A 54,961-nucleotide genomic window follows, 5' to 3' on the forward strand; every position below is an offset into this window, starting at 1 on the left:
AACTTGCGCGGCAGGAAGGCAAATTCCGGGTGGAAGGTGCTCCACTGGCGCAGCAGCTCGCACAGGGGCCGGGGGTCCAGGATTTCATCGGCGGCGACGCCGGCGAACTGGTCCGTGGTGACGTTGCGGATGCAGTTGCCGGAAGTCTGGATGGCATGCATTTCCACTTCCGCCAGTTCCGCCAGGGCGTCGGGCACCCGCTCCAGGGGAATCCAGTTGAACTGCAGGTTGTGGCGGGTGGTGAAGTGGCCGTAGCCCTTGTCGTAGTCCCGGGCGATTTTTGCCAGGCGGCGCAGCTGGGCGCTCGACAGCATGCCGTAGGGCACGGCGACGCGGAACATGGGCGCATGGCGCTGGATGTAGAGGCCGTTCTGCAGGCGCAGGGGGCGGAACTCCTCGTCCGAGAGTTCACCGGCCTTCCAGCGGCGCACCTGGTCCCGGAATTGGGCTACCCGTTCCTGGACGAGGGCGTGGTCATAATTGTCGTAACGGTACATCGTAGGGCCTCGGGCGAAAGAGTCTTAGTGGGCAATGAGTTTGGCGCCGATCAGCACCAGCATGGTGGCCAGGATGGGGCGCAGGATTTTATCCGGTACTTTGGCCGAAATGTGGCTGCCGACCCAGATGCCGGGCAGGGAGCCGATCAGCAGGGCCGTCAGCAGCTGCCAGTCCACGCTGCCCATGAGCCAGTGGCCGGTGCCTGCCACCAGGGTCAGGGGCACGGCGTGGGCCACGTCGCTGCCGACGATACGCACGGCGGGCAGCTTGGGGTAGAGGAAGAACAGGGCGGCCACGCCCAGGGCGCCGGCGCCGACGGAGGAAATGGACACCAGCACCCCCAGGGTGGCGCCCACCGCGATGGTGATAGGCGTCTGATGCCGTTGCACGAAGGAAGTTTCGTGGCTCAGGGCGTAGGACTGCAGCTTCTTGCGGAAAATGATGGCACAGGCGGTGAGCAGCAGGGCGATGCCCAGGCAGAGGGAGATCAGGCCAGTGGTTTCCGGCCCCTGCTTGGGCAGGTGGGCCAGGATGTAGAGGGTGACGGCGGTGGCGGGCATGCTGCCGGCAGCCAGCAGGCCGACGATGCGCCATTCCACATGACCCTTGCGCGAATGCACCACGGTGCCGCCGGCCTTGGTGACGGCGGCGTAGAGCAGGTCGGTGCCGACGGCGGTGGCCGGGTGGATGCCGAACAGGAGCACCAGCAGGGGGGTCATGAGGGAACCGCCGCCGACGCCCGTCAAACCGACGATGGCGCCGACTACGAATCCAGAGAGGGTATACAGCCAGTCCATGGTGCGCCTTGTCGTGAAGTGGGGCGCATCGTAACAGCCGTTTATTGGCCTCAAAAGAATATCGTGCTACATTGATATAACCTAAAGTTATTAGCAGGCTATGTCATGAAGCTGCAGCAACTGCGCTATCTGGTCGAGGTTTCCCGCCGCGGACTGAATGTTTCCGAGGCGGCGGAAGCACTCTACACCTCCCAGCCCGGAGTCTCCAAACAGATCAAGATGCTGGAGGACGAACTGGGCATCATCGTTTTCGAGCGCAGCGGCAAGCGCCTCACCGGCATCACCGAACCGGGCAAGGCGGTGCTGGAAATATCCAACCGCATCCTGCGGGAGGCGGAAAACCTCAAGCGGGTGGGCGAGGAATACGCCGGCGGCGATTCCGGCAGCCTGGTCATTGCCACCACCCACACCCAGGCCCGCTACGCCCTGCCGCAAGTGGTGAAGCGCTTCACCGAGCGCTATCCCCGGGTGCGCCTCAACCTGCATCAGGGCAGCCCGACCCAGATCGCCGAGTGGGCGGCCAACGGCGAGGCCGACATCGCCATCGCCACCGAGGCCCTGGACCACGTGCCCAACCTGGTGACCATGCCCTGCTACCAGTGGTCCCACTGCGTCATCGCCCCGGCCGGCCACCCCATCCTGGAGCAGGGGCCCCTGTCCCTCTCGGTGCTGGCCCGCTTTCCCCTCATCACCTACGATCCGGCCTTCACCGGCGGCGGTCGCATCAGCAGCGCCTTCGAGCGCCACGGCCTGACGCCAAACGTGGTCCTCTCCGCCATCGACGCGGACGTGATCAAGACCTACGTCACCCTGGGCCTGGGCCTGGGCATCATCGCCCGCATCGCCTTCGACCCGGAGCGGGACGGCCGGCAGAACGGCCTGGTGGCCCTGGATGCGGGCCATCTGTTCGAATCCAACACCACCCGCCTGGCCCTGCGCCGGGGAACCTATCTGCGCCGCTATGAATATGATTTCATTGAGTTGTTTGCGCCGCACCTGACGCGCAAGGCGGTGGAAAAGTCCATGGAAGGCGCCCTTTCCGGCGGCGCCGGCCGGGGCGAGGACGAGTACCAGCTCTGAGCTGTCGCCGCCGATTCTCCCGGGTTCGCGGTTTTCCTTGATTTTCCTTGGAAAACCGCGTTATACTCGCCGGCTTTCCAACCTTGCCCTACCTGCGAACGCATGGCGGAGGGCTGTTAGCCAAAAGGAGAATACATGCGCCATTACGAAATCGTATTTATCGTCCATCCGGACCAGAGCGAGCAGGTTCCGGCCATGGTCGAACGTTACCGTTCGATCGTGACCACCCGCAGCGGCGTGATCCACCGTCTGGAAGATTGGGGCCGTCGTCAGCTGGCCTACCCGATCCAGAAGGTTCACAAGGCCCACTACGTGCTGATGAACATCGAGTGCGACGGCGAGACCCTGAACGAACTGGAGCACTCCTTCAAGTTCAACGACGCCGTGCTGCGTCACCTCACCGTCAAGACCAAGGCTGCCGTGACCACTCCTTCCCCCATGATGAAGGAAGAGAAGTCCAAGTCCCTGCTCGAAGGCAAGGCTGAAGCCGCTGCCGCCGAAGCGGCCCCGGCTGCCTAATTAATCGTTGGCTGCTGCGAAGCTGACTGAAAACCGCGTTGTCATCACCGGGACGCTGATCGAACACAAACCCTTGCGTTACACCCCCGCCGGCGTGCCGGTGAGCGAAGGGCGCCTGCGCCACGAATCAGAAATGATCGAAGCCGGCCACCCCCGCAAGGTCGAATGTGAAGTCAACGTCGTTGCCCTGGGAACCACAGCCAAATGGCTGCAGGATGCCGGGCCCGGCAAGGCGGTAAGACTCGAAGGGTTTCTCGCCCTGAAGAGCAAGAACAGCCGGCAGCCCATGTTGCACGTAGAACGAATCGAATTTTTGGAAGGAAATGAAAATGGCTCGACCGTTTTTCAAGAAGAAGGACGATGACAAGAAAAAGCGCCGCGGTGGCGGCATGTTCAAGCGCCGCAAGTTCTGCCGCTTCACTGCCGAGAAGATCGTCGAGATCGACTACAAGGACGTGGACCTGCTGAAGGACTTCATCGCTGAAAACGCCAAGATCATGCCGGCCCGCCTGACCGGCACCAAGGCCCACTACCAGCGCCAGCTGGGCGTCGCCGTCAAGCGCGCCCGCTACCTGGCCCTGCTGCCCTACACCGACAACCACGTTTAATCGGGAGAGAGAAACATGCAAATCATTCTTCTGGAAAAGGTTGTTAACCTGGGTAACCTGGGCGACGTGGTCAAGGTCAAGGACGGCTACGCCCGTAACTACCTGATCCCCCAGCGCAAGGCCAAGCGTGCCACCCCCGCCGCCCTGGCTGAGTTCGAAGTCAAGCGCGCCGAGCTGGAAAAGGCCCAGGCCGACAAGCTGGCCGCCGCCGAAGCCCAAGCCGGTCAGCTGAACGGCCTGATGGTCCAGATCAGCCGCAAGGCCGGTATGGACGGCCGTCTGTTCGGTTCCGTGTCCAACTTCGACATCGCCGAAGCCCTGGAAGCCCAGGGTCAGAAGGTCGAGAAGGCTGCCATCCGCATGCCCAACGGCCACCTGAAGGCCATCGGTGACTACCCCATCGATATCGCCCTGCACACCGACGTGATCGCCCAGATCACCGTCTCCGTCCTCGGCGAGCACTAAGCCCAAGCGCCCTGCGGGGCGTCTTGCGCAAAGGCCTTGCAGGTTGATCCTGTAAGGCCTTTTTCTTTTCTGCCGTCGCTGCAACGGGCCCCAATGGGCGGCGGCAGAGTAGAATTGCCCTTCCTCGACATTGACCTCGCCATGAACAAGCCCCGTCGTTTCTCCCGCTCCGACCCTTCCGATTCCCCCATCGATCCGGCCCTGGCCCAGTTGCGGGTGCCGCCCAATTCCCTGGAGGCCGAACAGTCCCTGCTGGGCGGCCTGCTGCTGGACAACCAGGCCTGGGACAAGGTGGGTGACATGGTCGCCGAGGGCGACTTCTACCGGGACGAACACCGGCGCATTTTCCGCCAGATCCAGCGCCTGCTCTCCCTGGGCAAGCCGGCGGACGTGGTGACGGTGTCCGAGGCCCTGGATGCGGCCGGCGAGACCGAACATACCGGCGGCCTGGCCTATCTGGGCGAACTGGCGGCCAATACGCCGTCGGCCTCCAACATCCGCCGCTACGCCGAAATCGTGCGGGAGCGGGCCATCCTGCGCCAGCTGGTGACGGCCGGCGACGAGATCGCCTCCAGCGCCCTCAACCCCCTGGGGCGGGATGCCAAGACCCTGCTCGACGAAGCCGAGACCCGGGTTTTCGAAATCGCGGAAAAGGGCGCCCATTCCCAGCAGGGTTTCGTGCACATCAACCCCCTGCTCAACGAGGTGGTGCAGAAGATCGAGGAACTGCACGACCGGGACAATCCCTCCGACGTCACCGGCGTGCCCACCGGCTTCATCGACCTGGATTCCAAGACCTCCGGTCTGCAGCCCGGCGACCTCATCATCGTCGCCGGCCGCCCCTCCATGGGCAAGACCGCCTTCGCCCTCAACATCGCCGAATACGTGGCGGTGGAGCAGGGCCTGCCGGTGGGCGTGTTCTCCATGGAAATGGGCGGCGCCCAGCTGGCCATGCGGATGGTGGCGTCCCTCGGGCGCCTCGATTCCCACCGCCTGCGTACCGGCCGCCTCAACGACGAGGAGTGGTCCCGCCTCTCCATGGCCCTCGGCAAGATGCACGAGAAGCCCCTCTACATCGACGAGACCGGCGGCCTCAACCCCTTGGACCTGCGGGCCCGGGCCCGGCGCCTGGCGCGCCAGTACGGCGGCAAGCTGGGCCTGATCGTGATCGACTACCTGCAGCTGATGGTCTCCGCCAAGGCCGGCGGCGGCGAGAACCGGGCCACGGAAGTGTCGGAAATCTCCCGGGCCCTGAAGTCCCTGGCCAAGGAACTGTCGGTGCCGGTGATCGCCCTCTCCCAGCTGTCGCGGAAGGTGGAAGAGCGGACCGACAAGCGCCCCATGATGTCCGACTTGCGCGAATCCGGCGCCATCGAACAGGATGCGGACGTGATCATGATGATGTACCGGGACGACTACTACAACAAGGAAAAGAGCCAGTATCCGGGCCAGGCCGAAGTCATCATCGGCAAGCAGCGTAACGGCCCCACCGGCACGGTGCACCTTACCTTCCTCGGCGAATACACCCGCTTCGAGAACTGCGCCTTCCAGGGCAGCCGGGGTCCCGAGTACTGATCCTGGCGGGACTCTCGGCGTGAAGACCCTGCTCGTCGTCTTCCACTCCCAGACCGGCGGCGCCGCCGCCATGGCCGAGGCCGCCGCCCGGGGCGCCGGCGACGAGCCGCTGGTGACGGTGCGCCTGCGCCATGCCGACAGCGTCGGCCCGGCGGACCTGCTGGCGGCCGATGCCTATCTCTTCGTCACGCCGGAATACCTGGGGGCCATGGCCGGCCGACTCAAGGATTTCTTCGACCGCAGCTACTACCCCGTCCTGGATCGTCTCAACGGCCGTCCCTACGCCGTCCTGGTGTGCGCCGGCAGCGACGGCCAGGGGGCGGCCCGGCAGGTGATGCGCATCGCCACCGGCTGGCGCCTCAAGGCGGTGGCCGAGCCCCTCATCGTGTGCACCCGGGCCCAGACGCCGGAGGCCATCCTGGCTCCCAAGATTCTGGCGGCGGACGATCTGGACCGCTGCGCCGAAGTGGGCGCCGCCCTGGCGGCAGGCCTGGCCCTCGGCATCTACTGAAGGCCGCACCGGGACGGCGGGCCGCTCCGCTGCCTTCCCGGGGGGCAATGGGGGCGGCGTTGTTCCGGCTATGTGCCCGTAAATAAAAGAAAGACGCCATTCTCCGCCGCATGTGCCTGGAGAATGGCGTCTTTATTGCCTTCCATGGCTTCCCCTGGTGGGAGGGAAGCGTCTACCGGGACTAGCCCTCGCTGGGACGGGCTTCCAGGCTGATGCTGCCCTGGCGGCCCAGCAGGCGCACGCTGCCGTCCCGCTCCACCTGGGCCAGCAGGGGCCGGTCCACCACCGGCAGGGATTCGCCGGGGCCCTGGGGCAGATGCACCCCGTCGGCACTGCTGTAGGCGGCCCAGTTCATTTCCCAGAAGCCGAAGAGACGCTTGCGCAGGGCGCCGCTGTCCCCGTCCTGGCGCTGGGCCAGGGCCGCATCGGCCGGGTCCACCGGCACCCAGCCGTAGAAGGGGGCGTGGAATTCGGCGCGCCAGTGCTGGGCGGTGGAAACGTCGCCGCTGGCGCCCAGGCTGGGGGACTGGCGGGAAGGGCCGAGGCGCTGGCCGCTGACCCGGCGGGCGGGAATGCCGCAGGCCCGGCACAGGGCGACGAAGATGCCGGCCAGGCCGGCGCCGCCGTCGTTGCGGGCGCAGAGGGCGGCCTGGATGGACTCGGGGGCGCCGCTGCAGCTGATGCCGTGATCCACCACCCAGTCGTAGATGGCCAGGGCCTGGGGCATGGGTTCCCGGATGCGGCCGGTGATGCGTTCGGCCAGCTCGGCCAGCACGTCCTGGGGCCAGGGGCCCAGGCTCTGCAGGTTCTGGTTGAGCACTTCCTCCGTCTCCGGCGTGGCGCCGCGGCGGGTGATGTCGAACAGGCGCTGGCGGGTGCCCAGGCGCAGCTTCAGTTCCAGGGTCGGAGCCCGGGTGCCGGCGGGCCATTCGGCGAAGAAGGTCAGCAGGCCGCTGTCCCCGTCCCGGCGCAGGCCGGCCTTGCCGTAGTTGCCCTGCCAGTCCAGGTCTTCCACCCGCTGCCAGTCGTTTTCCGAAGGTACGGGAATCCAGGCCCGCAGGGGCTGGCCGCTGTCCGGCGCGGCGACCTTGACCACCAGGTCGTAATGGCGCCAGGACTGCTGGCGCGGACGGGGCAGGGGGGCCGGGCGCATGCCGGTGACGTGGCCGGCGGGCGGCTGGTTGGGGGCGGAGGGACGCAGGTTGGCGGTATTGCCCCTGGCGTTGCTTTTGGCCGGAGCCGCCTTGGCGCCGGCCTTGCCGGCCGGCTTCTTGGCCGTCGCCTTGGCGGCGGGCTTGGAACTTGTATTGGTATTGGTTTTCTTGGCAGCGAGGACGCTACCGGGAGCGACGGCAAGGCCGCCGGCAAGCGCGAGAAAGGCACGGCGCTTCATGCTCAGTCCTCCGGAAAAACTAAAGCCGCACCAGGTGCGGCTTTAGGGGGATGAAAACGTGGAAAAATTATAGCACTTCGGCCGCGTGGTCAGCCAAGCGGGAACGCTCGCCCCGTTGCAGGGTGATGTGGCCGGAGTGGGTCCAGCCCTTGAAGCGGTCCACCACGTAGGTGAGACCGGAGGAACCCTCGGTCAGGTAGGGCGTGTCGATCTGGGCGATGTTGCCCAGACAGACCACCTTGGTGCCCGGGCCGGCCCGGGTGATGAGGGTCTTCATCTGCTTCGGCGTCAGGTTCTGGGCCTCGTCGATGATCAGGTACTTGTTGATGAAGGTGCGGCCCCGCATGAAGTTGAGGGACTTGACCTTGATGCGGCTGCGGATCAGGTCCCGGGTGGCGGCCCGGCCCCAGTCGCCGGCCTCGTCGTCGGTCTTGTTGAGCACGTCCAGGTTGTCCTCCAGGGCGCCCATCCAGGGGGCCATCTTCTCCTCTTCGGTGCCGGGCAGAAAGCCGATGTCCTCGCCTACCGGCACCGTCACCCGGGTCATGATGATCTCCGAGTACTGCTTGGTCTCCAGCACCTGGGTCAGGCCCGCGGCCAGGGTCAGCAGGGTCTTGCCGGTGCCGGCCTGGCCCAGCAGGGTGATGAAATCCACCTCCGGGTCCATCAGCAGGTTGAGGGCGAAATTCTGTTCCCGGTTGCGGGCGGTGATGCCCCAGACGTTGTTCTTGGGGTGGGTGAAGTCGATCAGGGTTTCCAGCTCGGCGCTCTTGCCTGAAACGTTGCGCACCAGGGCGTAGAGGGGCTGGGGACCTTCCTGGTAGACGAATTCGTTGACCAGCAGGTGGGAGCAGAGGGGTCCCTTGATGCGGTAGTAGGTGCGGCCTTCCCGCTTGCCCGACTCCATGCCCTGGCCGTGCTTGTCCCAGAAGTCCGCCGGCAGTTCCCGCACGCCGGTGTACAGCAGGTCAGTGTCTTCCAGGACCTTGTCGTTGAAATAGTCCTCGGCGGCCAGGCCCAGGGTGCGGGCCTTGATGCGCATGTTGATGTCTTTCGACACCAGGATCACCGAACGCTTGGGGTAGCGGCGCTGCAAGTGGAAGACGACGGCCAGGATCTGGTTGTCGTACTTGGAGGTGGGCAGGGCCTGGGGCAGTTCGGAACTGATGGCCTCGGTCTGCAGGAACAGGTGGCCGGTGGCCAGCTTGCTGGACGGGGTTTCCAGGGAAATGCCGCCCTCGATCTCGTCGCCGGCGTGGGCCAGGATGTCGTCCAGGGTACGGCTGGCCTGGCGGGCATTGCGGGAGATTTCCGACATGCCCTTCTTGTTGTTGTCCAGCTCCTCCAACACCATCATGGGCAGAAACACATCGTGTTCTTCGAAGCGGAAAAGGCTGGTGGGATCGTGCATCAGCACGTTGGTGTCGAGGACGAAAATCTTGCAGCGGGAAGAGGCGGTGGAGGAAGAGGAAGCTACCGTTTTGCTGCTCGCGGCGGGTTTGCGGGCCATGGGGCGTCCTGTCGGTCGAGGGTCAGAGGGATGTGACGAAATCGAGTACTTCCTGGGCGTGGCCGGGCACCTTCACCCCGCGCCATTCCTTGCGCAGCTTGCCTTTGCCGTCGATGACGAAGGTGCTGCGCTCGATGCCCCTTACCTGTTTCCCATACATGTTTTTCAATTTCATGACACCGAACAGGGAACACAGGGTTTCGTCCGGATCGGAGATCAGGTCGAAGGGCAGGTTCTGCTTGGTACGGAAGTTTTCGTGGGACTTGAGGGAATCCCGGGACACCCCGAGGACCAGGGCGCCGGCGGCGACGAATTGCGGGTGCAGGTCGCGGAACTGCTGGGCTTCGGTGGTACAGCCGGGGGTGCTGTCCTTGGGGTAGAAGTAGAGGACGACGGTCTTGCCGGCGTGGGCGGAGAGGGTGAAGGGGCTGGTGCCGGTGGCCGGCAGGGAGAAGTCGGGAACGCTGCTGTCGGGGGAGAGGGGGGTATCGGCCATATTGGAGCTCCGTGGTTTTTTGTCCATTGTTGGAGCAAACCCGGGAGCGGGTCAAGGCCGCCAGGGGCCGACGGAGCTCAGACCCGGGCCAGCAGTTCCTCGCCGCGGCAGCGTTCGGCCAGCCAGCCCAGGCCCAGTCCGGCCAGACTGGCGTGCAGCTGTTCCGGCCGGGCCGTGGCCTGCAACAGCAGCCGGCCCTGGCCCTGGGCCGAAGCGCCGGCCAGGCGCTGGGCCTGGCGGGCCACCGCCTCGGCCACGTCCACCAGCTGGGCGCGGCCAGCCACCAGGGGCGCCAGCAGGGGGGTGAGGAAGGAATAGTGGGTACAGCCCAGGACCAGCTGATCGGCGCCGGCATCCAGCAGCCGCTGCATCTTGAGGCGGACTTCGGCGACGAATTCGGGGGTCTGCAGGTCCCGGCTCTCGACCCGGGTGGCCCAGCCGGGGCAGGGCTCCACCAGCACGTCCACGCCGTCGGCATGGTCCCGGATGAGGCGGGCCAGGCGTTCGCTGCGGGCGGTGGATTCGGTGGCGAGGACGGCGATGCGGCGGCTGCGGCTGGCCTTGGCCGCCGGCTTGACCCCGGGCTCGACGCCGACCACCGGGATGTGGGGCAGGGCGGCGCGCAGCATCTGCACGGCAGCGGCGGTGGCGGTGTTGCAGGCGACGACGATGAGGCCGCAGTCCTGTTCCGCCAGATGGTGGCCGATGGCCAGCACCCGGCCCTGGATGAAGGCGTCGCTGCGCGGCCCGTAGGGCACGTGGGCGGTATCCGCCAGGTAGGTGAGGTCTGCCGTGGGCAGGCTGCGGGCGATGGCGGCCAGGACCGAGAGGCCGCCGATACCGCTGTCGAAGATGCCGATCATGGCGGGGGATTTTACCGCGCCGCGACCACCACCAGTTCCACTTTATAACCGGGCTTGGCCAGGCGGGCCTGGACGCAGGCCCGGGAAGGGGCACTGCCGGCGGGCAGCCAGGCATCCCAGACCTCGTTCATGGCATCGTAGTCGGCCATGTCGGCCAGATAGATGGTGACCTGCAGCAGGCGGCTCTTGTCGCTGCCGGCCCTGGCCAGCAACTGCTCGATGCTGGCCAGGATTTCCCGGGTCTGGGTGGCGGCATCGGCCTCCAGGGTCTGGGCCACTTCCACCAGGTAGATGGTGTCGTTGTGGATCACCACGTCGGAGTAGCGGGGCGTGGTGCCGAAGCGTTCGATGGGCATGGGATGTTTCCGCAAAAAGGGGAGGGCTATCGGCGCCAGCCGATTTCCCGGGCGCTGGCAGGGCCGACCAGGGTTTCGTCCAGGGAGTCGGGAATGCGGGCCCGGTCGGGGCCGAGGGGGAGGCGGCCGGCCATCAGTTCGGCTTCGCTCTGGGGATAGCGCGGCTCCTGGAACGGCGCGGCATAGCCGTCGGGGTGCAGGGGCAGGCCGGTGGCCATGTCGTACTTGTCGCTGGCGCCCAGGGTATGCAGCAGCTCGTGGGCGGCGACGACGTGGTTCTGCGCCGTCTGGCGCGGGTCGGCGAAGAGATGCACGACGCCCAGCATGCCCTTCTCCAGGCCGCTGGAATGGGGCACCCGGGGGTTCAGGGCCGGATCGTGATAGAGCAGGTAGAGGCGCACCTGGGGCTTGGGGCTGGTGGGCGGCGATTGTTTCCAGGCCCAGTAGCGCAGCTGCAGGCTCCACAGGATGCTGTCGAGCACGCTGCCGCCCTGGGGGCGGGGCGGCGGCAGCTGGCGGATTTCCCCGCCCAGGGTGATGTCCACCGGACGCAGGGTGGTGACGCCGTGGCGCGCCGCTTCGCTGTTCAGGTAATCGCTGATGGGCTGGAAACTGTCCTCACCGAGGCGCTGGAGATAGCGCCGGGTGGCGGCACTGTCGTCGGCCGCCAGGGGATAGACGGCGACGCGCAGAGTGCCTTTCCATGCCGTGGCGTTGGCCTTGGCATGCCAGGCGGAAAAGGCCACCGACGCCAGTACCAGCAGCAGTACGGCGATGCGTAGACGACGCCACATGGCGGTCGGTGGTCTTGAGCGGAGAGCTTAGGCTTTGACCGGGATCTTGCCGATCTTGACCTGCCATTCCTTGGGGCCGGTCTCATGCACGCTGGTGCCGGAGGAATCCACGGCCACGGTGACGGGCATGTTCTGCACCTCGAACTCGTAGATGGCTTCCATGCCCAGGTCGGCAAAGCCCACCACCTTGGCGCTCTTGATGGCCTTGGCCACCAGGTAGGCGGCACCGCCCACGGCCATCAGGTAGGCGGACTTGTTGTCCTTGATGGCCTCGATGGCAACGGGGCCGCGCTCGGACTTGCCGATCATGGAGATGAGGCCGGTCTTCTCGAGCATCATGCGGGTGAACTTGTCCATGCGGGTGGCGGTGGTGGGGCCGGCGGGGCCGACCACTTCGTCGCGCACCGGGTCCACGGGGCCCACGTAGTAGATGACCCGGTTGGTGAAGTCCACCGGCAGCTTCTCGCCCTTGGCCAGCATGTCGGCGATGCGCTTGTGGGCGGCATCGCGGCCGGTCAGCATCTTGCCGTTGAGCAGCAGCTTCTGGCCCGGCTTCCAGGAGGCCACTTCTTCCTTGGTCAGGGTATCCAGATTGACCTGGGTGGCGGCCTTCAGGTCCGGGGTCCAGGTCACGGCAGGCCAGTCTTCCAGCTTGGGCGGCTCGATCTTGGCGGGGCCGGAACCATCCAGGTGGAAGTGGCAGTGGCGGGTGGCGGCGCAGTTGGGCACCAGGGCCACGGGCAGGTTGGCGGCGTGGCAGGGGTAGTCCAGCACCTTGACGTCGAGCACGGTGGTGAGGCCGCCCAGGCCCTGGGCGCCGACGCCCAGGGCGTTTACCTTCTCGTACAGCTCCAGGCGCAGTTCTTCGGCCCGGGTCAGCTTGGCGCCGCTCTTGGCCTTGTCCTGCAGATCATGGATGTCCACCGGGGCCATGATGGATTCCTTGGCCAGCAGCATGGCCTTTTCGGGAGTGCCGCCGATGCCGATGCCGATGATGCCGGGAGGACACCAGCCGGCGCCCATCTCGGGGATCTTCTTGAGGACCCAGTCCACCAGGTCGTCGGAGGGGTTGAGCATGGCGAACTTGGACTTGGCTTCGGAGCCGCCGCCCTTGGCGGCGCAGATCACTTCCACGTGGTCGCCGGGAACGATCTCGAAGTGCACCACGGCCGGGGTGTTGTCCTTGGTGTTCTTGCGGGCGCCGGCCGGGTCGGCCAGCACGGAGGCGCGCAGGGGGTTGTCCGGGTTGGCGTAGGCGCGGCGCACGCCTTCATTGACCATTTCCTGCAGGCTCATGGTGGCGTCGTCCCAGCGGACGTTCATGCCGACCTTGAGGAAGACCATGCCGATACCGGTGTCCTGGCAGATGGGGCGGTGGCCTTCGGCGGCCATGCGGGAGTTGGTCAGGATCTGGGCAATGGCGTCCTTGGCGGCGGGGGATTCCTCACGCTCGTAGGCTTCGCCCAGGGCCTTGATGTAGTCCAGGGGGTGGTAGTAGCTGATGTACTGGAAAGCGTCCGCGATGGACTGGATCAGGTCTTCCTGGCGAATGGAACTCATGCTGGGTTTCCTCAGTGCTTGGATTGGAGGTTGAGGGTCTGATTCATGACTTTGTCCGTAACGGCCATCATGAACGCGGAAACGACGAATACAGCGTGGATGCCCACCTGCCAGCCGAGGACCCGGTCGTCCAGCTGGGCGGCATTGATGAAGCTCTTCAGCAGGTGAATGGAGGAAATGCCGATGAGGGCCGTGGCCAGCTTTACCTTGAGGACGCCGGCATTGACGTGGGACAGCCATTCCGGCTGGTCCGGGTGACCCTCGATGTCCAGCTTGGAGACGAAAGTCTCGTAGCCGCCGATGATGACCATGATGAGCAGGTTGGCGATCATCACCACGTCGATCAGGCCGAGGACGATGAGCATGGTCTTGGCTTCGTCCAGGTGGGCGATGTCGGCCACCAGGTGGGACAGTTCCATCATGAACTGAACCACGTAGATGCCCTGGGCGACGATGAGTCCGAGGTAGAGGGGGGCCTGCAGCCAGCGGCTGGAGAAGATCAGGCGCTCCATATTGTTTTGGAATTTGGAATTCATCTTTGTGCGTTGCAAGGTTGTTGGAACCGTTGGGAGCGCGGATTTTAGCATGCCTAGGTGGCTGATTTTGGTGCTCTTTTATGCTGCGGCGCAGCGAGGAGGTGTAAGGGCACTGTAAGAAAGGGGGGGTTTAATCGCGGCCATTCACGGGGCTTTGCGGGCAGTTGATTTGCTCCAGGTCACGGAAAACCAGCGGGTCGCAAAATCCAGAAACAAAATGCGACTCACGCCCCCGAAAGGGAGGGCGTTTAGCTCTCGACGCAGCAATTTTTGCTATTGCAGACAATGCAGAGGAGATGAGTATGTCCCAGATCGAATCCGTTCTCGTTGAAAACCGTGTTTTCCCCCCTTCCGAAGAAGTGGTGAAGCGGGCGACGATTTCCGGCATGGCCGCTTACGAGGCCCTGTGCAAGGAAGCGGAAACCGACTACACCGGTTACTGGGGCCGTCTGGCCAAGGAACACGTGGTCTGGAAGCAGCCTTTCACCAGCGTGCTGGATGAATCCAACGCTCCCTTCTACAAGTGGTTCGCCGACGGCAAGCTGAACGTTTCCTACAACTGCCTGGACAAGAACGTCGAAGCCGGCCTGGGCGACAAGGTCGCCATCATCTTCGAAGCCGACGGCGGTGCCGTCTCCAAGGTCACCTACAAGGAACTGCTGTCCCGCGTCGCCAAGTTCGCCAATGCGCTGAAGGCCAAGGGCATCAAGAAGGGCGACCGCGTCATCATCTACCTGCCCATGTCCATCGAGGGCATCGTCGCCATGCAGGCCTGCGCCCGTATCGGCGCCATCCACTCCGTGGTCTTCGGCGGCTTCTCCGCCAAGTCCCTGGAAGAGCGCATCCTGGATGCCGGCGCCGTGGCCGTCATCACCGCCGACGAGCAGACCCGTGGCGGCAAGAACATCCCCCTGAAGCCCGCCGTCGATGAAGCCCTGACCCTGGTCGGCGCCAACTCCCCCGTGAAGACCGTGATCGTGGCCAAGCGCACCGGCGGCGCCTGCAACATGGTGGCCGGCCGCGACGTGTGGTGGACCGATGCCGAAGCCGGCCAGTCCGACATCTGCGAACCCGAGTGGGTCGAGGCCGAGCATCCCCTGTTCCTGCTCTACACCTCCGGTTCCACCGGCAAGCCCAAGGGCGTCCAGCACTCTTCCGGCGGCTACCTGCTGCACGCCGCCCTGACCATGAAGTGGACCTTCGACATCAAGCCTGACGATGTCTTCTGGTGCACCGCCGACATCGGTTGGGTCACCGGCCACACCTACATCACCTACGGCCCCCTGGCCTGCGGCGCCACCGAGATCGTCTTCGAAGGCGTGCCCACCTTCCCGGACGCCGGCCGCTTCTGGAAGATGATCCAGGACCACAAGGTCTCCATCTTCTACACCGCGCCCACCGCCATCCGCTCCCTGATCAAGGCCGGCGCCGACCTGCCGAAGAAGTACGACCTGACTTCCCTGCGCCTGCTGGGTTCCGTCGGCGAGCCCATCAACCCCGAAGCCTGGATGTGGTACTACAACGAGATCGGCGGCGGCCGCTGCCCCATCGTTGATACCTTCTGGCAGACCGAAACCGGCGGCCACATGATCACCCCGCTGCCCGGCGTCACCCCCCTGGTGCCCGGTTCCTGCACCCTGCCGTTCCCCGGCATCCAGGCCGCCATCGTCGATGAGACCGGCCACGAGCTGGAGTGGGGCAAGGGCGGCTTCCTGGTGGTGAAAAAGCCCTGGCCCTCCATGATCCGCACCATCTGGGGCGATCCGGAGCGTTTCAAGAAGTCCTACTACCCTGAAGACCTGGGCGGCCGCCTGTACCTGGCCGGCGACGGTGCCGTGCGTAACGCCAAGACCGGCAACTTCACCATCACCGGCCGTATCGACGACGTCCTGAACGTCTCCGGTCACCGCATGGGCACCATGGAAATCGAATCCGCCCTGGTGGCCAACCCCCTGGTGGCCGAGGCTGCCGTGGTGGGCCGTCCCGACGACCTGACCGGCGAAGCCATCTGCGCCTTCGTGGTGCTGAAGGGCTCCCGTCCCTCCGGCGAGGATGCCAAGCGCGTCATCAAGGAGCTGCAGGACTGGGTGGGCAAGGAAATCGGCCCCATCGCCAAGCCCAAGGACATCCGCTTCGGTGAGAACCTGCCCAAGACCCGCTCCGGCAAGATCATGCGTCGTCTGCTGCGTTCCCTGGCCAAGGGCGAGGAAGTCACCCAGGACGTTTCCACCCTGGAGAACCCGGCCATCCTGGAGCAACTGAAACAAGCCGGCGCCTGAGCCTGCAACCAGCCGCCGGGGCGACCCGGCGGTAAAACAACTGAAATACAGAGGGGCGTGGAGGAGACCACCCAGTCGTGAAGCCGGCATGATCCACCGGCCATCGACACTCTGTACCAAGCGGCAGACTATAAAGACCGCTTTCGGGCCGGCGCGATATTGTTCGCGCCGGCCTCTTCATTTGCTACGTTGCGCAGGGAGAGAATAAAAAATGTCCACAAACGCAACCCAGATGCTGGTGTCCGCCACCATGGAGTTCCTGCGGCGCCATTCGCCCTTCGACCGCATGGAGGGGGATGCCCTGCGTTTCCTCGCCGAGCGCCTCAAGCTCGCCTATTACCACAAGGATGCGGCCATCCTGACTCCGGACATGGGGGCGGCCCGCACCTTCTACATCATCCAGCGGGGCAAGGTGGTGGCGCGCCAGGCCGGCGAGGTCAATGTCACCGAATACAACGCCATGACCCTGGGCCCGGGGGAATGCTTCCCCATCGGCGCCGTCACCGCCCAGCGGGCCTCCACCAACGGCTATACCGCCATCGAGGATGTCTTCTGCTACCAGCTGGCGGCCGACGATTTCTTTGAGCTGATGCGCATGAGCTCGGTGTTCAACCTGTTCTGCACCCAGTACATCGCCAGCCTGCTCAACCAGTCCCGGCAGCAGCTGCAGGTCCAGTTCGCCCAGCGGGCGGCGGAGCAGCAGTCCCTCAACACGCCCCTGTCCCTGCTGGCCAAGCGGGAACCCGTCTCGGTGCAGCCGGAAACGCCCCTGCGCCAGGTGCTGGAGGCCATGGGCCAGCAGCGCCTGGGCTCCATGATCGTCACCGATGCGGAAGGCAAGCCGGTGGGCATCTTCACCCAGAGCGACGTGCTGCACCGGGTGGTGCTGGCCGGCGTGGCCCTGGAGGAGCCCATCAGCAAGGTCATGTCGAAGGACCCCCATACCCTGCAGGACACGGTCTATGCCTACGATGCGGCCCTGGCCATGGCCATGCACGGCATCCGCCACGTGCTGGTGGTGGATGGGGAAGGGCGGCTCAAGGGCGTCATTTCCGAGCGGGACCTGTTCACCCTGCAGCGGGTCGGCCTGCGCCAGATCCGCCAGTCGGTGGAGACGGCGCCGGACCTGGAAACCCTGCTGCAGACCAGCCAGGACGTACGCCAGCTGGCCCTCAACATGCTGGCCCAGGGCGTCGGCGCGGAGCAGGTGACCCAGTTCATCTCCGCCCTCAACGACACCATCACCCGCCGGGTGCTGGAACTGAACCTGGACAAGCACGACCTCTACGGCGTGGACTGGGCCTGGCTCTCCTTCGGCTCGGAAGGCCGGGAGGAGCAGACCTTCAGTACCGATCAGGACAACGGCATCATCTACCTGTGCCCGGACTTCATGGACAAGGAGCAGCTGAAGATGCGGCTGCTGGACTTCGCCCGGGACGTGAACGACGACCTGGACAAGTGCGGCTTCCCCCTCTGCTCCGGCAACATCATGGCCGGCAACCCGGACCTGTGCCTGACCCTGGAGGAGTGGGAGGAAAAGTTCACCAACTGGGTGCGCCATCCCCATCCGGCGGCCCTGCTCAACGCCACCATTTTCTTCGATTTCCGCACCCTCTACGGCAACCCCAGCCTGGGGGAGCGGCTGCGCAAGTGGATGCTGAGCCTGACCACCAGCAACCCGGGCTTCCTCAAGATGATGGCCCACAACGCCCTGCACGTGGAGCCGCCCCTGGGCAAGATCCGGGACTTCGTCACCGATCTGGACCCGGAGCATCCGGGCACCATCGACCTGAAGAAGTACGGCGCCCGCCTGTTCGTGGATATCGCCCGCATCTACGCCCTGGCCGCCGGCATCCACAACAGCAACACGGTGCAGCGCCTGCGCCACAGCGCCAAGCGTCTGGGCATCAGCGGCGAGGAAATGGCCGCCATCATCGACTCCTTCAACTTCATCCAGCTGCTGCGCCTGCGGCATCAGCACCTGGAGACGGAGGCGGGCCAGGCCGGTGACAACCGCATCCATCCGGACAAGCTCAATGAGCTGGACCGGCGCATCCTCAAGGAATCCTTCCGCCAGGTACGCAAGCTGCAGAGCCGCATCAAGATGGACTACCAGGTATGAGCTGGCTGGCCCGTTTCTTCCGCAGCAAGAAGCCGGAGGTGGTGCTCTCGCCCGAGCAGCGGGAGCGCCTGGAACGCTGGCAGCAGCTGCCGGACCCGGACCTCAACCACTCCCATTTCCAGACCCGCTACGTGGTGGTGGACGTGGAGTCCTCCGGCCTCAACATGGTCAAGGACCGGCTCATTTCCATCGGTGCCGTGGCCGTGGTCAATGGCCTCATCGACACTCAGGACGCCTTCGAGGTGATCCTCAAGCAGGAGGTGGTGAGCGACACCGCCAACATCCTGCTGCACGGCATCGGCGGTTCGGCCCAGCGGGAGGGCATGGAGCCGGCGGATGCCCTGCTGCTGTTCCTCGAATACATCGGCAAATGCCCCCTGGTGGCCTACCACGCCATGTTCGATCACTCCATGATCGCCCGGGCCATGGAGAAGTACCTGGGCATCGAGTTCGAGCAGCAATGGCTGGACCTGGCCTGGATCATGCCCGAGCTGTTCCAGGACCGCATCGACACCAATGTGGCCCTGGATGCCTGGCTCAACCTCTTCGGCATCGAGAACATCCAGCGCCACAACGCCGTCTCCGACTGCTACGCCACCGCCAAGCTGCTGCAGGTGGCCATGGCCCGGGCGGCGGAGCGGGGCGCCGAATGCCCGGAGCGGATGATGGAAATCGAGCGGGTCCGCCGCTGGCTGCGGCGCAGCAACTGAGGAGGCAGGCGCCATGCCGACCGCCAAGGGGTTCCGTCAGCAGCTGAAGCGCTACTACCTGCTTTATACGGTCGGCTTCCTGGCCTTCGTCGCGGTCCTCGCCTTCCTCGAGCACCTGGGGCTGCCGCCCCGCTGGATCGGCTACGCCTTCCTCCTGTTCACCATCCTCATCTACGCCACCATCGGCGTCATGAGCCGTACCGCCGATGTCTCCGAGTATTACGTGGCGGGGCGGCGGGTACCGGCCCTGTTCAACGGCATGGCCACCGGGGCCGACTGGATGTCCGCCGCCTCCTTCATCGGCATGGCCGGCACCCTCTACCTGACGGGCTACCAGGGCCTGGCCTACATCATGGGCTGGACCGGCGGCTACGTGCTGGTGGCCCTGTTCCTGGCGCCCTACCTGCGCAAGTTCGGGCAATACACCATCCCCGACTTCCTCGCCGTGCGCTACGGCGGCAATGCGCCCCGCCTGGTGGGCGTGGCGGCGGCCATCATCGCCTCCTTCGTCTACGTGGTGGCCCAGATCTATGGCGTCGGGCTGATCACCAGCCGCTTCGTCAGCCTGCAGTTCGAGATCGGCGTCTTCGTCGGCCTCGCCGGCATCCTGGTGTGCTCCTTCCTCGGTGGCATGCGGGCCGTGACCTGGACCCAGGTGGCCCAGTACGTGATCCTCATCATCGCCTACGTGACGCCGGTGGCCCTGCTGTCCTTCCAGATCACCAGCGTGCCGGTGCCCCAGCTGGTGTACGGGGAAGTGCTGCAGGAAGTGGGCAAGCTGGAGGAAAAGCTGTTCGAGACCCCGGCCGAGCAGGAGGTGCGGGGCCTGTACCGGGAGCGGGCCGACGCCTACTACGAAAAGATCATGCGCCTGCCCGTTTCCCTGGCGGAAGAGCGGCAGCGCCTGACCATGCGCATCAACGCCCTCAAGGAAGAGAACGCCCCCATGCGCGAGGTGGTGGCCCTGGAGCGGCTGCGGCGGGACCTGCCGGCCAACGCGGAGGAGGCGCGGGAGCGCTGGGACGCGGCCATGCACGCCGCCGCCGACCGGGGCGCCATGCCCATCCGCCACGCCGAGGCCTTCCCCGGGCGCAGTGAGGCCGAATCCTCGGCCGCCCGGCTCAACTTCCTCACCCTCATGTTCTGCCTCATGGTGGGCACCGCCGCCTTGCCCCACGTCCTGATGCGCTACTACACCACGCCCACGGTGAAGGAGGCGCGGGAGTCGGTGACCTGGTCCCTCTTCTTCATCCTGCTGCTGTACTTCACCGCCCCGGCCTACGCCGTGTTCGCCAAGTACGAGGTCTATTCGACCCTGATCAACACCCCCATCGCCCACCTGCCGTCCTGGGTGGCGGCCTGGGGCAAGGTGGGGCTGGTGGCCATCGAGGACATCAACCACGACGGCCTGCTGCAACTGGCGGAACTGTCCCTCAACCCGGACGTGATCGTCCTGGCGACGCCGGAAATCGCCGGCCTGCCCTACGTCATCTCCGGCCTGGTGGCGGCCGGCGGCCTGGCGGCGGCCCTGTCCACGGCCGACGGCCTGCTGCTGACCATCGCCGGTTCCCTCTCCCACGACGTCTATTACAAGATCATCCAGCCCCGGGCCTCGACCCAGTGGCGCCTGGTCATTTCCAAGTCCCTGCTGCTGGTGACGGCGGTGCTGGCGGCCACGGTGGCGGCCCAGCGGCCCGCCACCATCCTCTACATGGTGGCCTGGGCCTTTTCCATCGCCGCCGCCGCTTTTTTCCCGGCCCTGGTCATCGGCATCTTCTGGAAGCGGGCCAACCGGGCCGGCGCCGTCTCCGGCATGGTGGTGGGCCTGCTCATCACCGTCTATTACATGGTGCGGGTGCAGTTCGATTCCGTGCCCTGGCTCGGCCTGCGCGGCATCGGCATGGAGCCCTGGTTCGGCATCCAGTCCACCTCGGCCGGCGTCTGGGGCGTGCCGGCGGGCTTCCTCACCATCGTCGTCGTCAGTCTGCTGACCAAGCCGCCCTCCCGGGAGGTGCAGGACTTCGTCGAGCAGGTGCACTATCCGCAACTGCGCTAAGGCCCCGGGGCATTCCGGGGCGCCGCCGCCACAGGGTACAGCCATGCAACTTACAGATCGGCATCGGGAATACTGGCGCAAGAACCTGCGCATGACGGCGCTGCTGCTGGCCATCTGGTTCCTGGTCACCTACGTGGTCAGCTACTTCGCCCGGGAACTCAACGAGTTCACCGTGCTGGGCTTTCCCCTGGGCTTCTACATGGGGGCCCAGGGCTCCCTGGTGGTCTACGTGCTGATCATCTGGTTCTACGCCCGCTACATGAACCGGCTGGACCACCAGTACGGCGTCCATGAAGGGGGGCGCGACTAGCGTCCGCCCGGGCGGGGCGTTTCAGGCCTCCAGGTGGGCCACCAGGGAGAGCAGCTGCGGATGCTCCCCATCCCGCATCAGCTGCCGCGCCAGTCGGGGCTCGAAGGCTGCCAGGCGCCGGGCGATGCGTTCGCTCTCCTGGTGCCGGCCGGCATGGTGGTAGGCCATGCCCAGGTGGTAGTAGGCGATGCCGTTCATGGGCTGCAGCTCCACCGCCTTTTCCAGGGCCGTCGCCGCTGCTTCGTGTTCGCCCAGGGTGGCATGGGCCAGCCCCTTGCCGTACCAGGCCCGGTCCAGTTGAGGATTTAGGTGCAGGGCTGCATGGAAGGCGGCGATGGCCTGCCGGGGCCGGCCCAGCCGGTCCCGCACGTAACCCAGGTTGAAGTGGTGCTCACCACGCTCCGGCGCCAGGGAGGCGGCGCTGGCGTACCAGGCCTCGGCGTCCTCAAGGCGTTCCAGACGGGCGGCAAGATACCCCAGGCAGGCCGCCGTGGCAGCCCCGGGGGTATGGCGGAAAGCCTCCTGGTAGGCGGCGTAGGCCGCCCCATCCCGGCCGAGGAAGTGCAGCAGCCAGCCGTGCAGGCGATAGGACCAGGGGCCAAGCAGCATCGTTTTCATCTCCCGTACCCGGTGCAGCGCTGCGGGCGCGCCTGGCATAAAATTCCGTCAGCCCACGGCATGGCGCCGTGGCCCCTTCAGTGTGAGGACCCATGGTATCCGCCGCTCTCCTGCTTGTCAGCGTTCTGCGCGCCCTGATCGAAGTGGCCGGGCTGTGTCTGCTCGGCCAGGGCGTGCTGGCGCTCCTCGCCGGCAGTCGCCGGGAGGGCAATCCCATCTACCAGATGTTCCGCATCGTCACCCGTCCCGCCCTGCTGCTGATGCGCCGTCTGGCACCCCGGGTGATCCTGGACCGGCACCTGCCCCTGCTGACTTTTTTCGTTCTCTTCTGGCTATGGATCATCCTCGCCTATTTGCGCCAGCTCATCGCCCTGGAAGCAAATTGAGCGATCCGGCGAAAATGTTTTGCGTTATTCAAAAGCTTCGCTATAATGCGCGGCTTCCGCGGAGAGGTGGATGAGTGGTTTAAGTCGCACGCCTGGAAAGCGTGTTCAGGGTAATACCCTGACGGGGGTTCGAATCCCCCCCTCTCCGCCACGGATTACTGCAAAAAGGCCCTCGTTGATCGAGGGCCTTTTTCTTTTTCACCTTCCCCTTTTTGTCCCGTCCTCAGAGCGTGCATTCGGCGCGGTTCTGCTGTTCCAGCATGTCGCGCAGGGTCAGGGTGTCGGGGTGGGTGGGGAAGCTGCATTGGGGGCTGCTTTCCCGTTGGCCGCCGAGGAGGGGGCAGGTGCCGAAGAGGTCGGCGACCCAGTCCACGAAGGCGCGGACCTTGGGCGACAGGTGGCGGTTCTGCAGGTAGGCCACCGAGATGGGCATGGGGCTGGGGGTGAGGTGGGGCAGCACTTCCTTGAGGGCGCCGGATTCCAGGTGGGGCAGGGCCATCAGCAGGGGTAGCTGGATCAGGCCGAAGCCCTGCAGGGCGCAGTCCAGGTAGGCTTCGGCGTCATTGACCGAGACCTTGCCGGCCATTTTCACCGGGGTGAAGACCCCGTCCACGATGAAGTCCCAGTCGATGGTGCGGCCGGTGCGGGTGGAGAAGTAATGTACCGCCTGGTGCTGCTGCAGGTCGTCGATGCTGTGGGGCGTGCCGTAGCGTTCCAGGTAGTCGGGGGCGCCGCAGGTGATGGACTGGAAGGTGCCGATGCGCCGCGCCACCAGGCTCGAATCCTGCAATTCGCCGACCCGGATGACGCAATCCACCGCTTCCCGCACCAGGTCCACGGCCCGGTCCCCCATGCCGATCACCAGTTCCACGTCCGGATAGCGGCTGCTGAAGTCGCACAGGTGGGGAATGAGGATGAGGCGGCCGATGGGCGGCGGCACGTCGATGCGCAGGCGCCCCTTGGGGCCCCGGGCGGCGTCGCGGAAGGAGGCCTCGGTCTCCTCCACCTCCGCCAGGATGCGGGCGCAATGCTCGTAGTAGGCGGCTCCGTCCGGGGTCAGGCTGATGCGGCGGGTGGTGCGGTTGAGCAGGCGCACCTGCAGCAGGGCCTCCAGGTTCTGGATGATGGTGGTGACGGTGGCCCGGGGCAGGCCCAGGGTTTCCGCCGCCCGGGTGAAGCTGTTGGCGTCCACCACCCGGGTAAAGACCTGCATGGCTTGAAAGCGGTCCATGGTGCCGGCTCCTCGATTGTTTGCCGATGATGAATAGTATTGTCGAAATATACATGTTTATCCGGTTGTAGATAACACAGAGAATCGCCCCATTGCCAATTCCGGCAGCCTTGGCTGCCCCCGTGCCATGGATGCGATACCCGGCGCTCCGGCGACCCTCGTCGAAGACTTCACCATTCCCGGCCCCCAAGGGGCCATTCCCGCGCGCCTGTACCGCCCCCGGACAGGCGGCCGGCCTCTGCCCGTCGTGCTCTATTTCCACGGCGGCGGCTTTGTCGGCGGCTGCCTGGACGATGCGGACGTGCCGGCCCGCTTCCTCGCCGCCCGGGTGCCGGCCCTGGTGCTGGCGGTCGGTTATGCCCTGGCGCCCGCCCGGCCTTTCCCGGCGGCGCCGGAAGATGCCCATGCCGCGGCCCTGTGGCTGGCGCAGCAGGCCGCGGCTCTGGGCGGCGATGCCTCGCGCCTGGCGGTGGCGGGGGACGATGCGGGGGGCAATCTGGCTGCCTGCCTCACCCTCATGGCCCGGGACCGCAACGCTCCGGCCATTGCCGCCCAGGTACTGGTGGGGCCCATGCTGGACCCGAGCATGACCCGCCTGGGGGATGGCCAGCGCCTCAATTCCGACCTCAGCGCTGCCGACTGCGCCGCCTGCTACCGCCAGTACCTGCCCCAGCCGCGTCAGCGGCTCCATCCCTATGCCTCGCCCCTGGCCTCGGTGCGCCAGGCCGGCCTGCCGCCGGCTCTGGTGCTTACCGCCGAGTGCGACGTGCTGCACCAGGAGGCGGAGCAGTACGCCGCCGCCCTGATCGAGGCCGGCGTGCCTACCCAGGTGGCCCGTTTCCCCGGCGTCACCCATGCCGCCCTGGCCCGCCATCCGCCGGCCCTGGCCGAGATCGCCCACTTCCTCGGCCACCGCCTTGGTGCCGGGATGGCGGTCGCCCCCAACCAATAAAACCATCCCTTTTCGAGAGGAACTGTCATGCCCCAACTCAAGAAGCGTCTCATCATCGCCGCCGCCCTGGCCGGGCTGGCGGGCCTCGGCGGCACTGCCGCCGTCTTCTATGCCCATGCCGGTGGCGCCCCGGCCATGGCGGCCCCGGCCGCCGCCAGCGTCGAGGTGGCGGAGGTGGCCAGCCGCCCCGTCACCGACTGGCAGTCCTATTCGGGCCGCCTGGAGGCGGTGGAAAGGGTGGAACTGCGGCCCCAGGTGTCCGGCGTGCTGACGGCGGTGCACTTCAAGGACGGCAGCCTGGTGAAAAAGGGCGACCTGCTCTTCAGCATCGACCCCCGGCCCTTCGCCGCCGAGGTGGCCCGGGCCCAGGCCCAGCTGGCCGGTGCCGAGGCGCGGGCCGCCTACACCGGCGCCGACCTGGCCCGGGGCGAACGCCTCCTGGCCGAGAACGCCGTCTCCCGCCGCGATTTCGAGGAAAAGCAGAACGCCGCCCGGGAAGCCGCGGCGACCCTCAAGGCGGCCCAGGCGGCCCTCAAGGTGGCCGAGCTGAACCTGGAATACACCCGCATCACCGCCCCCATCAGCGGCCGCATGTCCCGGGCCGAGGTGACGGTGGGCAACCTGGTGGCGCCGGGCAATGTGGCGCCCCTCACCACCCTGGTCTCCGCCGACAGCATCTACGCCGCCTTCGACGTGGACGAGCAGAGCTATCTGAAATACGTCAGCGGCAGCCAGGGCAAGGGCCTGCCCATCCGCATGGGCCTGGCCGACGAGAGCGGCCATGGCCGGGAAGGGCGCCTGAGTTCGGTGGACAACCGCCTCGACAGCACCTCCGGCACCATCCGCCTGCGGGCCGTCTTCGACAATCCGGACGGGCGCCTGGTGCCCGGCCTCTACGCCCGGGTGCGCCTGGGCAGCGAGGCGCCGCGGGAAGCGGTGCTGGTGGACGAGAAGGCCGTCGGCACCGACCAGGACAAGCGCTTCGTGCTGGTGGTGGACGGCAAGAACCGCACCGCCTATCGGGAGGTGCGCCTGGGGGCGGTGCAGGAAGGCCTGCGGGTGGTGGAGAGCGGCCTCAAGGCCGGCGAGCGCATCGTCGTGAATGGCTTGCAGCGGGTCCGTCCGGGGGATGAAGTGGCGCCCCAGATGGTCTCCATGGGCGGTCGCGAGACGGCCGGCGTGGCCCGGGCGGCGAGCCCGGCGGACAAGGGTTGAGGCGGCGCCATGAACATTTCCAAGTTTTTCATCGACCGCCCCATCTTCGCCGGGGTGCTGTCCATCCTCATCCTCCTGGCCGGGGTGCTGTCCGTCTTCCAGCTGCCCATTTCCGAATACCCGGAAGTGGTGCCGCCCTCGGTGGTGGTGCGGGCCCAGTACCCGGGGGCCAACCCCAAGGTGATCGCCGAGACGGTGGCGGCGCCCCTGGAGGAATCCATCAACGGCGTCGAGAACATGCTGTACATGCAGTCCCAGGCCAATAGCGACGGCAACCTGGCGGTGACGGTGTATTTCAAGCTCGGCATCGACCCGGACAAGGCCCAGCAGCTGGTGCAGAACCGGGTCTCCCAGGCCCTGCCGCGGCTGCCGGAGGACGTGCAGCGCCTGGGCGTGACCACGGTGAAGAGTTCGCCAACCCTGACCCTGGTGGTGCACCTGCTCTCCCCGGACGACCGCTACGACGCCACCTACCTGCGCAACTACGCCGTGCTCAACGTCAAGGACCGGCTGGCCCGGCTCAACGGCGTCGGCGAGGTTTCCATCTGGGGCGCCGGCAACTACGCCATGCGGGTCTGGCTCGATCCCCAGAAGGTGGCCCAGCGCGGCCTCACCGCCGGCGACGTGGTGCGCGCCATCCGCGAGCAGAACGTGCAGGTGGCGGCCGGCGTCATCGGCGCCTCGCCCAATGCGGGGAACGTGCCCCTGCAGTTTTCCGTGAACGCCCAGGGCCGCCTGCAGACGGAGGAGGAATTCCGCGACATCGTGCTCAAGAGCAGCGGTGAGGGCGGCGTCACCCGCCTCGGCGACGTGGCCCGGGTTGAGCTGGATGCGGCCGAATACGGCCTGCGCTCCCTGCTCGACAACAAGCCGGCCATCGGCATGGGCATCATGCAGTCCCCCGGCGCCAACGCCCTGGAAGTCTCCTCCCAGGTGCGCGAGGCCATGGCCGAACTGGCCAAGGACTTCCCCGCCTCGGTGGAATACCGCATCGAATACGACCCCACCCAGTTCGTCCGCGCCAGCATCAAGGCCGTGGTGCATACCCTGCTGGAGGCCATCGCCCTGGTGGTGCTGGTGGTTATCGTCTTCCTGCAGACCTGGCGCGCCTCCATCATCCCCTTGCTGGCGGTACCCGTTTCCATCGTCGGCACCTTCTCCCTGATGCTGGGCTTCGGCTATTCCATCAACGCCTTGTCCCTGTTCGGCATGGTGCTGGCCATCGGCATCGTGGTGGACGACGCCATCGTCGTGGTGGAGAACGTGGAGCGCAACATCGAGGCCGGGCTGACGCCGCGGGAGGCCACCTACCGGGCCATGCGCGAGGTCAGCGGTCCCATCATCGCCATCGCCCTGACCCTGGTGGCGGTGTTCGTGCCCCTGGCTTTCATGACCGGCCTCACCGGCCAGTTCTACAAGCAGTTCGCCATGACCATCGCCATCTCCACGGTGATCTCGGCCTTCAACTCCCTGACCCTGTCGCCGGCCCTGGCGGCCATGCTGCTCAAGGGCCACGGCAGCGAACCGGACTGGCTGACGCGGCAGATGAACCGCTACCTGGGGGGCTTCTTCGCCGGCTTCAACCGCTTCTTCCGCCGCGCCTCGGACAACTACGGCCGCGGCGTCACCGGCGTGCTGGCGCGCAAGGCCTCGGCCATGGGCGTCTATGCGGTGCTGCTGGGCCTCACCGTGGGCCTCTCCTATCTGGTGCCCGGAGGCTTCGTGCCGGCCCAGGACAAGCAGTACCTGATCGGCTTCGCCCAGCTGCCCAACGGCGCCTCCCTCGACCGCACCGAGGCGGTGATCCGCCAGATGGGGGAGATCGCCCTGGCCCAGCCCGGGGTGCAGAGCGCCATCGCCTTTCCCGGCCTTTCCATCAACGGCTTCACCAACAGCTCCAGCGCCGGCATCGTCTTCGCCACCCTGAAGCCCTTCGACGAGCGGCGCGGCAAGGAGCTGTCGGCGGAAGCCATCGCCGGCGCCCTCAACCAGAAGTACGCCGCCATCCAGGAAGCCTTCATCGCCGTCTTCCCGCCGCCGCCGGTGATGGGCCTGGGCACCCTGGGCGGCTTCAAGCTGCAGATCGAAGACCGGGGCGCCCTCGGCTACGCCGAGCTGGACCGGGCGGCCAAGGCCTTCATGGCGGCCGCGTCCAAGGCGCCGGAGCTGGGCCCCATGTTCTCCAGCTACCAGATCAACGTGCCCCAGCTGGACGTGGACCTGGACCGCACCAAGGCCAAGCAGCAGGGTGTCTCCGTCACCGAAGTCTTCGACACCATGCAGATCTACCTGGGCTCCCTCTACGTGAACGACTTCAACCGCTTCGGCCGCGTGTATCAGGTGCGGGCCCAGGCCGATGCGCCGTTCCGCTCCCGGCCGGAGGACATCCTGCAGCTGAAGACGCGCAACAACCAGGGCGAGATGGTGCCCCTTTCCTCCCTGGTCAAGGTCAGCACCGGCTTCGGTCCGGAAATGGTGGTGCGCTACAACGGCTACACCGCGGCCGACATCAACGGCGGCCCGGCTCCCGGCTTCTCCTCGGCCCAGGCCGAGGCGGCGGTGGAGCGGGTGGCCGCCGAGACCCTGCCCCGGGGCGTCAAGTTCGAATGGACCGACCTCACCTACCAGAAGATCCTGGCGGGCAACGCCGGCATCTGGGTCTTTCCCATCAGCCTCCTGCTGGTGTTCCTGGTACTGGCGGCCCAGTACGAAAGCCTGACCCTGCCCCTGGCGGTGATCCTGATCGTGCCCATGAGCATCCTGGCGGCCCTCACCGGTGTCTGGCTCACCGGCGGCGACAACAACATCTTCACCCAGATCGGCCTGATGGTGCTGGTGGGGCTGGCCTGCAAGAACGCCATCCTCATCGTCGAGTTCGCCCGGGAGCTGGAACTGCAGGGCAGCACGCCCCTGCGGGCGGCCATCGACGCCAGCCGGCTGCGGCTGCGGCCCATCCTCATGACCTCCATCGCCTTCGTCATGGGCGTGGTGCCCCTGGTGCTGTCCAGCGGCGCCGGTTCCGAGATGCGCCACGCCATGGGCATCGCCGTGTTCTTCGGCATGCTTGGCGTCACCTTCTTCGGCCTCTTCCTGACGCCGGCCTTCTACGTCCTGCTGCGCACCCTGGACAAGCGCCACAAGCTCCATTCCGCGGCCCACCACGAGGCCCCCATCACCGCCGTGCCGTCCCTGGAACAGCCCCGTTGAGACGGCAGGAGAGAACCATGACCCCAAGCACAATCCGAATCCCCAGCTTCAAGCCGGCGTTGCCGCTCCTGCTGCTGGCCCTGGCCGGCTGCGCCGTGACGCCTCCCTATCAGCGCCCGGTGGTGGAAACGCCCGCCGCCTTCAAGGAAGCCTCGGCGGAGGGCCAGTGGAAAACCGCCGAGCCGGCGGAGGCCCAGCCCCGGGGCGAGTGGTGGAATGTCTTCGCCGATCCGGTGCTGGACACCCTGGAAGCCCAGGCTGCCGTCGCCAACCAGGACCTCAAGGCCGGCCTGGCCCGCCTGGCCCAGGCCCGGGCCCTGCAGCAGAACGCCCGCTCGGCCCTCTTTCCCCAGGTCGGGGTCGGCTTCGGCCCCACCCGCCAGCGTCCCTCGCCGGCTTCCCAGGGCCTGCCGGCGGAGGCCGAGACCAGCCCTGCCACTCTGTGGCGGGCCCAGGCCAGCGTTTCCTACGAGGCCGACCTGTTCGGCCGGGTCAGCAGCGGGGTGGCGGCGGCCGGCGCCGATGCGGCCCAGCGCCAGGCCCTGTTCCATTCCCTGCAGCTGGCCATCCAGGCTGACGTGGCCCAGGCCTATTTCTCCCTGCGGGAGCTGGACGCCCTGGCGGCCCTCTACGCCGATACCGTGGCCCTGCGCCAGCAGACCCTGCAACTGTTCCAGCGCCGCTTCGATGCCGGCGACGTGGGCGAGCTGGAACTGGCCCGGGCCCGCACCGAGCTGGCCGGGGCCGAGGCCGAAGCGGTTGGCGTGGAACGCCAGCGGGCCGTGGCCGAACATGCCCTGGCGGTGCTGCTGGGCCAGGCCCCGGCTGCCTTCAGCCTGCCGCCGGCGCCCCTGGGGCGGATAACGGTGCGGGTGCCCGCCGGCCTGCCGTCGGCCCTGCTGGAGCGGCGGCCCGACATCGCCGCCGCCGAGCAGGCCATGGTGGCGGCCAACGCCCGCATCGGCAGCGCCCGGGCCGCTTTCTTCCCACGCCTCAGCCTGACCGGCGCCCTGGGCTACGAATCGTCGGAGCTGGGGGACCTCTTCAAGTGGTCCAGCCGCGCCTTCGTCCTCGGCCCCCTGGTGGGCACCATGCTGTCCCTGCCCATTTTCGACGGCGGCGCCCGCCAGGCCGGGGTGGACCAGGCCACCGCGGTGTTCGACGAGGAGGCGGCCAAGTATCGCCAGAGCGTGCTGCAGGCCTTCAAGGAGGTGGAGGACAACCTGGCCCACCTGCGCCTGCTGGACCGGCAGTCCGCCTCCCAGGACCAGGCGGTGCAGTCCGCCGCCCGGGCCGCCCGGCTGTCCCAGCTGCAATACCGGGAGGGGGCCCTGAGCTACCTCGGTGTTCTCGATGCGGACCGCAGCGTGCTGCAGCAGCGGCGGGCGGCGGTGCAGCTGGACGGGGACCGGGCCCGGGCCACGGTGGCCCTGATCCGGGCCATCGGCGGCAGTTGGGGCGAGGGCGGGAAAGACGGCGTACAGGATGCCGGGAAAGGGGGCGAGGCCGCGCTGGCCCCGGCACTCCCGGCGCCGGCGGAGGCGCCCCTGGCCCGTGTGGAAGGGATGGCGCCGGCGCGTTGAGGCATGGCCGGGAGGCCCGCCGGTGGCGGGTCTCCGGATGCCAATGTCTGGGAGTCAGATGGGGTGCGGCTCCTGGCAGAGGGGCCGTGGTAATACCCGCTCAGTCCCGCGTGGCGGGCAGGGCGGCGGCGTAGGCCCGTTTGGCCGCCGCCGTCAGGCGCTTGATGCGGTATTCGGCCTTGGAGGCCGTGGAGCGGTCCGGGTGGGCTTCCCAGCCCAGCAGCCGGGCCGGCGGATGGGCCCGGGTGTAGCGGGCGCCCTTGCCCCCGGCGTGGGCGGCGTAACGGGCCGCCACGTCGGTGGTGATGCCGGTGTAGATGCTGCCGTCGGCGCATTCGATGAGATAGAGGAACCAGGGCCGGCCGGCAGCCGGTGCCTCTGCGGGTTCTTCCGGCAACGCATCAGGCAAGGAATCAGGCAAAGAATCAGTCAACGTATCCGGCAACGCTGCCGGCAATGCCGTCGGCGGCCGTTTCGCCCTTTCCTTGCCCGCTGCCTGCGCCGCCTTTTTACGCGGCTTTTTCACTGCTGCTGCCGCCGCTGCCTTGACCATTTCCACCACGATTTTTCGAGCGGCGTTCACGGCTGAAGCGTCGCCCGGGCCGCGGCGGCGGCGATGGCGTCGGCGATGACGGGGGCCAGGGCGGCGGGGAAGTCGTGGCCCATGCCCGGCACCAGGCGCAGTTCGGCGCCGGGAATGTGGGCCGCCACGTCTTCGCCGCAGGCCGGCGGAATGAGGGGGTCGGCGGCGCCGTGCAGCACCACCGTGGGCGCCCGGATGCCGGCCAGCAGGGGGCGCCGGTCGCCGTGGGCGAGGATGGCGGCCATCTGCCGGGCCACGCCCCTGGGGTCGAAGCTGCGCTCGTATTCGGCGGCGAACATGGCCTGCAGCTGTTGCGGGTCTTCCGGGTAGGCCGGGCTGGCGATGGCCTGGTAGCGCTGCAGGGCGTCGGCGACGATGGTGTCCCGCTGCCGTTCCCGGGGCAGGGGGGCGAACAGGGCAGCGGCTGCGGCGGGCGTGGGCGGCGGCAGGGAAGGGTGGCCGCTGCTGGACATGATGCTGGTGAGGGACAGCACCCGCTGCGGATAACGGGCGGCGACGATCTGGGCGATGGCGCCGCCCATGGAGGCGCCGGCGATGTGGGCCCGGGGAATGGCCAGGGCGTCGAGCAGGCCGACGCAGTCGGCTGCCATGTCATCCAGCGTATACGCGGGTTCCAGGGGCATGCCCCGGAGCGCCGCGCCCAGATTGGGCACCGGGGTATGGTCCAGGTGGGTGGACAGCCCCGCATCCCGGTTGTCGAAGCGGATCAGGCGGAAGCCCCGTTGCAGCAGGGCCTCGCACAGGGCCCGGGGCCAGCGGGTGAGGGGCACGCCCAGGCCCATGATGAGCAGCAGGGGCGGCGCCTCGGCCGGGCCTTCGAGCAGCACTTCCAGTTCGATTCCATTGACGGCGAGACGGGGCATGGCGGGCAGGGGCTGGGGATCGGGACGGGGCATACCTTAGCAGATATGCCCCGCCGCAGTCCGCTCCAGGTGCGGCTTCTGGCGTGCTTGCCGGCGAGCACGCCGCGCCGGGTCAGGCGGCGGCCGGCGTCAGCCAATCGGCGTGGGCCTCGTCTTCGCCCCGGACACAGGCGAAGTAGCGCTGCTGCAGCAGGCGCGTTACCGGGCCGGGCTGGCCTGTGCCGATGCTGCGGCGGTCCACCTCCACCACCGGTGTCACCTCGGCGGCAGTGCCGGTGAGGAAGACCTCGTCGGCGCAATAGACCTCGTCCCGGGTGATGCGCTTGGCCCGCAGGGTGAGGCCCGCCTCCCGGGCCAGGACGTGGATGCTGCGGCGGGTGATGCCGTCCAGGGCCGAGGTGGTTTCCGGCTCCAGCAGTTCCCCGTCCCGCACCAGGAACAGGTTTTCCCCCGAGCCTTCGGCCACGTAGCCTTCCGTGTCCAGCAGCAGTGCCTCGTCGTAGCCGTCGCGGCGGGCTTCCCGCACCGCCAGGATGGAGTTGCTGTAGGTGGAGATGGCCTTGGCCCGGCACATCTGCACATTGGGATGGTGCCGGGCGTAGGAGGAGATGCGCACCCGGATGCCCTGTTCCAGGGCGTCGCCGCCCAGGTAGGCCCCCCAGGGCCAGGCCGCCACCATGACGTGGGTTTGGGCCCCGGCCGGGTCCACCCCCACCTTCTCCGGCCCGAGGAAGACCAGGGGGCGGATGTAGGCGCTGTCGAGGCCGTTGCGGCTGACCGCCTCGCGGCAGACCCGGGCCAGTTCGGCCCGGGGCCAGGGCAGGTCGATGGCCAGGATGTGGGCCGAATCGGCGAGGCGGCGCAGGTGTTCTTCCAGGCGGAAAATGGCCGGCCCCCGGGGCGTGGCATAGGCCCGGATGCCTTCGAAGCAGCCGTAACCGTAGTGCAGGGTGTGGCTGAGGACGTGCACTTTGGCGTCGCGCCAGGGCAGCCAGTGGCCGTCGAGCCAGATGAAACCGTCGCGGTTTTCCATGGACATGGGAGTTCCTCCAATACGTCGTGTGGGCAGAGCGTGGGCAAAAACAGCCCCTGCCGGCGGCAGGGGCGGCAAAGCCCGCCCGGGGGTGGGGGCGGCGCGGGTGTCCGGACGTGGATGGAACGGCGGGGCGCTGGCCCGCCGCTGCCCGGTGGGGCGGCGGTGGCACAGCGGATGCAGCGGTAGGGCAAGGATGGGGGAGGGCCGGACCCGGCTCAAACGAAACGAGGCGGGTTGGGATGAATATATTTCACCTGGATTGAGTGCCGGGGGCGGCGACTTCCGTGGGCCGGGTGCGGGCGGCATGGCGCGGCACCACGGCCGACCGTGGCGCCGGCGCTGGCCTGGCAGCAGCGCTGGTCATGGCAATGGTGGGCGCGAAAGGAGAGGCGGAGAGGGCGGCGCCCGTGGCTACGCCCTGGGCCTCAGGCGGCGCCGACCCGCTCCAGGAAGCCTTGGGGCACCCGGGTCACCTTGCGCGGGCCGTAGTCGAAGAAGACGATGCCGGTCTTGCCCCGGGCCACTTCCCGGCCGCTTTCCTTGTCGCTCATGCGCCACAGCAGGTCGCAGCCGTACTTGTTGAAATCCGCCGGCGCCATTTCCACCACCATGGTCTCGCCGTGGAAGGCTTCGGCCTTGTACTGCAGGGCCGCGTCCACCACCACGATGCCCACGCCTTCCACGTCCAGCTCGGTGTAGCCGAGGGACTTGAAGAAGCGCACCCGGGCCTCCGACACCAGGGTCAGCAGCAGGGCGTTGTCCAGGTGGCCGCCGTAATTGATGTGGCCGATGTAGAGGGGAATCTCGGTGGCGAAGGCAAAGCGTTCGGGCAGTTCGATCTGGATGCGGGCCATGGTCGGGGTCGGGAGTGAGTGGCTGACTGCCGGATGCTAACCCAAGGCGGCGGCGGGACAAATCGCCGTAGCGTCGGTGAGTCGCCAGACTCACGCCAATTATTTGCTACCATCCGTACGTGATCTTCTGCATGGCGTACGCATGTCAGCCAAACGGCCCAAGCTCTATTTCGCCTTCTTCATCCTGGCCGTTCTTGGAACGGTGGTGCCGGCTGCCTTCCTGCTTGGTTCGGCCTATTACAGCGAACACCGCCAGGCGGCCCAGGATGCGCGCAACATCGCCGGCGTGCTGGAGGCCCGTCTTGAAGCCACCCTGCGCCGCATCGAGTCCAACCTGGGGGAACTGGTGGCCGACCTGCCGCGTCAGGCCCTGCATCCCGGCGCCTTTCCCCGTTACGGCAAGCTCATGCAGCGGCAGCTGGCCCTGCGGGCCAGTCATTTCCCGGAAATCGTCGGCCTGCGCATCCTCGATGCGCAAGCCAATGTGCTCTACGCTTCGGATGTGGTCCGGCCCAAGGTGAATCTGCAAGATCGCAGCTATTTCCAGGCCTTGCGCCAGAATCCCGGGACTCATCTGTACTTTTCCGAAGTGATGGAAGGCCGCATTTCCGGCCGTACCCAGGTGGTGGTGGCCATGCCCATTCGTCTGGATGACGGGGCCTTTGCCGGGGTGGCGGTGGCGGCCCTGGACATACGCTACTTCCAGCAACTCTTCGACGCCATCGACCTGGGGCCCCGGGGGGTGATCACCTTCCGCCGCTCCGACGACGGCCGCCTGGTGCTGCGCCGGCCCGAGCGGCCGGGCACGGTGAACCAGACCCTGAGCAACAATCCCATGCACTTGCGGGTGGAGGCCGGCGAGCGGGAGGGCGTCATCAGCTACCGGGCCGCCCTCGACCAGATGGAGCGGGTATACGCCTTCAAGCGCATCGGCGACTTTCCCTTCTACGTGGCGGTGGGCATCGCCGCCAAGGATTTCCTGGCGCCCTGGTATCTGACCCTGGGCATTACCAGTGGCGTCGAGCTGATTTTCCTCGCCGGCCTGGGGATGCTGCTGTGGCGCCTGGACCGGGCGGAGCGGCGCCGGGCCGCGGCCAGCCAGGCCCTGGCCAGCAGCGAGCGGCGTTTCCAGCAACTGCTCGATTCCGCCGGCGAGGGCATCTGCGGCCTGGACCGGCAAGGCCGGCTGACCTTCGCCAACCCGGCAGCCCGGCGCCTGCTGGGCTACGGGGAGGAACTGCCCCGGGGCGATTTCCTGCAACAGGTGTACGCCGACGATGCGGGTGCCGCCCTGCGCACTTGCCTGGAGGAGGATCGCTCGGTGCACAGCGACGACGCGCTGTTCGCCCGGGCCGACGGCAGCCGTTTCCCGGTGCAGTACGACCTCTATCCCCTGGCTCAGGAGGCGGGCGTGGCCCAGGGCGCGGTGCTGCTCTTTGCCGACATCGCCGAGCGCAAGCGCCACGCCGACCAGATCGAATACCTGGCCCACCACGACGCCCTCACCGGCCTGCCCAACCGGCTCCTGGCCGAGGACCGCTTCAACCAGGCCCTTGCCGCCGCCAGCCGCCGCGGCGAACAGGTGGCCCTGCTCTTCCTCGACCTGGACGGCTTCAAGACCATCAACGACTCCCTCGGCCACGAGGTGGGGGACAAGGTGCTGCGGGCCGTGGCCGACCGCCTGCGCAGCCACCTGCGGGAGAGCGACACGGTGAGCCGCTTCGGCGGCGACGAGTTCCTGGTGATCATGCCCGGGCTGCAGCAGGTGGAAGTGATCTACCCGGTGATCGGCAAGCTGCTGGCCTGTCTGGAACAACCCCTGGCCCTGGAGCACTACCAGCTGTCCACTTCCGTTTCCATCGGCGTCGCCGTCTTCCCCCACGACGGACGGGACTTCACCACCCTGATGCAGAAGGCCGACACGGCCATGTACCACGCCAAGGACGCGGGCCGGAACACCTACCGCCTCTTCGACGAGGCCATGAACCTGCACGCCCAGGAGACCCTGCGCCTGCGCAACAACTTCCAGCGCGGCCTGGACGGCGACGAATTCGTGCTGCACCTGCAACCCCAGGTGGACCTGGCCAGCGGCCAGGTGGTGGGAGCCGAGGCCCTGGTGCGCTGGCAGGACGGCAGCCGGCTGATTGCCCCGGCCCATTTCATCCCGGTGGCCGAGAGCAGCGGCTTCATCGTGCCCCTGGGCCAGTGGGTGCTGCGGGAATCCTGTCGCCTGGCGGCCCGCTGGCAGCGGGAGCTGGGACGGGAGGTGACCATCGCCGTGAACATCTCCGCCATCCAGTTCAAGCGCGGCGACCTGGAGCGCACCGTGGCCGAGGCCCTGGCCGAGAGCGGCCTGCCGCCCCATCTGCTGGAGCTGGAGCTGACCGAGAGCACCCTGCTCAACCAGACCGAATCCGTCCTGTCCACCCTGCGCACCCTGCGGGACCAGGGGGTGCGCCTGTCCATCGACGATTTCGGCACCGGCTATTCCAGCCTGGCCTACCTGAAGCGCCTGGCGGTGAACAAGCTGAAGATCGACCAGTCCTTCGTGCGCAACCTGGACGGCGATGCGGAGGATGCGGCCATCGTTCGCGCCATCATCGAAATGGCCCACCGCCTCAACCTGCGCACCGTGGCCGAAGGGGTGGAAACGGTGGAGGTGCTGCAGAGCCTCCGCCGCTTCGCCTGCGACGAGGCCCAGGGCTACTACTTCGCCCGGCCCCTGCCGGTGGATGAGTTCGAGCGCTTCCTGGCCAGCTGGCCGGGGCTGCTGCCGGGGCGCATGGCCTACTGAGACGGGCGGGAGTTCGCCGTCGGCGAGTCGGCCTTGCTGTTGGGGCACGGCGGACGGCCGCCCGCTGCCCTCCGGCGAGATGCCCTAGGTGGCCTTGGCGGAGCGCACCAGCCAGCGGATGAAGTCCATGGCGCCCCGCTTCTCCTGCACTGCTGGCGGGGCTACGACGTAGAAACTGCGGTCCGGACAGTCCTGGGGGAAGGGGCGGCTGAGGCGGCCCTCGGCCAGGTAGGGGGCCGCCAGGGTCTCCGCCATGAGGGCCACGCCGTGGCCCGCCACTGCCGCTTCCAGCATCAGCAGGGCATCCTCGTAGAGTGGGCCCTCCTTGGGCTCGGCATGCTTGACCCCGGCGGCGGCAAACCAGCGCTGCCAGGAGAGCAGGGGATGGCGCAGCAGGCGGACGTGGTCCAGGTCCAGGTCCGCCGGCGTGTGCAGTTGGGCTGCCAGGGTCGGGCTGCAGACGGGGAAGACCCGCTCCTCGAACAGCTTCCAGGCCAGCAGCCCGGGCCATTCCTCCTCGCCGTAGCGCAGGCCGATGTCGGCCTCGCCGGCCAGCAGGGGAGCCAGGCTGGTGGCGGTGCCCAGGCTGAATTCCGTTTCCGGGTGCTGCTGCTGCCAGGCCGCCACCCGGCTCACCAGCCACTTGCTGCCCAGGGCCGGGGCGGCGGAAATGCGCAGGCGGGTTTTCTCCGGCGCCCGCAGTTCGGCGCTGGCCTCGTCCAGGCGCAGCAGGGTGTCCCGCACCACGGCCAGGTAGCGGCGGCCGGCGGCGGTGAGGGCGATGGCCCGGTGCCGCCGCTCGAACAGACTCTGGCCCAGGTGTTCTTCCAGCAGGCGGATGCGGTGGCTTACCGCCGAGGGCGTCAGGTGCAGGGCTTCGGCGGCGGCGAGGAAACTGCCCAGGCGGGCGGCAGCCTCGAAGGCGGGCAGGGTGTGCAGGGGCGGCAGGTCGTGCATGGCGGCGGCGGGTCGGAATCCAGCCTGCATTGTGACCCGGCAGCCGGCGGTGAAGCCAGCTTGCCGGGATACATTGAGCAATTACGGTCAGGATTTGTTGCGCCCCTTCGCCCATAGTGCGTGCTGCGAACAGGAGGAAATGATGAACGACGACCGAATCAGCCGCTACGCGGCGCGCTTTGACAAGGTGCTGGCCTATATCGAGGCCCACCTGGACGAGCCGTTGACGGCGGAGCGCCTGAGCCGGGTCGCCCATTTCTCCCGTTTCCACTTCGATCGGCAATTCGCCGATTTTCTCGGCACCAGTGCGACCCGCTATCTCCTGCTGCTGCGGCTGCGACGGGCTTCCTTCAAGCTCGCCTTCCAGCCCCGGATCCGGATCATCGACATCGCCCTGGAGGCCGGCTTTGAAAACCCGGAATCCTTTTCCCGCGCCTTCCGCCACATCTTCGGCCAGTCGCCCAGCCAGTTCCGGCGGCAGCCCGACTGGCAAGGCTGGAGCGAGCGCTACCGGTTCCGGTTACCCGAAAGGAATGTCACCGTGCAGGTTGAAATTGTAGAAATTGAAAGCACCCTGATTGCCGCCCTGGAACACCTGGGCCCCGCCGAGAAGGTCAACGACTCGGTTGCCCGCTTCATCGACTGGCGCAAGTCCACCGGCCTCTCGCCCAAGGACAGCAGCCGCACCTTCGGCATCGCCTACGACAACCCGGACACCACCGAGCCGTCCCGCTTCCGCTTCGACATCGCCGGCGAAGTCTCGGCCCAGGTGCCGCCCAATGCCCAGGGCGTCGTCACCAAGGAAATCCCCGGCGGCCGCTGCGCCCGCGTGCGCCACCTGGGCTCCCACATGCGCATCGGCGAGAGCATCTATCCCCTCTACCGAAACTGGCTGCCGGGCAGCGGCGAGGAACTGCGGGACTTCCCCCTGTTCTTCCACTACCTCAACCTGCTGCCGGATACGCCGGAGAATGAACTGGTGACGGATATCTATCTGCCGCTGAAGTAAGTCGTCCGGTCTGACAGGAACGGGCAGTCAGTTGCCGGAAGGCGACTGACTGCCCGTTTCCGTACTGGCATTTCCGTCGCTGTTAACGAGTTCAATCAGCCACTCGGCAAAGGCATCCACCTCCGGGCGCTTGGACGAGGGGCTGCGCAGCAGGTAGTAGGCGCGTCGGCCCGGGGTGGGTTGGGGCGGGGCCAGGGGGATCAGGCGGCCGGCTTCCAGGTGGTCGCGGATCAGGGGCAGGCGGCCCAGGGCTGCGCCCTGGCCGGCCAGGGCGGCGTAGATGCACTGGTCGTAGTGGTTGAACTGCAGCAGGGCCTTGGCGGCGGGCGGGGTCGGGGCCAGTTGGCTGAGCCAGCCTTCCCAGCGCAGCCAGGGATAGTCCCGGCCGTCCTCGAAGGAGAGCAGGGTGAGATGGGGCAGGTTGGCGGCGGAAAGCCGGGGGCCGTCCGGCAGGCTCGCAGCCAGGGGCGGTGCCACGACGGGGGCCAGGGTTTCGTCGAAGAGTTTGAGACTGCCGGCGGGGGCTGCTTCCGGGGTGCCGTAGCGCAGGGCCACGTCCACTTCCTCCGCTTCCAGATCCACCGCCCGGTTGTCGGCGGAGACCCGGATGCCGATATCAGGATGGCGGGCCTGGAAGCCTGAAAGCCGGGGCACCAGCCACAGGGCGGCGACGCCGATGGAGGCGGAGATGGTGACTCGGGGAAGGCTCCGGGATGCGGTGATGTCTTCCACCGTGCTGCCCAGGCGGGCCAGCACTTCGCTGGCGGTGCGGAACAGGCGTTCGCCCTCCGGCGTCAGGTGCAGGGCCCGGGTGCTGCGCTGGAACAGGGCCACGCCCAGTTGTTCCTCCAGGGTCTGGACCTGGCGGCTGATGGCCGACTGGCTCAGGTGCAGCTCTTCCCCCGCCTTGGTGAAGGAGAGGTGGCGGGCGGCGGCGACGAAGCCCTTGAGGGGGTCCAGGGGCGGCAGGCGGTGCAGGGGCAGGCTCATGGCGGGGTTGAGTATTTATGCGTTTATTGCATCAATTGAATGCGGATTTCCCGTTTGTATGTTGTGCATAGCCTTTCCATACTTCATTCATGGCGTGGCTGTACTGATATGGCCATATCAAAAGCGCATGAATGGAGGATAGGAAAATGGAAGCGATCCGGCAAGGCCAGGCAGCGGGCCAGACAACGCAGTGGCTGCATCTGGAACTGGAACGGCGGGAAATGCTGGTGCTGGCCGATGCCCGGGGCCAGACCCTGGAGTGCCGCACGGGCGAGTTGTGGCTGACGGAGGATGGCGGGGGCGACCGGATTCTCCGGCCCGGCGAAGCCCATGTGGTGGCCGGCAACGGCTGTCTGGTGGTTTCGGCCTGCCAGGATGCCCGCTTTGTCCTCGGCGGTGGGGGGCACGATCCGGCCACGGTTTCCCTGCAGCCGGTGCGGGGCTTTCTCGCCAGCCTGCTGCCCCACGAGCTGTCCGGCCTGGGCGGTCGCGGCCCGGCCTGAGGTCGGGAATCAATAGGCCCCGCCGCCGGTCCCATTCTGCAACCAGACCTTGCCGCCGAGTCTTCCCATGGATCGCTTTACCCCACCGGCCCCAACCATCATTCCCTTGAGCCTCACCGCTGCCGACGGCTATCTCCTGGCCGCCCACCATTGGCAGCCTGAGGGCGTGCCCCGGGCGGTGGTGGTGATCAACCCGGCCACCGCAGTGAAGGCCGCCTACTACCACCGCTACGCCCGCTTCCTGGCGGAAAACGGCTTTGCCGTGCTGACCTACGATTACCGGGGTATCGGCGCTTCGCGCCAGGGCAGCCTGCGCCGCTGGCGCCACGTCTCCAAGCTGGATTGGGGCCGCTACGACTGCGAAGCGGCCCTGGCCTGGGCGCGGCAGACCTATCCCGATTTGCCCCTGCATCTGGTGGCCCACAGCATCGGCGGCCTGCTGCTGGGTCTGGCCCCCTCCGGGGCGGCGGTGCAGCGGGCCTTCACCGTGGGCAGCCAGTTCGCCTACTGGCCCGACTACGGCCCGGGCAAGCCCCTCATGTGGCTGCGCTGGCATGTGCTGATGCCGCTGCTGACCGCCGTGCTCGGCTACTTCCCGGCCCGGCGCCTGGGCTGGCATGAGGACCTGCCCGCCGCAGCCGCCTACGAATGGGCCTTCCGTCCGGCCTCCCTGGAGAAGTCCTATCGGCGCCATGTGCGGGACGGGGCCGATCCCCTGGCCCATTTCGACGGCTTCCGCGGGGAGATGCTGGCGGTGAGCATTACGGACGACTCTTTCGGCACCCCGGCGGCCATCCGCCGCCTGCTGGGCTACTACCGGGGTGCCCGGCGCCATCATGTGCACCTGTCGCCGGCCGCGGCCGGAGTGGAAGCCATCGGCCACTTCGCCTGGTTCCACGAACGTTTCCGCCCCACCCTGTGGCAGGACTCCCTGGCCTGGTTGCGGGACGGCAGCCTGACCCGCGCGCCCCGGGAAACCCTGGCGCCCGAAACTGGTGCCGGGGCTTAGGGAATCAGCCGATCTTGGGGCGTTCCTTGGCCGAGTAGTTGCTGAAGTGTCCCTCCTTGGCCGCCTGGGCACGGCCGGCGGCCACCAGGCCGGCTGTCTTGCCCTGGGGGGCGGGCAGGGAGACCAGCTTTTCCAGCTGCCCGCTGCCACATTTCGGGCAGGCCGGCACGGTACTGGCCCGCACCAGCAGTTCAAAGGTGTGCTGGCAGGCCTGGCACTGGTAGTCGTAGAGGGGCATGGGGCACTCCTGTCGCAATGACGACAATCGAAGGGGAATGCCCGAGAAACGCAAGAAGGGTGCCGGGGAAAAGCATTGGCCACAGAGGGCACAGAGATCACAGAGGGAGGACGTCCCCCCAGTCAATGGCCTTCGGTCAGCGATACAAGCAACTTCTTCCCGGGGGGACGTTGCCCCCGGGGTTCACAACTCTGTGCCCTCTGTGTCCTCTGTGGCTATGCAGCCTTTCAGGTCGTCGCCTTGGCCAACGCCTGGTCGATGTCCCAGAGGATGTCGTCCAGGGTCTCCAGGCCCACGGAGAGGCGGATCAGGTCCGGCGGCACGCCGGCGGCGGTCTGCTGTTCCGGGGTCATCTGGCGGTGGGTGGTGGAGGCCGGGTGGATCACCAGGGTCTTGGCGTCGCCGATATTGGCCAGGTGGGAAAGGAATTCCACGCTGTCGATGAACTTCTGCCCGGCGGCCGCCCCGCCCTTGATACCGAAAGTGAGCACGGCACCGGCCCCCTTGGGCAGGTATTTTTGCGCCAGATCGTGGTACTTGCTGGAGGGCAGGCCCGGGTAATTGACCCATTCCACCTGGGGGTGGGCTTCCAGGTGCCGGGCGATGGCCAGGGCGTTGCTGCAATGGCGATCCATGCGCAGGGAGAGGGTTTCCACCCCTTGCAGCAGCAGGAAGGCATTGAAGGGGGAGAGGGCCGGGCCGAAGGTGCGCAGGCCTTCCATGCGGCACTTGGCGGTGAAACCGAAGTTGCCGAAGGTCTCGTAGAACTTGACGCCGTGGTAGCCCGGGCTGGGCTCGGTCATGGTGGCGAACTTGCCGTTGTCCCAGGGGAACTTGCCCGATTCGACGATGATGCCGCCCAGGGTGGTGCCGTGGCCGCCGATGAACTTGGTGGCCGAGTGCACCACGATGGCGGCGCCCCATTCGAAGGGCCGGCACAGGTAGGGGCTGGCGAAGGTGTTGTCCACGAAGAGGGGCAGGCCGGCGGCGTTGGCGATTTTCGCCACGGCCTCGATGTCCAGCACGTTGAGGCCCGGGTTGCCCATGGTCTCGGCGTAGATCACCTTGGTCTTGGGGGTGATGGCCTTGGCGAAATTCTCCGGATCGTCGCTGTCCACGAAAATGGTATTGATGCCCAGCTTGCGGAAATTCACGTCCAGTTGGGTGTGGGTGCCGCCGTAGAGGGTGCGGGCGGCGACGATCTCGTCCCCGGCCTCGCACAGGTTGAGCAGGGCCACCATCTGGGCGGCCATGCCGGAGGCCACGGCCACGGCGGCCTTGCCTCCTTCCAGGGCAGCGATGCGTTCTTCCAGCACGGCCACGGTGGGGTTGGAGAGGCGGGAATAGACGTTGCCGAAGGTCTGCAGGTTGAAGAGGCTGGCGGCGTGCTCCGGCGAATCGAAGACGTAGGCGGCGGTCTGGTAGATGGGCGTGGCCCGGCTGCCGGTGGCGGCGTCGGGCACCTGCCCGGCGTGGAGGGAAAGGGTGTCGAACCCGAACTGGTGGTCGGCCATGGTGTGTTCTCGGGAAATCGGACGGATCAGGTGGGTCTACGGGAGGAGACGATGCCCGTATTCACGCCCATGAAATTGAGGCCGCCGAAGAGGCGGGCGTATTCGATCTTGACGCAGCGGTCCTCGATCACGGTGAGGCCGGCGGCTTCGGCGATCTGGCGGGCTTCCTCATTGATTACGCCCAGCTGCAACCACAGTACCTTGGCGCCGATGGCCACCGCCTCCCGGGCGATGGGCACGCAGTCTTCCGGCTTGCGGAAGACGTCCACGATATCCACCTTCTCGGGAATGGATTTGAGGTCCGGGTAGCACTTCTCCCCCAGGATCTCCGGGTACTTGGGATTCACCGGGATGATGCGGTAGCCCCGTTCCTGCATGTACTTGGCAGCGAAGTAGCTGGGGCGGTTCCAGTCGGCGGAGAGGCCGACCACGGCGATGGTGCGGTTTTCTTTCAGGACCTGGCGCAGGGTGGCAAGTTCGCTCATGCAAGTGTTCCGTGTGAGGGGTGGGGCGGGCGGCCCCGGGTTCCCCTCGGGTCTGCCGTGTTAGCCGTGGCACCAGGTGGGGTGGCGCTTGTCGATGAAGGCATCGATGCCTTCCCGGGCGTCCCTGGCCTGGAGATTGTGCACCATCACCCCCTTGGCGTAGGCGTAGGCCTCGTCCAGGGGCAGCTCAGCCTGGCGGTAGTAGGCGGCTTTGCCCACGGCCAGGGTGTGGCGCGACTTGCTGGCGATTTTAACCGCCAATGCTTCCACCGCGACATCCAGTTGTTCCCCGGACACGTGCTCGTTGATGAGGCCGAAACGCAGGGCCGTGGGGGCATCGATGAGGTCGCCGGTGAGCAGCATCTGCAGGGCGTGCTTGTGGGAGACATTGCGCGACAGGGCCACCATGGGGGTGGAGCAGAAGAGGCCGATATTGACGCCGGGCGTGGCGAAGCGGGCGTCGTCCGCGGCGATGGCCAGGTCGGCGCTGGCCACCAGCTGGGCCCCGGCGGCGGTGGCGATGCCATGCACCCGGGCGATCACCGGCTGGGGCAGGCTGACGATGCGCTGCATGAGCCGGGCGCAGGCCTCGAAAAGGTCTTCGGCATAGCTTGCGCCGTAGTCGGCGCCGCGCATTTCCTTCAGGTCGTGGCCGGCGCAGAAGGCCGGGCCGTTGCCGGCCAGGATCACCACGCCGATGCTCGGGTCGGCGGCGATGCGATCGAACTCGGCCTGCAGGGCGGCGATCATGGGCCGGGAAAGGGCGTTGCGGGCGGCGGGGCGGTTGAGGGTGAGGCGGGCGATGCCGTCCTTGTCGTGGCGCAGTACCAGGGCTTCTTCGCTCATGTGCTGTTCTCCTTTTGTTGTTACTTGAGGGCCTGTTCCAGATCGGCCAGCAGGTCTTCCACGTCTTCGACGCCGACGGAAAGGCGTACCAGGCCGTCGTCGATGCCGATGCGGCGGCGCTGCTCAGGGGGGACCGAAGCATGGGTCATCAGGGCCGGCAGTTCGATCAGGCTTTCCACCCCGCCCAGGCTTTCGGCCAGGACGAAGATTTTGGTGTTTTCCAGCAGCTTCTTCGCCGCCGGCAGGCCGCCCTTGACCACGGCGGAGACCATGCCGCCGAAGCCGCGCATCTGGCGCTTGGCCAGTTCATGCTGGGGGTGGCTTGCCAGGCCGGGGTAATGGACCTTCTCGATGGCCGGATGCTGTTCCAGCCAGCGGGCGATGGCCTCGGCGTTGGCGCAGTGGCGTTCCATGCGCAGGGCCAGGGTCTTCAAACCGCGCAGGGCGAGGAAAGCGTCGAAAGGCCCCAGCACTGCGCCGGCGGCGTTCTGCAGGAAGGCCAGGCGCTCGGCCAGTTCCGGATTGGCGGTGACGGCGACGCCGGCGATCACGTCGGAATGGCCGTTCAAGTACTTGGTGGCCGAATGCACCACGATGTCGAAGCCGTGTTCCAGGGGGCGCTGGATCCAGGGGCTGGCGAAGGTGTTGTCGGCTACGGTGAGGAGGCCCCGGTTCTTGCCGATGGCGGCCACCAGGTCCAGATCCACCAGCTTCAAGAGCGGATTGCTCGGGGTTTCCACCCATAGCAGCTTGGTTTCCGGGGTGATGGCGGCCTCGATGCTCTCTCTGGAGGAGAAGTCGGCATAGGTCACCTTGAGGTCGGCGGAATTGCTGCGCACCCGGTTGAAGAGGCGCACGGAGCCGCCGTAGAGGTCGTCGGAGGCCACCACATGGCTGCCGGCGGGCAGCAGTTCCAGCACCGTGGCGCTGGCGGCCAGGCCCGAGGCGAAGGCGAAGCCGTGGCTGGCCCCTTCCAGGTCGGCGATGCAGCGCTCCAGGGCCAGACGGGTGGGGTTGGCGCTGCGGGCGTAGTCGAAGGTGGCTCCGGCGTACTGCTTGGGCTCGTTGAGGGCCGGCTGGACGTAGGTGGAGGTGGCGTAGATGGGGATGGAGACGGCGCCGGTGGTGGGGTCCGGCTCCTGGCCGGCATGGATGGCGCGGGTGGCAAAACCTTGTTTGTGGGTCATGGGGGAGGCTCGAAAAAATCTAAAACCGGAGCCACAGAGGACACAGAGAGCACAGAGGGGAAAACCATCGGCGCCAGAAATGCCGGGGGCGCTTTTCCTGCACCCCGGCAAGCTAACGGTCCTTTGGGTTTTATCTCTGTGTTCTCTGTGCCCTCTGTGGCAAAAAGATTTAGCTCTTAGCTCTTCAGCTTGCGCCGCAGGTGGTTGAGCAGGTCGATGCGGGTCACCAGGCCGAGGAAGCGGTCGCCGTCCACCACGATGGGCACCAGGCCCTGGTCGAAGAGGGGCAGCAGGTCGCTGATGGGGGCCGTGGGGGGCAGGGTGGTGAGGCGGCTGGTCATGAATTTCTTCACCGGCTGGCGGAAGTTGGCCTCGTCCTTGGTGATGGCCAGCAGCAGATCGGATTCGTCGATGAGGCCGACGATCCGGCCTTCGTCGTTGGTCACCGGCAGCTGGGAGACGTCGTAGAGCTTGAAGCGGCCGTAGGCGGTGAGCACCGTATCCGTCGGCGCCACGGTGACCACGGCGCCCTCGTCGGCGCGGCGGCCGATGATGTCCCGCAGGTCGCCCCGCACGTCCTTGGGCAGGAAGCCCTGGTCCGCCATCCAGAAGTCGTTGTACATCTTGGAGAGGTAGCGGTTGCCGTGGTCGCAGACGAAGGTGACCACGTGTTCCGGCTTGGTGCGGGTGCGGCAGTAGCGCAGGGCCGCGGCCAGCAGGGTGCCGGTGGAGGAACCGCCCATGATGCCTTCCTTGCGCAGCAGTTCCCGGGCGGCGGCGAAGCTCTCGGCGTCGGGCACGGTATAGGCCTCGCGCACCCCGGTGAGGTCGCAGATGGGGGGAATGAAATCCTCGCCGATGCCTTCCACCAGCCAGGAGCCGGCCTCCTTGATGTAGCCGTGGGCCACGTAGTCGGCCAGCACGGAGCCGGCCGGATCGGCCAGCACCATCTTCACCCGGGGCGATTTCTGGCGGAAGAAGCGGGTCAGGCCGGTGAGGGTGCCGCCGCTGCCGACGCCGCAAACCACTGCGTCGATGCGGCCCTTCAGCTGGGACCACAGTTCCGGCCCGGTGCCGGTCTCGTGGGCCTTGGGATTGTTGGGGTTGCCGAACTGGTTCACATACCAGGCGCCGGGAATCTCGCTGGCCAGGCGCTGGGCCATGTCCTGGTAGTACTCGGGATGGCCGACGCCCACGTCGGAGCGGGTCATCACCACCCGGGCCCCCAGGGCCTTCAGGGCGAAGATCTTTTCCTGGCTCATCTTGTCCGGCACCACCAGCACCACCTTGTAACCGCGCTGGGCACCCACCAGGGTGAGGGCCAGACCGGTGTTGCCGGCGGTGGCCTCCACCAGGGTGGAGCCTGGCTTGATCAGGCCTTCCTTCTCGGCGGCGTCGATCATGGAACGGGCCACCCGGTCCTTGATGGAGCCGCCCGGATTCTGGCTTTCCAGCTTGAGGAAGAGACGGCAGGGGCCGGTGTCGAAGTGGGTCACTTCCACCAGGGGGGTGGCCCCGATCAGGTCCAGGCTGGAGCGGGGCAGGGTGGCGGAAGGAGCGAGGGTGGCGGCGGTATCGGTCATGGAATCTCGGTTCGGCTGGAAGACGAAGGGGGCCGGCGGGGACGGGTGGAGATGGGGGCCGGCCCGGGAAGGGGCGCCGTGGCCGGTTGCGGCAGTCATGGCGCTCCTGGGATGTCGCCCACTGTAATTCCAAGCCGACTTTTACAAAAGGAATAAAAGCGAATGATTTGATATCTGTTGGTTATATCGATTTTGCCCCTGGCGGCATCATCGGCTCCTTTTCCGGCTCTCCCGGGGATGGCGCCAGGGCCAGCATTGACCGGGTTTTCGTCCTTTCGGGAATAAGGGAATAAAAAAATGGAACTTCAGTGCATGAAGAGCCCTGGCTAGAGTGCAGTCATTCCCACGCCATGAGGTTGTCATGCCCCTGTATCTGGTCCAAGGCCATCCCGCCGCTGCGCGTTGCGCCGACCTGGGCGAGCGGCTGGCCCGCATCCACCGGGGCCGGCCCGGCGCCCTGCTCGATCTCCGGGCCGACATGGCCGTCCCCAGGCTGGAGGCGCTGATCGAGGCCCAGGACGGCATCGACGCCCGGGCCGTGCTGGCCCTGGGCAGCCTGGCCAGCTACGGCGTGCATGAACTGCCATCCGGCCCGGGAAGCGGGCCCGGTGCCCAGGTCTTGCCGGGGCCGCCCGCCGGGGCGGCGAACACGGTATCCATGCAAGGAGGGAAAAATGGAGAGGAAAGCACCATGGAAGACGAACTGATCCTGGCCCGGGCCCATGCCCGGGGAGTGGCGGAACGGCTGGCCTACGCCGGCGCTTTGACGCCGGAAGATGCCTGGCTGCTGCTCAAGCTGCGTTCCGATGCCTGCCTGGTGGACGTGCGCAGCGAGGCCGAGCGGGAACTGGTGGGCGCCATTCCCGGGGCCCGGGAGGTGGAATTCATGCGCTATCCGGACTGGGAGGAGAACCCGGACTTCGTCGCCCAGGTGCGCCGGGAGGTGGCGACGCAGGCGCTGGTGCTGCTCATCTGCCGCTCCGGCCAGCGTTCCCACCGGGCGGCGGAACTGCTGCGGCAGGCGGGCTACCGGCAGGTGTACAACGTGCTGGAAGGCTTCGAAGGGGCGAAGGACGCCCAGGGGCGGCGCATCCTCAACGGCTGGCGGCAGCGGGGCCTGCCCTGGCAGCAGTGAGTTTTGTTATTCCGTAAAGAAATAAAAACATCAACAATAAGTATTGGATGGTCTATTTGCGAAAAGGCAATCTGCTTTTGCCGCAACGGCATTCTTAATGCCCAGGGGCCTTCCTTCTCGAGGGCCGGCGGATCAGGATAGGAGATCGCAATGTCACTGCTCATCGTCGGCGCCGACAACGTGCGCACCATCGAAAACGAAGTGGCCCGCCTGGCGCCGGCCCTGCTCGATGCCCCCACCGAGCACTGGAGCGGGCGCAAGGCCGGCGATTCGCGCCGGGTCATTCCCTCCCGCACCCGGCTGGTGGTGGTGGTCTGCGCCCGGGTGAACCACGAACTGCTGCGCCACGTGCGCCGCCAGGCGGAGAAGAGCGACGTGCCCCTGATCTACTGCCGCCATTCGGCCCTGGAGATGCGGGAGAAGCTGGCCGAGTTCATCGGTCGCCAGCCGGCTGCGGCGTGGCAGTGAGCCGCTCGTCTCCTTGCAGCTGTCGTCTGTCCCGAGGCTTTCAGCCTCCCGGCGCCAGGCCCTCGTCGTAGATGCGGTAGCCGTTGCGCCCGGCCTGCTTGGCGGCGTACATGGCCAGGTCCGCATGTTTCATCAGGGTCTGGCTGTCGCTGCCGTGGGCGGGGAAGAGGGCGATGCCGACGCTGGCGGTGATGACGTCCACCCGGATGCGGGCCTGGCCCAGCTCATAGGGTGCCGCCAGGCTGGCGATGATGGTTTCAGCCGCCCGGATGACCCCTGCCGGCGCTCCCACCTCGGCCAGCACCACGATGAATTCGTCGCCCCCCTGGCGCGCCACGGTGTCGCCCTGGCGCACGCAGCGGGTGAGGCGCCGGGCGGCGGCGCTGAGCAGCTCGTCGCCCACTTCGTGGCCATGCACGTCATTGACCTGCTTGAAATGGTCCAGGTCGAGGAACAGCACGCCCACCTGCTGCTGGTGGCGCCGGGCCCGCAGCAGGGCCTGTTCCAGCCGGTCCTGCAGCAGGCGCCGATTGGGCAGGCCGGTGAGGGCGTCGAAATAGGCCAGCTGGCGGATCTTCTCCTGGTCCCGGCGGCGTTCGCTGATGTCCTCCACCTGGACGTCGAAGCACTGGGCCACACCTTGGGTGCTGCGCAGCACGGCGGCCGTCAGCTCCACCCACACCGGGCTGCCGTCGCTGCGCAGGTAGCGCTTCTCCGCCTGCCACACCGGCATTTCGCCCTGGCGCAGGCGGCGCCACATGGCCAGGTCGGCGGCCAGGTCCTCGTCCGGGGTCAGGTCCTCGAAACTGAGGCGCTCCAGGGCTTCCCGGGAGTAGCCGAGAATCTGGCAGAGGGCCTGGTTCACCTTGCCCAGGCGGCCGTCCAGATTGACGATGGCCATGCCCACCGGGGCGAATTCCATGAAATCCCGAAAGCGCTTTTCGCTTTCGAGGAGGGCGATTTCCCTTCCCTTGCGTTCGGTGATGTCGGCGCACAGGCCCACCACCTGGACCAGCCGCCGGTTGCCGTCGCACACCGGCGACAGGGTCAGGGCGGCGGGGAAGACCTGGCCGTCCCGGCGCTGCAGCCACAGTTCGCCGCGCCAGTGGCCGCCATCGGCCAGTTCCTGCATGAACTCCGGCGTCGGCCGTCCCGGCTGGGGCAGCAGCAGGCAGTGGTGGTCCTGGCCGACGATGTCGGCCTCGCTGTAGCCGGTGATGGCGCAGAAGGCGCCATTGACCGTTTCGAAGCGTCCCTCCCGGTCGAGGATGAAAATGCCTTCGCTGGTGTTCTCGAAAATCTGGGAAAACTGGGCGCCGCGGCGCACCAGGGCGTGATGGGCGAAGGCCTGGGCGGTGACCGCCCGCAGTTCCTCTCCGTCCCAGGGCTTGTTGAGGAATTTGTAGATGTTGCCCTGGTTGATGGCGGCGATGACGGCACCGATGTCGGCATAGCCGGAAAGGACCATGCGCACGGCGTCGGGGCGCAGGGCCCGGGCCTGGGCCAGGAATTCGACGCCGCTCATGCCGGGCATGCGGTAGTCGGAGAGGATGACCTGGACGTCGCGGTCGGCCAGTACCGCCAGGGCCTCCTCGCCGCTGGTGGCGGTCAGCACCTCATAGGGGGCGCTGCGGAATTCCCGCTTGAGGGCGTTGAGCAGGGCCGGTTCGTCGTCCACCAGCAGCAGGGTGCGGAATCCGGGGGGAGGGGCGAGGGTCATACCGACAGGGCTCCGAAGGGATGCCAATGGATTGTACGTCGCCAGCCTCCCGGCGGCCCATGTTGGCGTGGCTTCCCCCATGGGCTGCGGCTCCTGGGCCGGTACGCGGCAGCGGATTAAATAGTATCGTCACGGCAGTGCCGTAACCTTGACCCACGTTCCTTGCCCATGACCGAACCCATGTCCGCCCCACCCGCAACAAGCCAGCCTGCCGAGGGCGCCGCTCCTCCTGCCGTCTCCCCGGGCCAGGCCTTCCGCTACTGGCTGAAGCTGGGCTGCATCAGCTTCGGCGGGCCGGCGGGGCAGATCGCCATCATGCATAGCGATCTGGTGGAGAAGAAACGCTGGATTTCCGAGCGGCGCTTTCTCCACGCCCTCAACTACTGCATGGTGCTGCCCGGTCCCGAGGCCCAGCAGCTGGCCACCTACATCGGCTGGATGATGCATCGCACCGTGGGCGGCCTCATGGCCGGCGGGCTGTTCGTGTTGCCTTCCCTGCTGCTGCTGATCGGCCTGGCCTGGGTGTACCTGGCCTTCGGCCAGGTGCCGGCGGTGGCCGGGGTGCTTTACGGCATCAAGCCGGCGGTGACGGCCATCGTCGCACTGGCCGCCTGGCGCATCGGTTCCCGGGTGCTGCGTAACCGGGCCCTGGTGGCCATCGCCGCCGCCGCCTTCCTCGCCATCTTCGCCCTGGGGCTGCCGTTCCCCGCCATCGTCCTGGGGGCCGGCCTGCTGGGGGCTCTGGGCGGGCGTTGGCGGCCGGCCTGGTTCCAGGCCGGGGGCGGCCACGGGGTCACACAGAAGCATTTCGGGCCGGCCCTCATCGACGACGAGACGCCGCCGCCGGCCCATGCCCGTTTCACCTGGGGCCGCTTTGCCCGGGTCCTGCTGCTGGGCCTGGGCCTGTGGGCCGGAGCCATGGCGGTGCTGGCGGGGCTGTTCGGTTGGGCCGGCGCCTTGAGCCAGATGGGCTGGTTCTTCACCAAGGCGGCCCTGCTCACTTTCGGCGGCGCCTATGCAGTGCTGCCCTATGTCTTCCAGGGCGCGGTGGAGCATTACCAGTGGCTGTCCCCGGCCCAGATGATCGACGCCCTGGCCCTGGGGGAAACCACGCCCGGGCCCCTGATCATGGTGGTGACCTTCGTCGGCTTCGTCGGCGGCTGGAACCAGGCCCTGTTCGGCGCCGACCATCTCTTCCTGGCCGGGGCCGTGGCGGCCCTGGCGGTGACCTTCTTCACCTTCCTGCCGTCTTTCGTCTTCATCCAGCTGGGCGGGCCCTTGGTGGAATCCACCCACGGCCAGTTGAAATTCACCGCCCCCCTCACCGGCATCACGGCGGCGGTGGTGGGGGTGATCCTCAACCTGGCGCTGTTCTTTGCCTGGCATGTGTTGTGGCCGGCGGGCTGGGGCGGGGCCTTCGAGTGGCCGGCCCTGGTGCTGGGCCTGGGGGCGGGGCTGGCCCTGTTCCGCTACCAGCTGGGGGTGATCCCGGTGATCCTGGGCTGCGGCGCCGCGGGCCTGCTGCTGGCCTGGATACCGCCGCTGCTGTAGTGGGGTGCTGAAACGAAAACGCCACCTTTGCGGTGGCGTTTTTTGTTTGGGACCGGGGGGCTTCTCAGGCTTCCACCTGCCGGCGCGAGGCGCTGGCCGCCTCCCGGGCGCGGCGGGCTTCGTCCAGCAGGTAGCGCTGGTAGTCGTCCAGATCGCCGTCGTAGGGACCCACGGCGCCGTCGGCCACCAGCCAGAACTCGTCGCACACCGAGCGCAGCAGGGCCCGGTCGTGGCTGACCAGCATCACCGTGCCTTCGAACTCGTTCAGAGCCACGCTGAGGGCCTCCCGGGTGGAGAGGTCCAGGTGGTTGGTGGGTTCGTCCAGCAGCAAGAGGTTGGGGCGCTGCCAGACGATCATGCACAGCACCAGGCGGGCCTTCTCGCCGCCGCTCATGGTGCCCACCGGCTGCTTGACCATGTCGCCGCTGAAGTTGAAGGTGCCGAGGAAGTTGCGCAGGTCCTGTTCCTTGCCCGCCACGTAGCCGCTGCGGCCGGCGGCGATGACTTCCTTGGCCAGGCGGATCATGTGTTCCAGGGGCGTGTCCTCAGGCCGCAGCACGTCCAGTTCCTGCTGGGCGAAGTAGCCGATGTTGAGGCCCTTGCCCTCGGTCAGGTCGCCGGCGATGGGCGCCAGGTCCCGGGCGATGGTCTTGACCAGGGTGGACTTGCCCTGGCCGTTGGCCCCCAGGATGCCGATGCGCTGGCCCGCATGCACCGAGCGGTTGATGCCGCGCACGATGACCGTGGGCGGCGTGCCGGGCGCCGCATCCTCCGCCGGCGGGTAGCCGATATCGGCGCCGAGCAGGGAGAGCATGGGGTTGGGCAGGTTGAGGGGCTCTTTGAATTCGAAGGTGAATTCGGCGTCGGCCAGCACCGGGGCGATCTTCTCCATGCGCTCCAGGGCCTTGACCCGGCTCTGGGCCTGCTTGGCCTTGCTGGCCTTGGCCTTGAAGCGGTCGATGAACTTCTGCAGGTGGGCGATCTTTTCCTGCTGCTTGGCCAGGGTGGCCTGTTGCAGCAGCATCTGCTCGGCCCGCATGTCCTCGAAGGTGCTGTAGTTGCCGCCGTAGCGCACCAGCTTGGCGTTGTCGATGTGCAGGGTGACGTTGGTGATGGCGTCGAGGAATTCCCGGTCGTGGCTGATCATCACCAGGGTGCCGGTGTAGCGCTTGAGCCAGGCTTCGAGCCAGACCAGGGCGTCCAGATCCAGGTGGTTGGTGGGCTCGTCCAGCAGCAAGAGGTCGGAAGGACACATCAGGGCCCGGGCCAGCTGCAGGCGCATGCGCCAGCCGCCGGAGAAGCTGTTCACCGGCTGGGAGAGTTCATCGACGTGGAAGCCGAGGCCCAGGATCAGGGCCTGGGCCCGGGCCGGAGCATCGTGGGCGCCGGCGTCGTAGAGGGCGGTATAGGCATGGGCCATGCGCATGCCGTCGTCGCTGGCCTCGGCGGCGGCCACCTCCTGCTGGGCGGCCAGCAGCACGGTGTCGCCCTCGATGACGAAGTCGGTGGCGCTCTGCTCGGTCTCCGGCATGTCCTGGGCCACCTGGGCCATGCGCCACTGGCTGGGGATGGAAACGTCGCCACCGTCTTCGTGCAGGTTGCCGTTGAGCAGGGCGAAGAGGGAGGACTTGCCGGCGCCGTTGCGCCCCACCAGGCCGACCTTTTCGCCGGGGTTGATGGTGACGGAAGCGCGGTCCAGCACCACCTTGGTACCGCGGCGCAGGACGATGTTCTTGAGGGTGATCATGGGGAAAGCCAGCCAGAGGGTCGGCCATGATAGCCACTTGGGCCGCCCGCACCAAGGAAAATCGGGGCGGCGGGCTGTTCCCCGCGCCCGGCCTCACTGCATGAAGCGATAACTCTCAGCCCGGTGGCGTTGCCACTGGCCGTTGCCGGTGAGTTCCAGCACCTGGCGGTGGTATTTGAGGATGGTGGTGCGGTGGCCGACGCTGATCAGGGTGGTATCGGTGGTGGCCAGGGTGCGGTAGAGGCTTTCCTCGTTGGCGATGTCCAGGGCGCTGGTGGCCTCGTCCAGCATGGCGTAGCGGGGCTTGCTCAGGAGCACCCGGGCGAAGGCCAGGCGCTGCTGTTCGCCGACGGAGAGGACCTTGCCCCAGTCCCGCTCCACATGCAGGCCACCGACCCGGCCGGCCAGGTCGGGCAGGTTCACCCGCTCCAGCAGGTGCAGCAGTTCGGCGTCGCTGATGTGCTGTTCCCGCTTGGGGTAGAGCAGCTGGCTGCGCAGGGTGCCGAGCAGCATGTAGGGCTGCTGGGGCAGGAACAGGATGTCCTCGCTGGGCGGGCAGGTGATGCTGCCGCTGCCGACCGACCACAGGCCGGCGATGGCTCGTAGCAGGGAGCTCTTGCCGCTGCCGCTTTCGCCGACGATGAGCAGCCCTTCCCCCGGGGTGATCTGGAGGGACAGGTCCCGCACCAGCACCCGTCCGTCGTCGGGCGTCTGCAGGGTGACCCGCTCTAGGGACAGGCGCGGCTCCTCCAGCAGTTCAATGTGGCCGGCGCTGCGGTGCTGCTCCGGCAGCTGGCCGGACATGATGCGGGCGAAGGCGTCCAGCCGGTCCACCCCGGCGGCGAAGCGGCTCAGGCCCTCGAAGTTCTCCACGATCACGGAAATGGCCCCGAGCACGGCGGCAAAGGCGCCGGCGGCCTGGATGGCGCGGCCCACCTCCAGTTCCCCCGACAGCACCCGGGAGGAAATGATGGCGGCGGGCAGCACCATGGTGAGCAGGGTGTAGGCGTACTGGAAGAGGTTGAGGCTGAGCTGCTTGCGGATCAGCTTGTTGAAGTTGTTGAAGGCCTTGGCGAAGCGCTGCTTCACCTGGTGGGCTTCCTGGGCCTCGCCCCGGTAGAAGGCGATGGACTCGGCATTTTCCCGCACCCGCACCAGGCTGAAGCGGAAATCCGCCTCCTTGCGCAGCTGGTGGAAATTGAGGCCGATGAGGGGCTTGCCGAAGACGAAGATGGTGATGAGGGTGCCGGCCAGCGCATAGACCACCAGGAAATACACCAGGTCCCGGGAGATGGACCACAGCACGTGGCTGAAGGCCGCCAGCTGCAGCACGGCGCCGATGAAGATGAGGAGGAAGAAGAGGGAGCGCTGGGTGAAGGTGTTGATGTCTTCGGCGATGCGCTGGTCCGGGTTGTCGATGGCCGTCTCGGCGTTGAGCTCGTAGAAGTGCCGGTGGCTGAAATAGTTGTCGAGGAAGCGGTGGGTCAGCCAGCGCCGCCAGTGCAGGCCCAGCTTGTCGCGCACGTAGTAGTAGAAGCCGTAGATGGGCACGGCCACCGCCAGCAGGACCAGGCAGAGCTGGATTGCATCCCAGAAGCGGGGCTCGTCCCGGGCCGCCAGGGCCGAGGTGAATTCCCC

At 67.2% G+C, this 54,961-nt stretch carries 51 protein-coding genes and 1 tRNA gene (2 of these 52 running past the window's edge); 25 read left to right on the forward strand and 27 right to left on the reverse strand.

Features of this window, described 5'->3' with window-relative positions:
• Positions 1-497, reverse strand: partial view of a nitrite/sulfite reductase gene (locus OEL49_RS04485; RefSeq protein WP_014237056.1) — the 5' portion only. It extends 1,180 nt beyond the left edge of the window; 497 of the gene's 1,677 nt are visible here — the first part of the coding sequence; it begins with the start codon at positions 495-497; its stop codon lies off the left edge, out of view.
• A gap of 24 nt (positions 498-521) precedes the next feature.
• Positions 522-1,295: a sulfite exporter TauE/SafE family protein gene (locus OEL49_RS04490; RefSeq protein ID WP_014237057.1), complete on the reverse strand. Its 774-nt coding sequence runs from the start codon at positions 1,293-1,295 to the stop codon at positions 522-524.
• A 105-nt stretch (positions 1,296-1,400) separates the two neighbouring features.
• Here OEL49_RS04490 and cysB point away from each other — a divergent pair, with 105 nt between their 5' ends.
• The 7 genes from cysB to OEL49_RS04525 all read left to right on the forward strand — a co-directional run bounded on the left by cysB (position 1,401) and on the right by OEL49_RS04525 (position 6,053).
• Positions 1,401-2,375, forward strand: coding sequence for an HTH-type transcriptional regulator CysB (cysB, locus tag OEL49_RS04495; RefSeq protein ID WP_014237058.1), 975 nt, complete (start codon positions 1,401-1,403; stop codon positions 2,373-2,375).
• A gap of 135 nt (positions 2,376-2,510) precedes the next feature.
• Complete coding sequence (gene rpsF, locus OEL49_RS04500; RefSeq protein ID WP_014237059.1) at positions 2,511-2,894, forward strand: 30S ribosomal protein S6; 384 nt, start codon at positions 2,511-2,513, stop codon at positions 2,892-2,894.
• A gap of 7 nt (positions 2,895-2,901) precedes the next feature.
• A complete protein-coding gene (gene priB, locus OEL49_RS04505; protein ID WP_232058863.1) occupies positions 2,902-3,258 on the forward strand; it encodes a primosomal replication protein N in 357 nt (118 codons plus the stop codon).
• Positions 3,259-3,283: 25 nt separating this feature from the next.
• Positions 3,284-3,502 (forward strand): 30S ribosomal protein S18, encoded by a 219-nt coding sequence (gene rpsR, locus OEL49_RS04510; protein WP_232058886.1) that lies wholly within the window; start codon positions 3,284-3,286, stop codon positions 3,500-3,502.
• A gap of 15 nt (positions 3,503-3,517) precedes the next feature.
• Positions 3,518-3,967, forward strand: a complete 450-nt coding sequence (rplI, locus tag OEL49_RS04515; RefSeq protein WP_014237062.1) for a 50S ribosomal protein L9 — start codon at positions 3,518-3,520, stop codon at positions 3,965-3,967.
• 141 nt (positions 3,968-4,108) lie between these two features.
• The gene (gene dnaB / locus OEL49_RS04520; RefSeq protein WP_043799125.1) at positions 4,109-5,542 is read left to right on the forward strand and encodes a replicative DNA helicase; all 1,434 of its coding nucleotides are present in this window, start codon (positions 4,109-4,111) and stop codon (positions 5,540-5,542) included.
• A 19-nt stretch (positions 5,543-5,561) separates the two neighbouring features.
• Entirely contained in the window at positions 5,562-6,053 is a 492-nt protein-coding gene (locus tag OEL49_RS04525; RefSeq protein ID WP_287874084.1) for a flavodoxin family protein, read from the forward strand.
• A 181-nt stretch (positions 6,054-6,234) separates the two neighbouring features.
• Here OEL49_RS04525 and OEL49_RS04530 read toward each other — a convergent pair whose 3' ends face one another.
• The 8 genes from OEL49_RS04530 to OEL49_RS04565 form a co-directional block, all read right to left on the reverse strand.
• Entirely contained in the window at positions 6,235-7,446 is a 1,212-nt protein-coding gene (locus OEL49_RS04530) for a transglutaminase-like domain-containing protein (RefSeq protein ID WP_152089502.1), read from the reverse strand.
• A gap of 67 nt (positions 7,447-7,513) precedes the next feature.
• Positions 7,514-8,956, reverse strand: a complete 1,443-nt coding sequence (locus OEL49_RS04535) for a PhoH family protein (protein ID WP_014237066.1) — start codon at positions 8,954-8,956, stop codon at positions 7,514-7,516.
• A 22-nt stretch (positions 8,957-8,978) separates the two neighbouring features.
• Positions 8,979-9,452 (reverse strand): peroxiredoxin, encoded by a 474-nt coding sequence (locus OEL49_RS04540; RefSeq protein WP_014237067.1) that lies wholly within the window; start codon positions 9,450-9,452, stop codon positions 8,979-8,981.
• Positions 9,453-9,529: 77 nt separating this feature from the next.
• Positions 9,530-10,315 (reverse strand): glutamate racemase, encoded by a 786-nt coding sequence (gene murI / locus OEL49_RS04545; RefSeq protein WP_014237068.1) that lies wholly within the window; start codon positions 10,313-10,315, stop codon positions 9,530-9,532.
• 11 nt (positions 10,316-10,326) lie between these two features.
• Positions 10,327-10,671: a RidA family protein gene (locus OEL49_RS04550; protein WP_014237069.1), complete on the reverse strand. Its 345-nt coding sequence runs from the start codon at positions 10,669-10,671 to the stop codon at positions 10,327-10,329.
• 26 nt (positions 10,672-10,697) lie between these two features.
• Positions 10,698-11,465, reverse strand: coding sequence for a hypothetical protein (locus tag OEL49_RS04555; protein WP_014237070.1), 768 nt, complete (start codon positions 11,463-11,465; stop codon positions 10,698-10,700).
• A 27-nt stretch (positions 11,466-11,492) separates the two neighbouring features.
• Positions 11,493-13,025, reverse strand: a complete 1,533-nt coding sequence (locus OEL49_RS04560) for a fumarate hydratase (protein ID WP_014237071.1) — start codon at positions 13,023-13,025, stop codon at positions 11,493-11,495.
• An 11-nt stretch (positions 13,026-13,036) separates the two neighbouring features.
• Positions 13,037-13,561 (reverse strand): TIGR00645 family protein, encoded by a 525-nt coding sequence (locus tag OEL49_RS04565; protein ID WP_014237072.1) that lies wholly within the window; start codon positions 13,559-13,561, stop codon positions 13,037-13,039.
• Positions 13,562-13,863: 302 nt separating this feature from the next.
• Here OEL49_RS04565 and acs point away from each other — a divergent pair, with 302 nt between their 5' ends.
• The 5 genes from acs (at position 13,864) to OEL49_RS04590 (ending at position 21,038) form a co-directional block, all read left to right on the forward strand.
• Positions 13,864-15,840: an acetate--CoA ligase gene (acs, locus tag OEL49_RS04570; protein WP_014237073.1), complete on the forward strand. Its 1,977-nt coding sequence runs from the start codon at positions 13,864-13,866 to the stop codon at positions 15,838-15,840.
• 211 nt (positions 15,841-16,051) lie between these two features.
• The gene (locus OEL49_RS04575; protein ID WP_014237074.1) at positions 16,052-17,962 is read left to right on the forward strand and encodes a DUF294 nucleotidyltransferase-like domain-containing protein; all 1,911 of its coding nucleotides are present in this window, start codon (positions 16,052-16,054) and stop codon (positions 17,960-17,962) included.
• On the forward strand, positions 17,959-18,672 hold the full coding sequence (locus tag OEL49_RS04580; RefSeq protein WP_014237075.1) for a 3'-5' exonuclease: 714 nt from the start codon (positions 17,959-17,961) through the stop codon (positions 18,670-18,672). The genes OEL49_RS04575 and OEL49_RS04580 overlap by 4 nt, the downstream gene beginning before the upstream one ends.
• 13 nt (positions 18,673-18,685) lie before the next feature.
• Positions 18,686-20,728 (forward strand): sodium:solute symporter family protein, encoded by a 2,043-nt coding sequence (locus tag OEL49_RS04585; RefSeq protein WP_014237076.1) that lies wholly within the window; start codon positions 18,686-18,688, stop codon positions 20,726-20,728.
• 43 nt (positions 20,729-20,771) lie between these two features.
• Entirely contained in the window at positions 20,772-21,038 is a 267-nt protein-coding gene (locus tag OEL49_RS04590) for a DUF4212 domain-containing protein (protein WP_014237077.1), read from the forward strand.
• A gap of 21 nt (positions 21,039-21,059) precedes the next feature.
• Here the strand turns inward: OEL49_RS04590 and OEL49_RS04595 are convergent, their stop codons facing one another.
• A complete protein-coding gene (locus OEL49_RS04595; protein ID WP_014237078.1) occupies positions 21,060-21,647 on the reverse strand; it encodes a tetratricopeptide repeat protein in 588 nt (195 codons plus the stop codon).
• Positions 21,648-21,748: 101 nt separating this feature from the next.
• On the opposite strand from OEL49_RS04595, the gene OEL49_RS04600 reads away from it, so the two are divergent.
• Together OEL49_RS04600 and OEL49_RS04605 are read left to right on the forward strand one after the other, a co-directional pair.
• On the forward strand, positions 21,749-22,042 hold the full coding sequence (locus OEL49_RS04600; RefSeq protein WP_043798035.1) for a hypothetical protein: 294 nt from the start codon (positions 21,749-21,751) through the stop codon (positions 22,040-22,042).
• A 60-nt stretch (positions 22,043-22,102) separates the two neighbouring features.
• Positions 22,103-22,193, forward strand: a tRNA-Ser gene (locus OEL49_RS04605).
• Positions 22,194-22,265: 72 nt separating this feature from the next.
• Here OEL49_RS04605 and OEL49_RS04610 read toward each other — a convergent pair.
• On the reverse strand, positions 22,266-23,273 hold the full coding sequence (locus OEL49_RS04610) for a LysR family transcriptional regulator (protein ID WP_014237090.1): 1,008 nt from the start codon (positions 23,271-23,273) through the stop codon (positions 22,266-22,268).
• 127 nt (positions 23,274-23,400) lie between these two features.
• On the opposite strand from OEL49_RS04610, the gene OEL49_RS04615 reads away from it, so the two are divergent.
• Genes OEL49_RS04615 through OEL49_RS04630 form a run of 4 tightly spaced genes read left to right on the forward strand, consistent with a single transcriptional unit; the run spans position 23,401 to position 30,230 of the window.
• Complete coding sequence (locus OEL49_RS04615) at positions 23,401-24,225, forward strand: alpha/beta hydrolase fold domain-containing protein (protein ID WP_014237091.1); 825 nt, start codon at positions 23,401-23,403, stop codon at positions 24,223-24,225.
• A 27-nt stretch (positions 24,226-24,252) separates the two neighbouring features.
• Entirely contained in the window at positions 24,253-25,440 is a 1,188-nt protein-coding gene (locus OEL49_RS04620; RefSeq protein WP_287874085.1) for an efflux RND transporter periplasmic adaptor subunit, read from the forward strand.
• A gap of 9 nt (positions 25,441-25,449) precedes the next feature.
• Positions 25,450-28,647, forward strand: a complete 3,198-nt coding sequence (locus OEL49_RS04625; protein ID WP_287874086.1) for an efflux RND transporter permease subunit — start codon at positions 25,450-25,452, stop codon at positions 28,645-28,647.
• A 17-nt stretch (positions 28,648-28,664) separates the two neighbouring features.
• Positions 28,665-30,230, forward strand: coding sequence for an efflux transporter outer membrane subunit (locus tag OEL49_RS04630; protein ID WP_287874087.1), 1,566 nt, complete (start codon positions 28,665-28,667; stop codon positions 30,228-30,230).
• 100 nt (positions 30,231-30,330) lie between these two features.
• On the opposite strand, the gene OEL49_RS04635 is transcribed toward OEL49_RS04630, so the two are convergent.
• The 4 genes from OEL49_RS04635 to OEL49_RS04650 all read right to left on the reverse strand — a co-directional run bounded on the left by OEL49_RS04635 (position 30,331) and on the right by OEL49_RS04650 (position 33,587).
• Complete coding sequence (locus OEL49_RS04635; RefSeq protein ID WP_287874088.1) at positions 30,331-30,639, reverse strand: GIY-YIG nuclease family protein; 309 nt, start codon at positions 30,637-30,639, stop codon at positions 30,331-30,333.
• Between the two features lie 170 nt (positions 30,640-30,809).
• Entirely contained in the window at positions 30,810-31,730 is a 921-nt protein-coding gene (locus tag OEL49_RS04640) for an alpha/beta fold hydrolase (protein WP_014237096.1), read from the reverse strand.
• Positions 31,731-31,809: 79 nt separating this feature from the next.
• Positions 31,810-32,736: a branched-chain amino acid transaminase gene (locus OEL49_RS04645; protein ID WP_287874089.1), complete on the reverse strand. Its 927-nt coding sequence runs from the start codon at positions 32,734-32,736 to the stop codon at positions 31,810-31,812.
• A 422-nt stretch (positions 32,737-33,158) separates the two neighbouring features.
• Positions 33,159-33,587, reverse strand: a complete 429-nt coding sequence (locus OEL49_RS04650; RefSeq protein ID WP_014237098.1) for an acyl-CoA thioesterase — start codon at positions 33,585-33,587, stop codon at positions 33,159-33,161.
• A gap of 142 nt (positions 33,588-33,729) precedes the next feature.
• On the opposite strand from OEL49_RS04650, the gene OEL49_RS04655 reads away from it, so the two are divergent.
• Entirely contained in the window at positions 33,730-36,381 is a 2,652-nt protein-coding gene (locus OEL49_RS04655) for a bifunctional diguanylate cyclase/phosphodiesterase (RefSeq protein WP_287874090.1), read from the forward strand.
• Positions 36,382-36,465: 84 nt separating this feature from the next.
• Here OEL49_RS04655 and OEL49_RS04660 read toward each other — a convergent pair whose 3' ends face one another.
• A complete protein-coding gene (locus OEL49_RS04660; RefSeq protein WP_287874091.1) occupies positions 36,466-37,368 on the reverse strand; it encodes a LysR substrate-binding domain-containing protein in 903 nt (300 codons plus the stop codon).
• 112 nt (positions 37,369-37,480) lie between these two features.
• Between OEL49_RS04660 and OEL49_RS04665 the strand changes: the two genes are divergently transcribed.
• Positions 37,481-38,347, forward strand: coding sequence for an AraC family transcriptional regulator (locus OEL49_RS04665; protein WP_287874092.1), 867 nt, complete (start codon positions 37,481-37,483; stop codon positions 38,345-38,347).
• Positions 38,348-38,374: 27 nt separating this feature from the next.
• Here the strand turns inward: OEL49_RS04665 and OEL49_RS04670 are convergent, their stop codons facing one another.
• Positions 38,375-39,337 carry a LysR substrate-binding domain-containing protein gene (locus OEL49_RS04670; protein ID WP_287874093.1) on the reverse strand — a complete coding sequence of 321 codons (963 nt, stop codon included), beginning with the start codon at positions 39,335-39,337 and terminating at the stop codon, positions 38,375-38,377.
• A 146-nt stretch (positions 39,338-39,483) separates the two neighbouring features.
• Here OEL49_RS04670 and OEL49_RS04675 point away from each other — a divergent pair, with 146 nt between their 5' ends.
• Together OEL49_RS04675 and OEL49_RS04680 are read left to right on the forward strand one after the other, a co-directional pair.
• On the forward strand, positions 39,484-39,840 hold the full coding sequence (locus OEL49_RS04675) for a DUF2917 domain-containing protein (protein WP_287874094.1): 357 nt from the start codon (positions 39,484-39,486) through the stop codon (positions 39,838-39,840).
• A 67-nt stretch (positions 39,841-39,907) separates the two neighbouring features.
• Complete coding sequence (locus tag OEL49_RS04680) at positions 39,908-40,849, forward strand: alpha/beta fold hydrolase (RefSeq protein ID WP_287874095.1); 942 nt, start codon at positions 39,908-39,910, stop codon at positions 40,847-40,849.
• Positions 40,850-40,853: 4 nt separating this feature from the next.
• Here OEL49_RS04680 and OEL49_RS04685 read toward each other — a convergent pair whose 3' ends face one another.
• The 6 genes from OEL49_RS04685 to OEL49_RS04710 form a co-directional block, all read right to left on the reverse strand.
• On the reverse strand, positions 40,854-41,087 hold the full coding sequence (locus OEL49_RS04685; protein WP_014237105.1) for an FmdB family zinc ribbon protein: 234 nt from the start codon (positions 41,085-41,087) through the stop codon (positions 40,854-40,856).
• Between the two features lie 227 nt (positions 41,088-41,314).
• Entirely contained in the window at positions 41,315-42,601 is a 1,287-nt protein-coding gene (locus OEL49_RS04690; RefSeq protein WP_287874096.1) for an O-acetylhomoserine aminocarboxypropyltransferase/cysteine synthase family protein, read from the reverse strand.
• Between the two features lie 26 nt (positions 42,602-42,627).
• Positions 42,628-43,086: a CoA-binding protein gene (locus OEL49_RS04695; protein WP_287874097.1), complete on the reverse strand. Its 459-nt coding sequence runs from the start codon at positions 43,084-43,086 to the stop codon at positions 42,628-42,630.
• A gap of 60 nt (positions 43,087-43,146) precedes the next feature.
• Entirely contained in the window at positions 43,147-43,932 is a 786-nt protein-coding gene (locus OEL49_RS04700) for an enoyl-CoA hydratase (RefSeq protein ID WP_287874098.1), read from the reverse strand.
• A 20-nt stretch (positions 43,933-43,952) separates the two neighbouring features.
• The gene (locus tag OEL49_RS04705) at positions 43,953-45,119 is read right to left on the reverse strand and encodes a cystathionine gamma-synthase (RefSeq protein ID WP_287874099.1); all 1,167 of its coding nucleotides are present in this window, start codon (positions 45,117-45,119) and stop codon (positions 43,953-43,955) included.
• Between the two features lie 176 nt (positions 45,120-45,295).
• Positions 45,296-46,801, reverse strand: coding sequence for a cystathionine beta-synthase (locus tag OEL49_RS04710; RefSeq protein WP_287874100.1), 1,506 nt, complete (start codon positions 46,799-46,801; stop codon positions 45,296-45,298).
• A 262-nt stretch (positions 46,802-47,063) separates the two neighbouring features.
• Between OEL49_RS04710 and OEL49_RS04715 the strand changes: the two genes are divergently transcribed.
• Together OEL49_RS04715 and OEL49_RS04720 are read left to right on the forward strand one after the other, a co-directional pair.
• Positions 47,064-47,837 (forward strand): rhodanese-like domain-containing protein, encoded by a 774-nt coding sequence (locus tag OEL49_RS04715; RefSeq protein WP_287874101.1) that lies wholly within the window; start codon positions 47,064-47,066, stop codon positions 47,835-47,837.
• A gap of 150 nt (positions 47,838-47,987) precedes the next feature.
• On the forward strand, positions 47,988-48,305 hold the full coding sequence (locus tag OEL49_RS04720; RefSeq protein WP_014237112.1) for a DUF2325 domain-containing protein: 318 nt from the start codon (positions 47,988-47,990) through the stop codon (positions 48,303-48,305).
• Positions 48,306-48,345: 40 nt separating this feature from the next.
• Here the strand turns inward: OEL49_RS04720 and OEL49_RS04725 are convergent, their stop codons facing one another.
• A complete protein-coding gene (locus tag OEL49_RS04725; RefSeq protein ID WP_014237113.1) occupies positions 48,346-50,025 on the reverse strand; it encodes a two-component system response regulator in 1,680 nt (559 codons plus the stop codon).
• A 180-nt stretch (positions 50,026-50,205) separates the two neighbouring features.
• On the opposite strand from OEL49_RS04725, the gene chrA reads away from it, so the two are divergent.
• Positions 50,206-51,576, forward strand: a complete 1,371-nt coding sequence (gene chrA / locus OEL49_RS04730) for a chromate efflux transporter (RefSeq protein WP_043799143.1) — start codon at positions 50,206-50,208, stop codon at positions 51,574-51,576.
• 64 nt (positions 51,577-51,640) lie between these two features.
• On the opposite strand, the gene OEL49_RS04735 is transcribed toward chrA, so the two are convergent.
• Together OEL49_RS04735 and OEL49_RS04740 are read right to left on the reverse strand one after the other, a co-directional pair.
• Entirely contained in the window at positions 51,641-53,323 is a 1,683-nt protein-coding gene (locus tag OEL49_RS04735) for an ABC-F family ATP-binding cassette domain-containing protein (RefSeq protein ID WP_014237115.1), read from the reverse strand.
• A gap of 93 nt (positions 53,324-53,416) precedes the next feature.
• Positions 53,417-54,961, reverse strand: the 3' portion of a protein-coding gene (locus tag OEL49_RS04740) for an ABC transporter ATP-binding protein/permease (RefSeq protein ID WP_014237116.1). Its footprint extends 159 nt past the window's final position; 1,545 of the gene's 1,704 nt are visible here — the last part of the coding sequence; the start codon falls outside the window, past its right edge; the stop codon is at positions 53,417-53,419.

The sequence above is a fragment of the Azospira sp. genome, from assembly GCF_030247495.1.
In the GTDB taxonomy this organism is placed as follows: Bacteria; Pseudomonadota; Gammaproteobacteria; order Burkholderiales; family Rhodocyclaceae; genus Azospira; species Azospira oryzae.

Coding starts and splice junctions, on each gene's coding strand:
- OEL49_RS04490 (WP_014237057.1), bottom strand. CDS start 1,295: ATGGACTGGCTGTATACCCTCTCTGGATTCGTAGTCGGCGCCATCGTC.
- cysB (WP_014237058.1), top strand. CDS start 1,401: ATGAAGCTGCAGCAACTGCGCTATCTGGTCGAGGTTTCCCGCCGCGGA.
- rpsF (WP_014237059.1), top strand. CDS start 2,511: ATGCGCCATTACGAAATCGTATTTATCGTCCATCCGGACCAGAGCGAG.
- rpsR (WP_232058886.1), top strand. CDS start 3,284: ATGTTCAAGCGCCGCAAGTTCTGCCGCTTCACTGCCGAGAAGATCGTC.
- rplI (WP_014237062.1), top strand. CDS start 3,518: ATGCAAATCATTCTTCTGGAAAAGGTTGTTAACCTGGGTAACCTGGGC.
- dnaB (WP_043799125.1), top strand. CDS start 4,109: ATGAACAAGCCCCGTCGTTTCTCCCGCTCCGACCCTTCCGATTCCCCC.
- OEL49_RS04530 (WP_152089502.1), bottom strand. CDS start 7,446: ATGAAGCGCCGTGCCTTTCTCGCGCTTGCCGGCGGCCTTGCCGTCGCT.
- OEL49_RS04535 (WP_014237066.1), bottom strand. CDS start 8,956: ATGGCCCGCAAACCCGCCGCGAGCAGCAAAACGGTAGCTTCCTCTTCC.
- OEL49_RS04540 (WP_014237067.1), bottom strand. CDS start 9,452: ATGGCCGATACCCCCCTCTCCCCCGACAGCAGCGTTCCCGACTTCTCC.
- murI (WP_014237068.1), bottom strand. CDS start 10,315: ATGATCGGCATCTTCGACAGCGGTATCGGCGGCCTCTCGGTCCTGGCC.
- OEL49_RS04550 (WP_014237069.1), bottom strand. CDS start 10,671: ATGCCCATCGAACGCTTCGGCACCACGCCCCGCTACTCCGACGTGGTG.
- OEL49_RS04555 (WP_014237070.1), bottom strand. CDS start 11,465: ATGTGGCGTCGTCTACGCATCGCCGTACTGCTGCTGGTACTGGCGTCG.
- OEL49_RS04560 (WP_014237071.1), bottom strand. CDS start 13,025: ATGAGTTCCATTCGCCAGGAAGACCTGATCCAGTCCATCGCGGACGCT.
- OEL49_RS04565 (WP_014237072.1), bottom strand. CDS start 13,561: ATGAATTCCAAATTCCAAAACAATATGGAGCGCCTGATCTTCTCCAGC.
- acs (WP_014237073.1), top strand. CDS start 13,864: ATGTCCCAGATCGAATCCGTTCTCGTTGAAAACCGTGTTTTCCCCCCT.
- OEL49_RS04575 (WP_014237074.1), top strand. CDS start 16,052: ATGTCCACAAACGCAACCCAGATGCTGGTGTCCGCCACCATGGAGTTC.
- OEL49_RS04580 (WP_014237075.1), top strand. CDS start 17,959: ATGAGCTGGCTGGCCCGTTTCTTCCGCAGCAAGAAGCCGGAGGTGGTG.
- OEL49_RS04585 (WP_014237076.1), top strand. CDS start 18,686: ATGCCGACCGCCAAGGGGTTCCGTCAGCAGCTGAAGCGCTACTACCTG.
- OEL49_RS04590 (WP_014237077.1), top strand. CDS start 20,772: ATGCAACTTACAGATCGGCATCGGGAATACTGGCGCAAGAACCTGCGC.
- OEL49_RS04595 (WP_014237078.1), bottom strand. CDS start 21,647: ATGCTGCTTGGCCCCTGGTCCTATCGCCTGCACGGCTGGCTGCTGCAC.
- OEL49_RS04600 (WP_043798035.1), top strand. CDS start 21,749: ATGGTATCCGCCGCTCTCCTGCTTGTCAGCGTTCTGCGCGCCCTGATC.
- OEL49_RS04610 (WP_014237090.1), bottom strand. CDS start 23,273: ATGGACCGCTTTCAAGCCATGCAGGTCTTTACCCGGGTGGTGGACGCC.
- OEL49_RS04615 (WP_014237091.1), top strand. CDS start 23,401: ATGGATGCGATACCCGGCGCTCCGGCGACCCTCGTCGAAGACTTCACC.
- OEL49_RS04620 (WP_287874085.1), top strand. CDS start 24,253: ATGCCCCAACTCAAGAAGCGTCTCATCATCGCCGCCGCCCTGGCCGGG.
- OEL49_RS04625 (WP_287874086.1), top strand. CDS start 25,450: ATGAACATTTCCAAGTTTTTCATCGACCGCCCCATCTTCGCCGGGGTG.
- OEL49_RS04630 (WP_287874087.1), top strand. CDS start 28,665: ATGACCCCAAGCACAATCCGAATCCCCAGCTTCAAGCCGGCGTTGCCG.
- OEL49_RS04640 (WP_014237096.1), bottom strand. CDS start 31,730: ATGCCCCGTCCCGATCCCCAGCCCCTGCCCGCCATGCCCCGTCTCGCC.
- OEL49_RS04645 (WP_287874089.1), bottom strand. CDS start 32,736: ATGTCCATGGAAAACCGCGACGGTTTCATCTGGCTCGACGGCCACTGG.
- OEL49_RS04650 (WP_014237098.1), bottom strand. CDS start 33,587: ATGGCCCGCATCCAGATCGAACTGCCCGAACGCTTTGCCTTCGCCACC.
- OEL49_RS04655 (WP_287874090.1), top strand. CDS start 33,730: ATGTCAGCCAAACGGCCCAAGCTCTATTTCGCCTTCTTCATCCTGGCC.
- OEL49_RS04660 (WP_287874091.1), bottom strand. CDS start 37,368: ATGCAGGCTGGATTCCGACCCGCCGCCGCCATGCACGACCTGCCGCCC.
- OEL49_RS04665 (WP_287874092.1), top strand. CDS start 37,481: ATGAACGACGACCGAATCAGCCGCTACGCGGCGCGCTTTGACAAGGTG.
- OEL49_RS04670 (WP_287874093.1), bottom strand. CDS start 39,337: ATGAGCCTGCCCCTGCACCGCCTGCCGCCCCTGGACCCCCTCAAGGGC.
- OEL49_RS04675 (WP_287874094.1), top strand. CDS start 39,484: ATGGAAGCGATCCGGCAAGGCCAGGCAGCGGGCCAGACAACGCAGTGG.
- OEL49_RS04680 (WP_287874095.1), top strand. CDS start 39,908: ATGGATCGCTTTACCCCACCGGCCCCAACCATCATTCCCTTGAGCCTC.
- OEL49_RS04685 (WP_014237105.1), bottom strand. CDS start 41,087: ATGCCCCTCTACGACTACCAGTGCCAGGCCTGCCAGCACACCTTTGAA.
- OEL49_RS04690 (WP_287874096.1), bottom strand. CDS start 42,601: ATGGCCGACCACCAGTTCGGGTTCGACACCCTTTCCCTCCACGCCGGG.
- OEL49_RS04695 (WP_287874097.1), bottom strand. CDS start 43,086: ATGAGCGAACTTGCCACCCTGCGCCAGGTCCTGAAAGAAAACCGCACC.
- OEL49_RS04700 (WP_287874098.1), bottom strand. CDS start 43,932: ATGAGCGAAGAAGCCCTGGTACTGCGCCACGACAAGGACGGCATCGCC.
- OEL49_RS04705 (WP_287874099.1), bottom strand. CDS start 45,119: ATGACCCACAAACAAGGTTTTGCCACCCGCGCCATCCATGCCGGCCAG.
- OEL49_RS04710 (WP_287874100.1), bottom strand. CDS start 46,801: ATGACTGCCGCAACCGGCCACGGCGCCCCTTCCCGGGCCGGCCCCCAT.
- OEL49_RS04715 (WP_287874101.1), top strand. CDS start 47,064: ATGCCCCTGTATCTGGTCCAAGGCCATCCCGCCGCTGCGCGTTGCGCC.
- OEL49_RS04720 (WP_014237112.1), top strand. CDS start 47,988: ATGTCACTGCTCATCGTCGGCGCCGACAACGTGCGCACCATCGAAAAC.
- OEL49_RS04725 (WP_014237113.1), bottom strand. CDS start 50,025: ATGACCCTCGCCCCTCCCCCCGGATTCCGCACCCTGCTGCTGGTGGAC.
- chrA (WP_043799143.1), top strand. CDS start 50,206: ATGTCCGCCCCACCCGCAACAAGCCAGCCTGCCGAGGGCGCCGCTCCT.
- OEL49_RS04735 (WP_014237115.1), bottom strand. CDS start 53,323: ATGATCACCCTCAAGAACATCGTCCTGCGCCGCGGTACCAAGGTGGTG.